43 protein-coding genes and 11 pseudogenes (2 of these 54 only partly in view) are annotated in these 57,311 nt (G+C 67.9%); 27 read left to right on the top strand and 27 right to left on the bottom strand.

All coding sequences use genetic code 11. The features are described from left to right. Positions 1-512: the 3' portion of a MarR family winged helix-turn-helix transcriptional regulator gene (locus tag ACIHAR_RS02545; RefSeq protein ID WP_400016108.1), read on the top strand. The gene continues 49 nt to the left of window position 1, outside the view; the window shows 512 of its 561 coding nt (coding positions 50-561); the start codon falls outside the window, past its left edge; its stop codon occupies positions 510-512. A 377-nt stretch (positions 513-889) separates the two neighbouring features. On the opposite strand, the pseudogene ACIHAR_RS02540 reads toward ACIHAR_RS02545, so the two are convergent. Beyond that, positions 890-1,630: pseudogene (locus ACIHAR_RS02540) on the bottom strand (aldehyde dehydrogenase family protein); the annotation flags it as partial. Between the two features lie 380 nt (positions 1,631-2,010). Between ACIHAR_RS02540 and ACIHAR_RS02535 the strand changes: the two are divergent. From ACIHAR_RS02535 to ACIHAR_RS02520, 4 genes and pseudogenes are all read left to right on the top strand, one after another. After that, a complete protein-coding gene (locus ACIHAR_RS02535; protein ID WP_400016106.1) occupies positions 2,011-4,281 on the top strand; it encodes an LLM class flavin-dependent oxidoreductase in 2,271 nt (756 codons plus the stop codon). Between the two features lie 649 nt (positions 4,282-4,930). Further along, positions 4,931-5,217: pseudogene (locus ACIHAR_RS02530) on the top strand (hypothetical protein). 219 nt (positions 5,218-5,436) lie between these two features. Continuing rightward, complete coding sequence (locus ACIHAR_RS02525; RefSeq protein WP_400016104.1) at positions 5,437-5,778, top strand: hypothetical protein; 342 nt, start codon at positions 5,437-5,439, stop codon at positions 5,776-5,778. A gap of 7 nt (positions 5,779-5,785) precedes the next feature. Next, positions 5,786-6,344, top strand: a pseudogene (locus ACIHAR_RS02520) (transposase family protein); the annotation flags it as partial. Positions 6,345-6,665: 321 nt separating this feature from the next. On the opposite strand, the gene ACIHAR_RS02515 reads toward ACIHAR_RS02520, so the two are convergent. Together ACIHAR_RS02515 and ACIHAR_RS02510 are read right to left on the bottom strand one after the other, a co-directional pair. Further along, complete coding sequence (locus ACIHAR_RS02515; RefSeq protein ID WP_400016103.1) at positions 6,666-7,874, bottom strand: acyl-CoA dehydrogenase family protein; 1,209 nt, start codon at positions 7,872-7,874, stop codon at positions 6,666-6,668. A gap of 82 nt (positions 7,875-7,956) precedes the next feature. Further along, positions 7,957-8,646 carry an alpha/beta fold hydrolase gene (locus tag ACIHAR_RS02510; protein ID WP_400016101.1) on the bottom strand — a complete coding sequence of 230 codons (690 nt, stop codon included), beginning with the start codon at positions 8,644-8,646 and terminating at the stop codon, positions 7,957-7,959. Positions 8,647-8,937: 291 nt separating this feature from the next. Here ACIHAR_RS02510 and ACIHAR_RS02505 point away from each other — a divergent pair. Further along, a pseudogene (locus tag ACIHAR_RS02505) lies at positions 8,938-9,154 on the top strand (XdhC family protein); the annotation flags it as partial. Between the two features lie 37 nt (positions 9,155-9,191). Here ACIHAR_RS02505 and ACIHAR_RS02500 read toward each other — a convergent pair. Both ACIHAR_RS02500 and ACIHAR_RS02495 read right to left on the bottom strand, forming a co-directional pair. Next, a pseudogene (locus ACIHAR_RS02500) lies at positions 9,192-9,359 on the bottom strand (IS5/IS1182 family transposase); the annotation flags it as partial. A 141-nt stretch (positions 9,360-9,500) separates the two neighbouring features. Beyond that, positions 9,501-9,668, bottom strand: coding sequence for a hypothetical protein (locus ACIHAR_RS02495; protein ID WP_400016099.1), 168 nt, complete (start codon positions 9,666-9,668; stop codon positions 9,501-9,503). An 867-nt stretch (positions 9,669-10,535) separates the two neighbouring features. On the opposite strand from ACIHAR_RS02495, the gene ACIHAR_RS02490 reads away from it, so the two are divergent. Further along, entirely contained in the window at positions 10,536-10,988 is a 453-nt protein-coding gene (locus tag ACIHAR_RS02490; RefSeq protein ID WP_400016097.1) for a hypothetical protein, read from the top strand. A gap of 241 nt (positions 10,989-11,229) precedes the next feature. Beyond that, positions 11,230-11,574, top strand: coding sequence for an SsgA family sporulation/cell division regulator (locus ACIHAR_RS02485; RefSeq protein WP_400016095.1), 345 nt, complete (start codon positions 11,230-11,232; stop codon positions 11,572-11,574). 173 nt (positions 11,575-11,747) lie between these two features. Here the strand turns inward: ACIHAR_RS02485 and ACIHAR_RS02480 are convergent, their stop codons facing one another. After that, on the bottom strand, positions 11,748-12,431 hold the full coding sequence (locus tag ACIHAR_RS02480) for a TetR/AcrR family transcriptional regulator (RefSeq protein WP_400016093.1): 684 nt from the start codon (positions 12,429-12,431) through the stop codon (positions 11,748-11,750). Between the two features lie 414 nt (positions 12,432-12,845). Here ACIHAR_RS02480 and ACIHAR_RS02475 point away from each other — a divergent pair. After that, a pseudogene (locus tag ACIHAR_RS02475) lies at positions 12,846-13,629 on the top strand (sulfite exporter TauE/SafE family protein). Between the two features lie 30 nt (positions 13,630-13,659). Beyond that, on the top strand, positions 13,660-14,265 hold the full coding sequence (locus tag ACIHAR_RS02470; RefSeq protein WP_400016091.1) for a winged helix-turn-helix transcriptional regulator: 606 nt from the start codon (positions 13,660-13,662) through the stop codon (positions 14,263-14,265). Positions 14,266-14,561: 296 nt separating this feature from the next. On the opposite strand, the gene ACIHAR_RS02465 is transcribed toward ACIHAR_RS02470, so the two are convergent. From ACIHAR_RS02465 to ACIHAR_RS02455, 3 genes are all read right to left on the bottom strand, one after another. Further along, on the bottom strand, positions 14,562-15,257 hold the full coding sequence (locus ACIHAR_RS02465; RefSeq protein ID WP_400016089.1) for a TetR/AcrR family transcriptional regulator: 696 nt from the start codon (positions 15,255-15,257) through the stop codon (positions 14,562-14,564). A 1,212-nt stretch (positions 15,258-16,469) separates the two neighbouring features. Continuing rightward, on the bottom strand, positions 16,470-17,099 hold the full coding sequence (locus ACIHAR_RS02460) for a hypothetical protein (protein ID WP_400016087.1): 630 nt from the start codon (positions 17,097-17,099) through the stop codon (positions 16,470-16,472). A gap of 926 nt (positions 17,100-18,025) precedes the next feature. Next, the gene (locus tag ACIHAR_RS02455; RefSeq protein ID WP_400016085.1) at positions 18,026-18,247 is read right to left on the bottom strand and encodes a hypothetical protein; all 222 of its coding nucleotides are present in this window, start codon (positions 18,245-18,247) and stop codon (positions 18,026-18,028) included. A 316-nt stretch (positions 18,248-18,563) separates the two neighbouring features. Here ACIHAR_RS02455 and ACIHAR_RS02450 point away from each other — a divergent pair, with 316 nt between their 5' ends. Then, positions 18,564-19,268, top strand: a complete 705-nt coding sequence (locus tag ACIHAR_RS02450) for a LuxR C-terminal-related transcriptional regulator (RefSeq protein WP_400016083.1) — start codon at positions 18,564-18,566, stop codon at positions 19,266-19,268. A 3,178-nt stretch (positions 19,269-22,446) separates the two neighbouring features. Here ACIHAR_RS02450 and ACIHAR_RS02445 read toward each other — a convergent pair. Genes ACIHAR_RS02445 through ACIHAR_RS02410 form a run of 8 tightly spaced genes read right to left on the bottom strand, consistent with a single transcriptional unit; the run spans position 22,447 to position 30,051 of the window. Continuing rightward, a complete protein-coding gene (locus ACIHAR_RS02445; protein ID WP_400016081.1) occupies positions 22,447-23,205 on the bottom strand; it encodes an SDR family NAD(P)-dependent oxidoreductase in 759 nt (252 codons plus the stop codon). A 34-nt stretch (positions 23,206-23,239) separates the two neighbouring features. Beyond that, positions 23,240-23,863: an SDR family oxidoreductase gene (locus ACIHAR_RS02440; RefSeq protein WP_400016079.1), complete on the bottom strand. Its 624-nt coding sequence runs from the start codon at positions 23,861-23,863 to the stop codon at positions 23,240-23,242. 13 nt (positions 23,864-23,876) lie between these two features. After that, positions 23,877-25,019, bottom strand: a complete 1,143-nt coding sequence (locus ACIHAR_RS02435) for a thiolase family protein (protein ID WP_388761991.1) — start codon at positions 25,017-25,019, stop codon at positions 23,877-23,879. Continuing rightward, positions 25,019-25,453 carry a Zn-ribbon domain-containing OB-fold protein gene (locus tag ACIHAR_RS02430; RefSeq protein WP_400016078.1) on the bottom strand — a complete coding sequence of 145 codons (435 nt, stop codon included), beginning with the start codon at positions 25,451-25,453 and terminating at the stop codon, positions 25,019-25,021. Before ACIHAR_RS02430 ends, ACIHAR_RS02435 begins: the two co-directional genes overlap by 1 nt. 24 nt (positions 25,454-25,477) lie before the next feature. Continuing rightward, positions 25,478-26,281 carry an enoyl-CoA hydratase/isomerase family protein gene (locus ACIHAR_RS02425; protein WP_400016077.1) on the bottom strand — a complete coding sequence of 268 codons (804 nt, stop codon included), beginning with the start codon at positions 26,279-26,281 and terminating at the stop codon, positions 25,478-25,480. Between the two features lies 1 nt (position 26,282). After that, positions 26,283-27,500 (bottom strand): CaiB/BaiF CoA transferase family protein, encoded by a 1,218-nt coding sequence (locus ACIHAR_RS02420; RefSeq protein WP_400016076.1) that lies wholly within the window; start codon positions 27,498-27,500, stop codon positions 26,283-26,285. Continuing rightward, positions 27,497-28,714: a CaiB/BaiF CoA transferase family protein gene (locus ACIHAR_RS02415; protein ID WP_400016075.1), complete on the bottom strand. Its 1,218-nt coding sequence runs from the start codon at positions 28,712-28,714 to the stop codon at positions 27,497-27,499. Before ACIHAR_RS02415 ends, ACIHAR_RS02420 begins: the two co-directional genes overlap by 4 nt. 2 nt (positions 28,715-28,716) lie before the next feature. After that, positions 28,717-30,051: an SLC13 family permease gene (locus ACIHAR_RS02410; protein WP_400016074.1), complete on the bottom strand. Its 1,335-nt coding sequence runs from the start codon at positions 30,049-30,051 to the stop codon at positions 28,717-28,719. 333 nt (positions 30,052-30,384) lie between these two features. Here ACIHAR_RS02410 and ACIHAR_RS02405 point away from each other — a divergent pair, with 333 nt between their 5' ends. After that, the gene (locus tag ACIHAR_RS02405) at positions 30,385-31,200 is read left to right on the top strand and encodes an IclR family transcriptional regulator (RefSeq protein ID WP_400016072.1); all 816 of its coding nucleotides are present in this window, start codon (positions 30,385-30,387) and stop codon (positions 31,198-31,200) included. A 104-nt stretch (positions 31,201-31,304) separates the two neighbouring features. Here ACIHAR_RS02405 and ACIHAR_RS02400 read toward each other — a convergent pair whose 3' ends face one another. Next, a complete protein-coding gene (locus tag ACIHAR_RS02400; protein ID WP_400016070.1) occupies positions 31,305-31,502 on the bottom strand; it encodes a hypothetical protein in 198 nt (65 codons plus the stop codon). A 379-nt stretch (positions 31,503-31,881) separates the two neighbouring features. On the opposite strand from ACIHAR_RS02400, the gene ACIHAR_RS02395 reads away from it, so the two are divergent. From ACIHAR_RS02395 to ACIHAR_RS02385, 3 genes and pseudogenes are all read left to right on the top strand, one after another. Then, on the top strand, positions 31,882-32,730 hold the full coding sequence (locus tag ACIHAR_RS02395) for an oxidoreductase (protein ID WP_400016338.1): 849 nt from the start codon (positions 31,882-31,884) through the stop codon (positions 32,728-32,730). Positions 32,731-32,769: 39 nt separating this feature from the next. After that, positions 32,770-32,964, top strand: a pseudogene (locus ACIHAR_RS02390) (helix-turn-helix domain-containing protein); the annotation flags it as partial. Between the two features lie 8 nt (positions 32,965-32,972). Next, positions 32,973-33,241: pseudogene (locus tag ACIHAR_RS02385) on the top strand (transposase family protein); the annotation flags it as partial. 604 nt (positions 33,242-33,845) lie between these two features. Here ACIHAR_RS02385 and ACIHAR_RS02380 read toward each other — a convergent pair. After that, entirely contained in the window at positions 33,846-34,493 is a 648-nt protein-coding gene (locus ACIHAR_RS02380) for a TetR/AcrR family transcriptional regulator (RefSeq protein ID WP_400016068.1), read from the bottom strand. A 68-nt stretch (positions 34,494-34,561) separates the two neighbouring features. Here ACIHAR_RS02380 and ACIHAR_RS02375 point away from each other — a divergent pair, with 68 nt between their 5' ends. Beyond that, complete coding sequence (locus tag ACIHAR_RS02375; RefSeq protein ID WP_400016067.1) at positions 34,562-35,218, top strand: helix-turn-helix transcriptional regulator; 657 nt, start codon at positions 34,562-34,564, stop codon at positions 35,216-35,218. A gap of 31 nt (positions 35,219-35,249) precedes the next feature. Then, complete coding sequence (locus tag ACIHAR_RS02370; RefSeq protein ID WP_400016065.1) at positions 35,250-37,625, top strand: PAS domain-containing protein; 2,376 nt, start codon at positions 35,250-35,252, stop codon at positions 37,623-37,625. A 581-nt stretch (positions 37,626-38,206) separates the two neighbouring features. Here the strand turns inward: ACIHAR_RS02370 and ACIHAR_RS02365 are convergent. Beyond that, on the bottom strand, positions 38,207-38,887 hold the full coding sequence (locus ACIHAR_RS02365; RefSeq protein ID WP_400016063.1) for an NAD(P)H oxidoreductase: 681 nt from the start codon (positions 38,885-38,887) through the stop codon (positions 38,207-38,209). A gap of 104 nt (positions 38,888-38,991) precedes the next feature. On the opposite strand from ACIHAR_RS02365, the gene ACIHAR_RS02360 reads away from it, so the two are divergent. Both ACIHAR_RS02360 and ACIHAR_RS02355 read left to right on the top strand, forming a co-directional pair. Next, positions 38,992-39,930: an AraC family transcriptional regulator gene (locus tag ACIHAR_RS02360; RefSeq protein WP_400016061.1), complete on the top strand. Its 939-nt coding sequence runs from the start codon at positions 38,992-38,994 to the stop codon at positions 39,928-39,930. A gap of 453 nt (positions 39,931-40,383) precedes the next feature. Next, a complete protein-coding gene (locus ACIHAR_RS02355) occupies positions 40,384-41,460 on the top strand; it encodes a glycerophosphodiester phosphodiesterase family protein (RefSeq protein ID WP_400016060.1) in 1,077 nt (358 codons plus the stop codon). Positions 41,461-41,673: 213 nt separating this feature from the next. Here the strand turns inward: ACIHAR_RS02355 and ACIHAR_RS02350 are convergent, their stop codons facing one another. Together ACIHAR_RS02350 and ACIHAR_RS02345 are read right to left on the bottom strand one after the other, a co-directional pair. Further along, on the bottom strand, positions 41,674-41,796 hold the full coding sequence (locus ACIHAR_RS02350) for a hypothetical protein (RefSeq protein WP_365466972.1): 123 nt from the start codon (positions 41,794-41,796) through the stop codon (positions 41,674-41,676). A gap of 190 nt (positions 41,797-41,986) precedes the next feature. Further along, entirely contained in the window at positions 41,987-43,453 is a 1,467-nt protein-coding gene (locus ACIHAR_RS02345) for a non-reducing end alpha-L-arabinofuranosidase family hydrolase (RefSeq protein ID WP_365466974.1), read from the bottom strand. 874 nt (positions 43,454-44,327) lie between these two features. On the opposite strand from ACIHAR_RS02345, the gene ACIHAR_RS02340 reads away from it, so the two are divergent. The 3 genes and pseudogenes from ACIHAR_RS02340 to ACIHAR_RS02330 all read left to right on the top strand — a co-directional run. Continuing rightward, complete coding sequence (locus ACIHAR_RS02340) at positions 44,328-45,758, top strand: endo-1,4-beta-xylanase (RefSeq protein WP_365466976.1); 1,431 nt, start codon at positions 44,328-44,330, stop codon at positions 45,756-45,758. 101 nt (positions 45,759-45,859) lie between these two features. Then, entirely contained in the window at positions 45,860-47,161 is a 1,302-nt protein-coding gene (locus ACIHAR_RS02335) for an RICIN domain-containing protein (RefSeq protein ID WP_365466998.1), read from the top strand. A gap of 600 nt (positions 47,162-47,761) precedes the next feature. Then, positions 47,762-47,939 (top strand): annotated as a pseudogene (locus ACIHAR_RS02330) (repressor LexA); the annotation flags it as partial. A gap of 910 nt (positions 47,940-48,849) precedes the next feature. On the opposite strand, the gene ACIHAR_RS02325 reads toward ACIHAR_RS02330, so the two are convergent. Then, positions 48,850-50,109, bottom strand: a complete 1,260-nt coding sequence (locus ACIHAR_RS02325; RefSeq protein ID WP_400016056.1) for a DUF418 domain-containing protein — start codon at positions 50,107-50,109, stop codon at positions 48,850-48,852. 197 nt (positions 50,110-50,306) lie between these two features. Between ACIHAR_RS02325 and ACIHAR_RS02320 the strand changes: the two genes are divergently transcribed. From ACIHAR_RS02320 to ACIHAR_RS02305, 4 genes are all read left to right on the top strand, one after another. Then, a complete protein-coding gene (locus tag ACIHAR_RS02320; protein WP_400016054.1) occupies positions 50,307-50,972 on the top strand; it encodes a response regulator in 666 nt (221 codons plus the stop codon). Further along, positions 50,969-52,081 carry a sensor histidine kinase gene (locus tag ACIHAR_RS02315; RefSeq protein ID WP_400016053.1) on the top strand — a complete coding sequence of 371 codons (1,113 nt, stop codon included), beginning with the start codon at positions 50,969-50,971 and terminating at the stop codon, positions 52,079-52,081. Before ACIHAR_RS02320 ends, ACIHAR_RS02315 begins: the two co-directional genes overlap by 4 nt. 189 nt (positions 52,082-52,270) lie before the next feature. Then, complete coding sequence (locus ACIHAR_RS02310) at positions 52,271-52,501, top strand: NAD(P)H-binding protein (RefSeq protein ID WP_400016050.1); 231 nt, start codon at positions 52,271-52,273, stop codon at positions 52,499-52,501. Between the two features lie 72 nt (positions 52,502-52,573). Continuing rightward, the gene (locus tag ACIHAR_RS02305; RefSeq protein ID WP_400016048.1) at positions 52,574-54,163 is read left to right on the top strand and encodes a hypothetical protein; all 1,590 of its coding nucleotides are present in this window, start codon (positions 52,574-52,576) and stop codon (positions 54,161-54,163) included. A 136-nt stretch (positions 54,164-54,299) separates the two neighbouring features. Here ACIHAR_RS02305 and ACIHAR_RS02300 read toward each other — a convergent pair whose 3' ends face one another. Both ACIHAR_RS02300 and ACIHAR_RS02295 read right to left on the bottom strand, forming a co-directional pair. Beyond that, positions 54,300-54,782 (bottom strand): hypothetical protein, encoded by a 483-nt coding sequence (locus tag ACIHAR_RS02300; RefSeq protein ID WP_400016046.1) that lies wholly within the window; start codon positions 54,780-54,782, stop codon positions 54,300-54,302. Between the two features lie 443 nt (positions 54,783-55,225). Continuing rightward, a complete protein-coding gene (locus ACIHAR_RS02295; RefSeq protein ID WP_365473196.1) occupies positions 55,226-55,687 on the bottom strand; it encodes a pyridoxamine 5'-phosphate oxidase family protein in 462 nt (153 codons plus the stop codon). 590 nt (positions 55,688-56,277) lie between these two features. Here ACIHAR_RS02295 and ACIHAR_RS02290 point away from each other — a divergent pair. Then, positions 56,278-56,760 carry a hypothetical protein gene (locus ACIHAR_RS02290; protein WP_400016044.1) on the top strand — a complete coding sequence of 161 codons (483 nt, stop codon included), beginning with the start codon at positions 56,278-56,280 and terminating at the stop codon, positions 56,758-56,760. 11 nt (positions 56,761-56,771) lie between these two features. On the opposite strand, the pseudogene ACIHAR_RS02285 reads toward ACIHAR_RS02290, so the two are convergent. Continuing rightward, a pseudogene (locus ACIHAR_RS02285) lies at positions 56,772-56,894 on the bottom strand (helix-turn-helix transcriptional regulator); the annotation flags it as partial. A gap of 150 nt (positions 56,895-57,044) precedes the next feature. After that, positions 57,045-57,311, bottom strand: a pseudogene (locus tag ACIHAR_RS02280) (IS5 family transposase) (its annotated part continues 224 nt past the right edge of the window); the annotation flags it as partial.

The following is a 57,311-nucleotide window of genomic DNA, read 5'->3' as shown; positions in this document are numbered from 1 at the left end:
TCCTGGAGGATGACTTCGGGTTCGCAATTGGAGTGATCTTTCGTGCCTACGCAAGGGCGGTTGAGGCAGCTGTCACAGACCTCCCCGGGGGACCCCGCGGCTACTTCATCCTCGCGGCCGCAGTGCGGGGCGAGGCTGGGAGCCAGCGGTTTCTCGCTGACAGGCTAGGCGTCGATCGGACCATGATGACGTACTTGCTGGATGATCTGGAAGAAGCTGGCTTGGTGGAACGCAAGCCGGATCCAGCAGATCGCAGGAGTCGGCAGATCATCGCCACCTCGCGCGGAGAAGAGCTGTGGACAGCACTGCATGCCGAGGTCGACCTCATCGACCGGCAACTTCTGACTGTCCTGCCTGAGGAGTCGCAGAGCGCGTTCCGCGAGATGCTGTACTCGATCGCGCGCAAGGTGAGTGAGAACGAACAGCAGGTTTCCGCCAACTGTGTGGCAGAAGCCAAGGCCCAGAAGCCCGAGCGTGTCAGCCGCCGCAGACGAGCGCGCCCCAACATTTGACTCGTCCTGGCAACGACTCAGCAGCGTAGCGTCGAGCAACCGGCGACCGGTGCAAAGAACCGGGGCCATTGGGCCTCAAGCACACCGGCGCTCACGCAGTCCCAGAGACGAGGCGGCAGCTCCTACGTCTATGCGATGGCTGAGCCAACACGGTGATCGACACCCGCCGGTGATCCCCTCGCCGGACGGCGAAGCCACCCTTTTCCGCTGCGTTGGCGCTCGTCCGCACCACAGCTCATCGCTTCAGGGTGCGGGTCACCTGGTGGTGCGCCGGCTGCCCGCACCTCATGAACCCAGGGCACGTCAAACGCTGATGGCGCGCGGCTCCAGGTAAGCCTCCAGACCATACGTCCTGCGCCTGGAGACCGTATTGGGTGTCATTGACGATGCGCACCGCCTCGTCGTGGGATAACGACGAGCGCGGGGTCGAAGATCTCCTCGCGTGCGATACGCATTTCGTTGGTGACGCCAGTGAAAATGGTGTGGCCGAACCAGCCCTTGTCCACACCTTTTGGCCGCCCCTCTCCCCCGGTCAGGACCTGGGCGCCTTCCTCCAATCCCAGCCGGATGTAGCTCTGCACGCGGTCGAACTGCTGTTGACTGACCACCAGTCCGACGCCCGTTGCCGGGTCCTGCGGGTCGCCGACCTGGAAGGCGGGCATGGCCGACTCGATGGCCTGCAGCACCTCGTCGAGCTTGTGGCGCGGAGCGAGGATGCGGTTGCCCAGGAAACACGTCTGACCGTTGTCCAGAAAGTTCGAGGCGAGTGCTGCAGGAACCGCCGTCGCCAGGTCGGCGTCGTCGAGCAGGATCGTGGGGCCCTGCCGCCAAGTTCGAGGTGAGGCGCTTGAAGGTGTCGGCGGCGTTGCGCATGATCTGCAGTCCGACCACGGTGGAACAGTGAAGCCGACCTTGCCCACGTCACGGGGTGAGGTCAGAGCGTAACCGGCCACCGAGCCGCGTCCCGTGATGACGTTGATCACGCCGGACGGGACATTCGCTGATCGACCGTCTCGAACACGACCTGTGTCTGAAGTCGCTGAGTTGCTGGGCTTCACCACGATGGTGACGCCGGCAGCGATGGCGCTTGCGACCTCCTGCGGGATGAAGACAACACTGCGATTCCAGGAGTGATCACTGCGGCGACGCCCGGCGGCTCCATGACAATCGCGCCTGCGCCTCGAGTCTCGGTGAACTCATAGGACTCCAGGAGCGCCGCGGCCCCTCGAACATTTCGGGGGCAAACGGAATCAGCCCCTCGGTGATGCCGCGTATGACGCAGTACTCCGCGGCCATGGCCACCTTGGAAGTCGTTGGTCGAGGATGGCTATCGCTCCGCCTCGCTGGTCTTGGAGCAGTCCACGAAGGCGCGCACCGACCACCTCATCAGCCACACCGCCCCCCACCTAGTGTGTTGATTCACAGATGGTCGTCGTAACAGACCAATGCGCGTTACATTGGCTGCAACGCAGATCATCTGTACTGTGGACGGTCTTCCATGCCCGACTACGGTCACGAGCTCATGCTCGGAACCTTCATCACCCCAACCGCGCACGATCCCGGTCGCGTGGTGCAGCTGGCGGAACTGACGGAGGCCGCCAACCTCGACATCGCCACCTTCCAAGATCATCCCTACAACTCAGACTTCCTGGACACGTACACGCTCCTCACCTGGGTGGCGGCGAAGACCAGCAAGCTCCGTGTGTCGGCCAACGTCACGAACCTGCCGCTGCGGCCGCCGGCGATGCTCGCCCGCGCCGCAGCGAGCCTCGACCTCCTTTCTGGCGGACGCTTCGAACTGGGTCTCGGCGCTGGCGCCTTCCCCAAAGCCGTACATGGGATGGGAGGGCGCGATCTCACACCGGGACAGGGCGTGAAAGCCCTGGAAGAGGCGCTCGGCATCATCCGGAGTGTCTGGAACGCCGAAGAGTTCGGGCCGCTCCAGCATGAGGGCGAGTACTACTCGGTGCCCGCCATGAAGCGAGGCCCAAAACCAGCTCACGACATCGGCATCTGGCTGGGCGCCTACAAGCCGCAGATGCTGCGTCTCACTGCCCGCAAGGCCGATGGGTGGCTGCCGACACTGCAATACCTCCAGACACCGGGCATGGCCGAGGCGATCAAAATCATCGACGATGCGGCGCTGGACTCCGGCCGCGCCCCCGGCGATATCCGACGTCTGCTCAACCTCTTCAATGTCGGCTTCTCTTCAACCCAGCGCGGCTACCTGCAGGGTCCCGTGAAGCAGTGGGTGGAAGAGTTGCTCCCGCTGGTCCTCGAACACGGATTCTCGGCGTTCCTGATCGGACAGGACGACCCCAACGTCGTCCGTACCTTCGGTGAGGAAGTGGGTCCCGCCCTCCGAGAGGAAGTCGCACGCGAGCGGAAGGCAGCCGGCACGACGACGGGGCCGACCCGTTCGGCGGTCGTGCTGAGCAAGCGCCATGCGACGATCGACTACGACGCCCTGCCCGACTCACTGGCGAAGAAGGCCGTGGAACCCGGCGACCGGACGTACGAGGACGTTCGCCACTCCTACTCCTGGAGCGGCTCGCCCGCCCTGGTCATTCGATGCGAGAACGCGGACGATGTGGTGGCGGCCCTCGCCTACGCGCGCAGCCAGGACGTCGACATCTCGATACGCAGCGGTGGCCACGGACTGAGCGGCCGGTCCACGAACGACGGCGGCATCATCCTCGACCTCTCACAGATGAATTCGATCGAGGTGCTGGACGAGGCCACGGGGCGCATCCGGGTCGAACCCGGTGCGCGCTGGGGGCACGTCGCGCAGGCGCTGGCTCCCTACGGTCTCGCCATGAGCTCGGGCGACTACGGAGACGTGGGTGTGGGCGGTCTCGCCACCACGGGCGGCATTGGATACCTGGCGCGCAAGCACGGCCTGACAATCGACCACATCACGGCCGCCGAGATCGTGGTCGCCGATGGACGCAAGCTCCGGGTCGATGCCACACACCATCCAGACCTGTTCTGGGCACTGCGCGGGGCAGGAGCAAACTTCGGCATCGTGACGGCATTCGAACTCGATGCCTACCCGGTCGATAACGTGGCCTACGCAACGATCACAGTGGACGCCACCGAGACCGCAGACTTCCTCGTCAAGTGGGGGTGCCTGGTAGAAGACGCTCCGCGTGAGATATCGAGCTTCATGTCGCTCTTCCCCGCACGCAGGGGAGGACCGGTGAGCGCCCAGATCACCCTGGTGTACGCCGGAGACGATGTGGAAGCGGCGCAAGAAGCGCTGACCCCCTTCCTCACGGCCGGCCCGGTCATCCATCAGCAGGCACAGCTTGCACCCTACTACGCGATCGTCGCGCCACCTGAGAATCAGCACAGAGGGCAAGGGCTTTCGGATTCACGCAGCGGGATGCTCGAGCACCTGAGCAGGGAAGTCGCCGAAGTCATTGAAAGGATGATCAAATCTGGCGACATCATGGTCATGCAGTTCCGGTCGATGGGAGGTGCAGTGCATGACATCCCGCGGGACAGCATGGCCTGGTCACACCGCACGCAGAACTTCTCTGTGCTCGCCGCGTCGGCCCCGAGTCAGGTACCCCGCCTCAATGGCCACTGGGACAGGCTCTATCCGCTGCTGAACGGCATGTACCTGAGCTTTGAGACGAGTACCGATCCAGCGCGACTGCTCGACGCGTTCCCCGAGCCTGTTCTCGAACGCCTTCGTCGGTTGAAGGCCAAGTGGGATCCGGACGAAGTGTTCAACCGCAACTTCAACATCCCGCCGGCACCATGACCGGATGGCTCGGCTTTACGCCCTGATGGGCAGACCTGGCTTCTGGAAACCACCGCGTTTCCGGAGGCCAGTTGCGAGGGGCCGGCCGATACTCCTACCGGCGGGGAATAAACGACAGCACCTCCCCCGTCATTTGCGGTGGCTCGGCAGCGATCTCCCGGCAAGGGCCGCCAGCCCGGAGCTGAGCTGACATGTGAAACAGAAGCGGCGGGCCCGACTGGACGGGGGGCTCATCCGAGCCCGCCTGCGACCACCGTAGCCACAGTCGTGCGAGGCCACGCTCCGGTGGCGTAAAGAAGGGACAGTCCTGTCAGTCCTACGGCTACGCCAACGCCGACGCCGGTATGTGTCTTCGGCGGTGCCGCCATGACCGGGCGCAGGTTGGGCTGTGCTTCATGAGCTCCACGAGCATCGTGACGGTTGCTGCCCTGGCAGCGGATGATGTTGCAGTGCTTCAGGAGTTGTCGCCATCGGGGGTCAGATGACCATCGTCGAGCCGGGATACTTCCGGGCCGATCTCCTGGACGCGCCAACCTCAACGTCGTTTACGAGGCCACATCGGGCGCCGTTCATGGAGCCGTAGCGGGTGTCAACCATTCCCAGCCTGGGGATCCGGTGAAGGGCGCGGCGGCGGTCCTCGGGAGCAGCGTTGTTCACCGACTTCTCCCTGCTGCCGCCGGGACAGCGTAACCACCTATGGTTGACGTTCCTCGACCCGCAGATTCGCGGCATGTACGACGACTGCGCAGGGTGGCGCGCGAATGCGTCGCGTATCTACGCATGGACGCCGCACGCTATCCGGACGGCCCTGAACTCGCGCAGCTCATCGGAGAGTTGTTCTTGCGAGACCACGACTTCAGCTCCTGGTGGGCCGACCATCGCGTGCGGGCTCAGCGGCAGGGGCGCACGGAGACTCCAGCACCAAGGGGCGGGTGAACTCGATCTGGACTTCCAGGTGCTGGACGTCCGGGGCAGGACCGATCAGTCCCCTCTGGTCTCCACCGCTGAGCCTGGCATGAGCCCTGCCGAGGGCCAGGGCTGTTCCGTTGTCCCGTAAGAACTGGTGAGTTGTGTGGTGGGGGGCTCCCGCCCCACCAACTGGGCCCAGCCGATACCCGGAAGACTGTACGCCACGACCTGTGGCAGCCTGCCGTCATGCCAGCAGAGCTGAGAGAACATGCAGGCCGTCACTACGCCGTCCAGTTCCACTACGCGTTGCCAGACGACTCCTGGGCTGTGGAGCTGAGCGAGGCTGTGCCGGCACCAGCCGCGTGGGCTGAGATCCCCAACGCGGAGACGCATCTGCCTGGGGCCGCCTTCCTGGTGGCGTTCGTCCCCGACGAGGACCCGGGTCTGGAGCCGACGGTCCACATCCATAGCCATGACGAGCACGTCATCCCCTACGAAATCATGCACTGGTTCATGGAACTGGTAGCTGACCAGGTATATCGCTGCCGCATCGCGTTCGAGCAGGGTGAACCTGCGGCAGTGGAATGATCACGCCGTGGCTGATGTGATCACGGCGTCGGAGCCGTCCTGCGCAGCCCCGTTCAGCGGGCTGAGTCCGCGACAGTTCGGGAAGTTCGTGACAGCGTTGTGGCGGAAGGGCGCTGACCCGATGCGCAAGGGTCGGCCATGGGGATTGCCACTGGAAGATCGGGTTCTGCTGGGGGCCGCGTACTGGCGGACGAACCTCACGCTGCGGCAACTCGCTCCGCTGTTCGGGATCGCCAAGCGGCCGACCGCGTCATCGCCCACCTCGGGCCGTCGCTCGCGCTCCAGCCCCGCAAACGATTCCGCAAGGCGCCGTCCTGATCGTGGACGGCACCCAGATGCCCACCCGCGGCCACACGGTCGCCGAGCAGTCGAAGAACTACCGGTACTCGGCCGACCATCAGGTGGTCATCGACGTCGGCACCCGTCTCGTCGTCGCCGTCGGCCGACCGCTGCCCGGCAACCGCAACGGTTGCAAGGCGTGGGAGCTGTCCGTCGCGAAGGCCGCCGTCGGCAGGACAACCGTGATCGCGGACGGCGGCTATCGGGGCATCGGCCTGGTCATCCCGCTACCGCCACTATGATTCGTGTCCCTGTGGTCGTGTTCGAGTGCACGGGCGCGCTGTGCCTTCGGGTACGGGTGGGTGCCGACCTCGATTTATCGTTTGGCTGTCGCCTCCAGGCCAAGGGGACGCACCCTCAGGGCCCGCGCCGGTGTGGTCTGCGAAAACTCCGGCTCCACCGTCTGGACGACATAATTCTTCCCGCGGAGGCCCTATGCGCCGCTACTGGTACGCGCGCATAGGGTACGGCTCCACACCACGCGCCGGCGCGGATGGGAAGCAGCGCCGCCTGCCGCAGTGGCCAGGGCACGACGCCCCGAACCTTGGTTACACCATGAGACTCACCGGTTCGTTGATGGCCAGCAGCATCTTCCCGTAGGCCTCGTAGCCGACGGTCGGCACCAGGCCTGCGTGACGAGCTGCGACATTGGCGTCACGCCAGATGCGCTGAAGCGGGTTGGCTTCCGCGAAAGAGCTAGCGCCATGCACGTTCAGGAGGGTGTTGATGGCGTTGAGCACCTGCTGGGCCGCGTAGCCGGCCTGGGCCCGGACCTGGGTGCGTTGGCCGTAGTCCATGTCGCCCCGGTCGATCTGGTTCACGGCGTCAAGAACATGCAGCCGTGCCGTTCGCAGGCTCAGTGCTGCTTCGGCGAGCTGAATCTGCACGCCGACGGAGTCGGCCTGCCTGCCGTGAACGGTGAACGACAGGGGCTTGTCCTCCGCCGATGCCGTCACCATGTCGAGAGCGGCCTTACCGAGTCCCAGCAATGGCCCGGTCAGGCAGAGGAGCAGCATCGATCCGAAAGGCAAGGTGTAGAGGAACTCTTCCTCTCGGTTCGAACGGGGGTAGGTGCCCTGCGCAGCGGCGGGCACGGAGAGCACGCGATGGTCAGGCACCATGATGTCTCGACCGATCAGCGTGTTGCTGGCGGTCCCCCTCATGCCTGCGGTGTACCAGGTGTCTTCGAGCAGGAGCTCGGAGGCGGGTATGAGGACCAGCGCCTGGTCGACGACCGCGCCGTTTTCGTCTTGCAGCAGTGCGCCCACAGCAGCCCACGTGGCGTAGGGCGCGCCGGAGTTGTATGACCACTTCCCGGTGACCATCCAGCCGCCGGGGACCCGTCGGCCCATTCCGGTCGGAGCGGCGACGCCCGTCACTCGAGCATCGGGGTCAGCTCCGAATACCTCCTCCTGGGCCTCGTCAGGGAAGAGACTGGCCAGCCAGTTGGTCACCGTCACGATCATGGCAGTCCAGGCGGTCGCCCCATCCGCCTCTCCGAGCGCTTCGGAGACTTCCGTCAGGGTCCGAAGATCCGTCTCGTATCCGCCGAAGCGCTTCGGGGTCAGCATCCGGAAGATTCCTGCCTCGGTGAGCGCGTCAACGACTTCCGCAGGAACTGCCCGCTCTGCTTCTCCGCGCTGCGCGTGTGTCCGCAGCAGTGGCTGCAGCGCGCGGGCACGCTCAATGATTTCTTCCCTCGAGCTGATCTCCTGCTGCAGGCTTTCCATGTCATTCTGTGCGCGGCTGAGTGCCACCACTGTCTCCCTGTGATTTCTCTCGCTGAACAGACGTGAATATGCGGGTGTCCGTATGGGACCAGGTTGCGAACGGAGGGCTCTAGTCGTGGGGCACCAGCGCAATGTGGGACAGCAGACCCGCAAGGTCTTCAGGCATGGACAAGAAAGGTGAGTGGGCGCTCTCCATGGAGTGGACATCGTCAGCCCGCACCGCCAGGTTCCTCTGAAGGTGTGCCGGAAGGGCCTGGTCTTGCTCGCAGATGATGTACGTCGACGGAATGCTGTGCCAGCCCGCCACAGTCACGGTGTCCGTGAATGCCTTCGTGCTCTGAGGCACCAGTCGAGCAATGGCCTCTGCGGCCTCCGCAGGCGGGACGTCGGCGTAGAAGACTTTCCGCGGGTCGTCGGGAACCGCCTCGAACTCCTGCGTCTCGGGCGGCACCGGAGCGCCGTAGAAGCCCATGAGGCTTTCGCCGATGTCGAGCTGGAAGGCCGCGAGGTACGCCACCCGCGAAACGTTGGGCATGTCGGCGATGGCCTGGGTGACCGGGATGCCGCCGTATGAATGGGCGACTACGACGACCGGACCATCCATCGAGGCGAGAACATCCCTGACAGCGCTGGTGTCTTCGGCGATTCCACTGCGTCCGCCTGCGCTGGGGAGGTCGAGGGTGCGGGTACGGATGTCACGGGCTTCCAGAGCCGCCTGCAACTCGCTCCAGCACCATCCTCCGTGCCAGGCACCGTGGACAAGCAACAGCGTGGGGCGGGCTACTGAATGTGGGGCCACAGGAACTTCACTTTCATGATCATCGTCGAGGCGCCCGAAGGCGCAACGTGAGCCTAAGCGGCATCGGACATGTTGTCCAACACTCTGTCCTGGGACGTCTTCCGGGCCTGGACATGCGCTCGAATGACCAGGTGGCCATGCGGCACGGCCGCCCGCCCCCCTGCCATGAACAAGCAACAGGCAGCGGCACCCGCCGGCTCCCCGACGCACGGATACCACTCCCTGCGCGGGACAGCAGCGCCTCGTCCCTGGCCGCGCGCTCCACCGCGCGGCCACCGGCGAGGCACCTCACCGCTGCTGGCGCGAGCGCTCGCATTGCCGGTTGCCCACATCAGGCAAGGGGACCCCGGCACAGTCATGCAGATCGCGTCCGCCGCCTGCGTGAGGCAGGCACGACAGACGAGCAGCTTGCCCGGCTGAGAACTCAGTCGGTCTGGATCTGGGGGCCCGGACTCCAGAAGAGACTGCGCTGTCGATCGTCGCTGAACTCGTCGCCGGCCGCGGAGGAGCACGGGTTTTGATGGGCGATCAGGCAGACGGCGAGTCTCCAGAAAGGCTTCGTGGATGTCGTCGCGCCTCTCCCAGCGGATCCGTCGGCGGCGGAAGCCGTGGAGCCAGGAGATGGAGCGCTCGACGACCCGGCGGAGGGTGCCCAGGCCGGTGCGGTGAGGTTGTCCTCGTTCGGCGATCGCGGGCCGGATGCCGCGTTGCTGCCTGTTGTTCCATCACATCCCACCCTCTATCGCGGATGGCCTTCCCACCCGCGCTGCTCGGGAAGCCGACCCCGTAGATGCATGCCCGACGTGGGGGTTGCCTGACGCGCTCATCGCGGGAGGGTCGTAGGTCCTCGACGGTCAGCGGCCGCTGCACGTGCAGGAACGGGCGTCGTCGATCCGGTGCTCGTGGCGCAGTCGGAGCGTGCAGCCGGAGCGTAGTGGCGTGCTTGCGACGATCAGGTTGTTGCTCAGGGTGTAATCCGGTCGAGCCCAGAGGATGTCGGGCACCTGCTGCGCAGTGGACATGGACTCCTTCATGGGCTCAACGGGTCTCCGCCGCAAGGTCATTGATCATCAGTGGGTTGGCACAGCCCTGTGGGGCCTTGTGTGCGCGGTAGGGGCCGTTGACCGGAAGCACTCAGTGTGATTCGTCCCTTTGGGGCGGCGGCGCCTGGCCGATCGGTCGCCGCGTCAGTGTGAAGCTTCTGTCAGGTGCCCCGTAGGCCAAGGATCGGTCTGTCCGCCCGAAGACAGTCGGACTGCCGTCGTAGACGCCGACATGGCGGCTCGCCGCCCTTCACTGGACGGGCGCGCTCGCGCGCCGGAGCTCTCGTTCGGCACGTCGACGGTGTCGACGAGAACACCGGCACCACAGCACGTCAGGCGCCATGAGCGGTCAGTGGTGGACAGCTCAAGGGGCTCGGCGCGTCCTCTCCGCCGCTCCTGCCGTTGCCGCGCGCAGGCGAGACACGGCACGGACGAGCGGGATATCCCGAACAGACACGGGACCTCGGGCAGCGGGGAGAGGCTTCCGAGGTCCATGAGCGCCGTTCGGCCCACCCGTGCCGGCCGCGAGGTGGCTACGACTGACCCACGACGCCTGCTTACCCGTCGTCATGGCGCCCGGAACGGGCGTGCTCGTGGGACGGCGCGGCCGCGTGTGCGGTCAGCGCGGGCGGCGCGGGGTGCCCCGCCTACACGACGGCCACGCTGGCCGGCTTCCGGAGGCGCCGGAGCCCTCCGCCGGGTTTTCCCCAGCCTTCCCCCGGCCTCGGCCGCCTTGTGAGGAGCCTCACCGCAGGCACGAACAAACCTGAGGGGGCCCTCAGGTAATCTGACGGAGCCAGAACATGAGGAGCCCCTCACGTTTCAGGACATCCAAAGGAGAAGACGATGAAGACAGTCATCAGGCGAGTTTCGATCGCTGTTGCTTCCGTGGCGATCGCGGGCGGAGCGGTCCTCGGTGCCGGAGGCACCGCGTCGGCGGTAACTTCGCAGTTCGCCGGGCAGGCCCCGTCCTCGTCCATCGACGACGAGCCCCGCGGCGGCCACGGGGACGACCGCCACAAGAGCTACGACCGCGGGTCCCGCGAAGAACGGGACGACGGCCGGGAAGGACGCCGCGACCGGTACTCGAACGACGACCACCGTGACCACCACCGGACCTGGCGCTACGACAGCGACCACCGTGGCCACGAGGACGGCCGGCATCACACGGCGCAGTACCGCTGGGACGGTCACCGCCTGTACCGCTTGCTGGACGGCAGGTGGATCGATGTGACGCCGTACCGTCACGGCGCGGTGGACCACTGGTACGTGGACCAGCTGCTCGCCTTCGACCGCTGACGCGGTCACGCGGCGGACCTCGCTCGCGCGATGCGGTATGGAGGCACAGCCGATTCGAGTTGCGCCTCCGTACCGCCGCTGGATGACAGTCGAGATGGGTGCGGGAATCGAACGGCCACAGTGCAGTTCTCCCGGCCTCCCCTCTCACGCCAGGACATCGGAGTGAAGAATGAAAGACTCAACCAGGATCGTAGAACTCGACCTGCCTGTAAGGCTTGTTGGGCCTTCTGCCAGTCTATATATGCGGCTGCATTACACGGCCGACGATCCCTATGCCCTCCGTGCCGCCTTCCACGCCGAGGGCCATGACACGACGGTGGAGTGGGTCTTCGGCCGTGAGGTGCTCGCCGAGGGCCTGACGCGCCACGCCGGCCACGGCGACGTCCGTGTGTGGCCGGTCATGGGCCGCGGGCGGGATGTGCTGCGCATCGGCCTCAGTTCGAATGCCGGCTCGGCCCTGCTCGAGGCGTCCCTGCAGGATATGAAGTCCTTTTTGCGTCAGACGCAGTCCCTGGTGCCGCTTGGAGCCGAGTCCGAACAGCTCGACATAGACACCGAGCTGGCGCACTTCCTGGCGGAGAGCTGAACCCCGGGCCTTCCGCGTCGTCACCGGCGGACGGTGGGCCCGACCGGGGCCGGTGGCACGAAAGCTCCCTGGACGGCCATCGTTGTGCCGCACCCCCGTGGACCACCGCCCGTGGAGGTCACGCACATTCGGCCGCGGCGCCGAGCCCGGTCCCGGCCCTTTCGCGTGCCCACTCAGGTGTCGTCTTCTCCGCACTCGAGCGCGGCGATGGTCTGATCGACCTGCTCGGGGCTCAGCGGGGGTTCGGGCAACTCGTGGGCGCACTCGGCGCGGAATGCGTCGAGCATCAAGTAGAGGTGGCGTCGCCAGGCGCTGGGCGCGACCGTGCGAGTCGCCTGGATGATGCCTTCCAGTGACCACGCGACGAAGGCGATGTCCTCCCGCGTGACGTCGGCGCGTACGACACCCTGCTGCTGAGCCTTGTGAAGAATGCTGGTGCCCAGGTCCTTGACGCGTTCACTCATCTGTCCGCTCACGGTGTGCGCCGGTAGCCGGGCGGCAGCCAAGGCGTTGAAAGCCCGGTCACAGGCCTGCAATTCGCAGAAGCGCTCCAAGAAGGTGCAGAAGCCCTGCCAGGCGTCGTCCATGGCAGCCGACTCTTCCGCGGCGTCCAGCAGGTAGGTGAACTTCTCTGCGAAGAGCTCCTCGACCAGAGCGAGCCGGTTCGGAAAATGCCGGTAGAGCGTGCCGATCGCAACGCCGGCCTGGCGAGCGATCCCCTCCAGAGATGCCTCGAGCCCTTGCTCCGCGAAAGCCACGCGTCCGGCCGCCAGGATCGCTTCGCGGTTGCGCAGCGCGTCACGGCGTCGCGGTCTGGCCGGAGCCTCTTGCGCACGAGGCACGGTTCGCTCGGTCATCGACCCACCTTAACATGAGGCACCCCTCCACATCAGATGCCGGGGATCACCCGGCCTTCCGTCTCACCACCGGGCAGGCTGCTGAGCGGTGCCCGAGCCCGAAGGGTGATGCAAGGAACGAGCGGGAGCCCCGGACGACCAGTGCGGGCGCGGACTGCGGCACCGATCACCCCGACTCACTCGGGCGTCGACGGCATGTGACCGCCATCACCCGGGCCACCAGGCCACACGACCCGGGCCACACGACCCGGGCCGCAGGGGCATGCGCCGAGGCCGAGCACGCGGGCGCGTCTTCGCTTCGGCTCCACGAGTCGAGCGGCTGTCGGCGCTCGTGAACATCATGGTGCCGGGGCACCCCGCTGGCGTCCGGCACGCGGATACTGTCGGGGCGCCAGCCATGAGGCGGTGAGCGGCGTGGACTGGACGGTGGGGGCGGGCCGCGGCGCCGGACTGCTGGTCGCGGTGGTGACCGCACCGGTCGGCGTGTCCGGGCGGTGTTCCTACTTCCGGTCCACCTGAGCGTCTTCGGTGTGCCGAGCCGGCGATCACGCCGACGAACCTGCTCTTCAATGAGGTGCCCGGGCCGGGCGCCCTTGGGCGGTACCGCCGCGACGGCGCTCAGCGCGGCGACCTGGCCCGGCGCCTGGTCGTCGGCGCCCTGCCGGGTGTGGTCGTCGGCGCCGCGATCCCCGTATACGCCCTCCCCGGGACGGGCGTCTTGCAGCTGCTGATCGCCGCCCTCCTCCTGCCGCTCGGGCTGTGGCTCTGCGCCCGCACCCCGGCCTCGGTCCGCCACCGATCGGTCGCGGCCGCCGAACCGTCCGCGATCGCGCTCACCACCCGCGCGGTGTCGGTGGTAGTGGCCGGTGGGATCTACGGCATCGGCGGCACGCTCGCTGCTCGGCCCGATCCTCGCCGCGCGCGGCCTGCCCATGGCCCGGGTGGCGTCGGCCGCGCTCGCCGCGACGTTCGCCACCTCCGTCGTCGGCACCGCGGCGTACGCGGTGCTGTCGCTGGTCGGCTCCGGCGACGTCGCACCTGACTGGTGGCTCGGGATCGCTTGTGGGCTGGGCTGGCTGGCCGGCGGACATCTCGGCGCCCGCCTCCACCCACGCGTGCGCAACGGGCCCTGCGTCTGCTGCTCGGCGTACCCGCCACAGCTCTCGGCGCCCTGTATGCCGTCCGGACCCTGATGTGAGGTCCGATTCTGGCACCGACACGCACCACAGTGGCAGGCGCCGATCGCCGGGCACCGAGTGCGCGACTGTCCTGGTCCCAGCACCACTGCGCGCAATCACTCGCGACCGCCCAGTGGTGGCATCCTCTCCTAGCAGGGCCGAAGCTCACGGACTACGCCGTGTTCGTCGTGGTGACGTGCTTCCAGGCACCGCGCACACCGCCTACGCGGCGTGGCGTCGTCAAGGAGCTCGAGGCCGCGGGCCTCATCGAGCGTATCGCCATCCCGACGACGCCCGTACGAATCCACTATCGACTGGCACCGGACGGCCAAGCACTGGTGGAGGCGCTGATGCCGCTTGCACGGTGGAGCATGAGACGTTCCGGCTCCCGGGGCACGGGAATGGCTTCCGGCCGCTTGACGGCTGCTTGCCTGCTCCAGCCCGGTTGGGGCCGGCGGGCCTCAGGCCGTGCTATTTGGCGCGGCGCAGGAGGTCAGTGGCAGGAAGGGGCGTATCGTCCGCAGGTGGGTCGACACGGTGCGGCTCCGGACCACGGCGTCACCATGGAAGCGAGGGTCGGCGCAAATCCACGGACGCGAACGAGCGGTCTGCGCCCGGGAAGACGGTCAAGGGCGAAGTTGCAGGGTGCGGAGTGATGGTAGCGGCCTGGCCGGGTCGGTGCTGTCGGGGCACCCTCAGCGCATCCTTCAGGCGCTCGCTCCCCGGCCGAGCGCGGACCGGCCTGCACAGCACTGAGGGCCAGTGGGAGCCCGGCTCCTCACCTGACCGGAGGCCTCATCGCCGACCGGATGCGCAGAGACGCGTACTCCACGACAGGTCGGAGCCCAGGTGAGCCGAGGCATGGTCTGCTCAACGAGACTTCGGCAGCGGATGCTGAGGCTGCATCAGCGATCAGGCGGAAGCTGACGGACGTCATGCCGCCCTTCTCGGATCACCTCGTGCCAAAGACCTTGCACAAGGCGTGATCGCTCGCCTGGTCTTCGAGGTCGTTCGGTTTGCCACGCCCAGCGACGTCGAGTGGAGGCATGGGCAGCGGATTGGCCTTTTCCGCACGGAACCCGTCCAGCATCAGGGCGAGATGGCGACGCCAGGCTTCCGGTGCCGTGCCCCGAGTGGCCGCGACGACGCCACCGTGGGCCCAGATGACGAACGCCATGTCATCCGGCGACACGTCGGCTCGGAGGGCGCCTTGCGACTGTGCGCGCCGGACGATGACCTGTCCCAGTTCCCGGATCTCCGACAAGCGGGACTCGATGCATTCCGCCAAGGGGGCATCCGTGGAGGCGATGTCGCACAGGGCACGATCATCAGCCTGGAGCCGACAGATCACTTCGAGATACTCGGCGAAGCCCGTCCAAGGGTCATCCGCTGCGACTGCTTGCCGTGCAGCGTCGTGCCACGTTTCGATCTTCTTCGCGAGGACGCTCTCGATCAGCTCGAGGCGAGTGGGGAAGTGGCCGTAGACCGTGCCGATTGCCACACCGGCCGCCTTGGCGACGCGTTCGAGCGGTGTGTTCACCCCTTCTCGGGCGAATGCGTCCGCAGCGGCCGCGACGATAGCCTCACGATTGCGCTGGGCGTCACGCCGTAGAGGGCGTGTTTTCTTGATCGGCTTCGCTGCCTGCATGTGACGACTGTAACAGAACTCGAGGATGGCCTCGAGATAGTTGGGGAGAGCAAGCACGTCTCGCGGATGCACGGCACCGCGGCCAACCATTCCGACCGAGGCTCCGAATCCCCCTGCCGCGACGACAGTCGCTCCTGGCTCCGTTGACGCCGATGCCCCCGGGAGCGGCCCGGCCACCGCCCGCGACGCCTGGCCGAGCGTGCGGATGCGATCCCGCTGTCTCGGCCGCCTGGGAAGAGAAGATCAGCGAGGGTTCTCGCGTGCGGTTGGCTTCCCGGCAGGTGCTGCTCGGCCCACCTGCCCGGTTCCTCGAGCGCGGGCTCCAGCGCGGCCCCGGCCCGTCGGCCGATACGAAACACGTCGCCAAGACGTTCCTCACCGTCTGGCCAACTCGACGGTGCGTCCGGCTGCCCTTGGGGCGTCGAGAAGGGCAACCAACACCGCGGCCAGATCCTCACCTGGCACACTGCCTGCCCTGTGGATGAAGCCAGTAACACTCGCCTCTGCCGTGCCCACCAGCGATGACGCTCGCACGGCGACGCGCTGGGTCGGCCATACCACTCGCAGTACGCCGCCACTCAGTGCGGGCGCGGCGCTGGTTTGCGAGGAGCTGCCAACGCGCAGGTGGGGCGGTGAGATTGGGTAGACCGTGACCCGCGGTGCGGAACCGGACGGCGGCCACACCTGACATGGGGGCCGGAGGAAACAATGCTGTCGGTTCAGCGACATGCACCTGTTGGCCTCGTGCCACCCTCACCCCCCGCGCCGGGCTACGACAGTCGCCGTTCACGCTTCCGCGGCTTGTCCGGGCCCAGCGCGGACATCTCGCGGAGGCGCAGTCTCTTCAGAAACCGCGGCCCTGTATCGGCGTCAGGCAACTGCAGCGTCTGCGACAGATGGCGGCGGACGTGTCCTTCCTCCTGCTGGCGCGTGAGGCTCGCAGCCACCACGGTGGTGCTGGATCACGTGACGCTCACTTGCAGCCAACGATGTAAGGCAAGTGTCGTTCAAGGGAGGCGAGACAGTCCGAGACATACCGTTGGACAGCATGTCCGAACTCGGCTAGCTTGGTGGAGGCAGGATGTAGAAGGTCTCCCCCATCCTGCCGCCGTACCTTGACGAACCCATACCGTGTGCACGGCCGCACCCTTGGGCCTTGCCCTGGCGGCGGAGAATCACCGTGCACTGCTTCCGAGTCTGCGGAAGTCTCCGTCATCCGTTCCGGACGGTTGCAGCCTGGTAGCGGCCTCGGCCGACTCGATGCGCCCGGGAGGTGGCAACAAGACGATCGAGGGTGCTGCGGACCGCGTTGATGCTGCCGGCCGTCTCATCGCGGCCGAGAGCCTCGGCAACGTCCCTGGCCCGGAGTACGGCGTCGGGGTTGCGGGCAAGCACGGCAATCACTTGTTCCGTGAAGCGGCGGCCTCGTAGCTCAGGCGCAGCGAGACCCGATGTGCCTTGACCGCTCGCCTCCTCGCCCACAGCAGGCGCGTCGTCGATGATGACGGCCGGCTCACGCCCGGCTGCCGCACCGGCCGTACGCCCTGTCGACCTCGCGGATGTGGCCGACGTGGGTTCGGGTGATGCGGATACCCTCGTGGTCACCCGCGTCGCCGCGTCAGCGGAGGCCGCGGGGCGGATTGCAGGCGAAGTAACAGCATGCAGTGCGGCCAGCGCTCCGCGGATAGATTCAATGTGCCCAGAGACAACTGCCAGCTGTGCCTGAACGGATTGTTGCTGCGCGCACAGGTCTTCCTGCTGTTCTTCCAGCCGAGTCAGCTCCGATTGCAGCAACGCCGTCGCCGCTTCGATGCTGTTTGCCGCCGGGGTTGGCGCTGACATGTGCGCTCCTGCTCCTGAGAGAACCGAATGAGACATGTGGGGAGTGCTGCGAACACAAGCCAGACGGGTGCAGGGCAAGCCCACAGGTCTCTCCCCCTCCTTGAGCATACGGCGCTCCGAGCTGCACCGTGGCAAGTGTGTTCTTGTGACAGCGGACGCACCCGCCGTGGATCGGCCGCGACCACATCAACCTGGTAGACGAGGCTTGAGGCAGATAGCCGACACACCAGACACGCTGCACGCATCCATCCCTCGTCTCTCCCCGACATCGACGGCGCACCGTTACCCACAACAGCGCGGGCCCGCCGCGAGGGCGGACAACGCCGTTCCCCACGTGCGATGAACCTCCGGATCAGGCGAGGTGTCGTCCAGTTGAGGCGGTGCTGGTCCGGGGCCTGCATCTGCCCCGCGGGTAACGAACGCGAGCGACACGAGACGACCTCTCCCGCGGTCCGTCTCCGCGCGAGGTCGGGGACCGCACCACCGGGCTCCCGGAAGGCGCGTCATGCACAGCGGCTCCCATGACAACAGCGCCTCAATCCGCTGCCTCGTCATTGCACGTAGCACACTCGGCGATTCCCCGCCGTTGGGATGTGAGCACAGTCCGCGAGCCATGCCAGGGCCGGCCGTCGCGAGGACAGGCTCGGCCTCCACGGCCGACGTTCCCGCCGAAGATGAGCCCGCTCAGGACGGTTCAGCCGGAACGGGCGGAGTTGCGGAGCAGGGCGCGACGGGTGCCCGATACGCATCCGGAGTACTCGAAGTGCTCCGCTCAGTGCGGGCCTGCCGGACGCCGCAGGCGCGTCCGGCAGGCCCCCTAGCTCATCATCAGATGAGAACCGCATGTCCAAGCGGGCCGTGCCCCGGTCGGCCACCGAGCCGGACCGGCAGGTCGTACGTGCCGCCCATCTCGGCTCGAGCGCGGCTCAGCGCGCAGATCCCGGCCGCGGGGGCACGGCGACCCCGTCCTCCGTGACGTACTTGGTTCCGTCGTCGTACTTGGTGATGGTGAAGGCGTCGAGCACCTCGTCGACCTCCTTGTCGGTGGTGGACTGGTCGTCCCACTTCGCGGCCACGACGGCCTCGTAGCGCAACTGGTTCTTCGTGACCTTGATGCCCTGGAAGGTCGAGGCGTGACTGGCGCGCACCACCTCGGTGGCGCCGTTGCGCTTCCACGGCCTCGAACTGCGTCGTCGCCGGTGCTGGTGTCGGGATGTACGTCCTGTACTCATGCACGCGCCATCGCAGCCCTCAGGTGCGGCCGCATCACTCGATCACGCGTCGGTGACACCGCTTCAGTGTGATTCGTTCTGCCGGCTCGGCGCGGCCACGCAAGCCCACGAGTCGTAGACGTGGTGGACGAGGCATGTGCCAGCAAGGCAGACTGTCGGTGGCGATCAAGGCGCCCTTTCGCCTCCACCAGCCGCCCGTAGCCCAAGCTCTTGAGACTGGCGAAGACTTCACATGGAACCGCACGTTCTGCCCCGCACCACCATGCGCGCATCGCGCGTAGAGGGCAGCGACAGCCCACCGTTCAACGACCGGCGCATCACGCGATCGCCGACCGTCGCCATCATGGCCAGCGACCCCATCACACAACAGGGAGTGGTCGCCTATCTCCGCTCTCGCCCTCAGGTCGAGGTCCTTGACTGCGATCACAGCGCGCAGGCGGACATGGTGGTCATCCTCGACACCGACGTCACGTCCGCCACGCTCGCCGGGATCCGGAGGGAAGCGCAAAAGTCGGCCAATCGCGAGATGCGCATCGTCCTGGTCGCCAACAGCATCACCGAGCGTCAACTGACGGACATGGTCGGCCATCGGCTGGTGGGCTTTCTGCCCCGTCGGCAGACGGGAATGCCACAGATACTGGCCGCGGTACTCGACGGTTGGGCGGGCCATGCACTGCTTCCGGCGGCACTCGTGCGCAGCCTGATCGAGGATCTGCGGGTCCTGCAGGCGGACGAGGCCTCGCCAGTCGGTTTCACCGAGCGTGAGATCAGTATCGTCAGGCTTCTGGCCGAGGGATGGACGACCGAGGAGATCGCCGACAAGCTCGGCTACTCCGAGCGCACCATCAAGAACACACTACATTCCCTGAACGTCCGGCTCGGCCTGCGCAACCGTGCCCATGCAGTGGGCTACGGCGCTCGGCTCGGCATCCTCTGACGGAACGCCGAAGGCCTCCCCGCTCACTCCAGTGAGCTCGGTCCTCGCGGATGCCACCCGAGCTCTCCCGCGCACGATGAGGGCAGTGTCACAGTCGCAGGACTCCGCCACTCCGGTGCCCTTTTGAGGACGATCGTGCCGACCACGGTCCGTCCACGAACGGACCGATGAGCAGAGACTGGCCACGAACGACGAGCCCCTGCGATTGCTGATAGCCGGTCGACGACCCTCTGATCCGTTCTTCCCGTACTCCACGGCAGGCGCTACCTCTCGGAGTACCGGCTGCCTGAGTGTTCTGGCCATTCGGGAAGTGTTGTCTTCCCGATCGTCCCTACTCTTGGCCGGCGTCGGTGTGATTCGGCCTCCTGCCACTACGGTGGTTCATGAGCGGGCCCGCCTGGCCCCCCGTACAGTCGGGCCCGCGCTTCTTTCCGCCGTGACCGCCTGCGACACGGCATTCTCGAGCCGGCCCGGCTGCCGGCCTCGGAGCGGAAGCAGATCCTGGGCCCAGGCCCTTCATCCGCCCGGACGACTAATCTATGAAGTGCCACCCGTCAGCCACGACTGCCCGTCACGGAGCCGGTGGAATGGGCACGTTGCGATCGAAAGACCTCGTCGGCATGCGGCCTTGAGGCGGCGCAGGCGGGTCAGGACCGGGCTCGGGAAACGCGTCGAGCACTCGATGACGTGGTGGCGGCGGTCGAACGTGTGGTGCAGGCCGAGACAACCGCCTCGGGAAGCTCGCGTGCCGCCGACATCGCCGTGACGTCCCGCTCATCGGCCGCTGTGGGGAGCCTGGAGACGACAGCCGACGTACGAACGGCTCACCTCGAAGCGTTCGGTGCGAAGCGGGTGGTGGCTTGGCCGGGCTCCCTGGCAACGGAGGACTTCGCTCTTTACGGAGATGCCGGCCATACCATTCATGGCTGCGGGGAAGTTCCGCTCTGCTACTGGATGTTCGGGGTCGTGGGTCCGCGTCAGTGGGCGGAGATGCCGGGGTCCACTGCAGCGGAGCGACTCGCTTCTGCTCCCGCCAACCACGCGCCGGGCTTCGCTCCGCACGTTCCCACTGCACTACCCGCTGCAACGACGGCAATGGCCGTTGCGGCACTGACGCAACTGGCGCCCGCTCGGTGATTCGTCCCTCGACCGCAGGCAAGCCCTCGTTCGTCACCGGGAGTCTCGGGTGGGCAGCGTCTACACCATCCGGAACGTCGTGCGTGAGCGGCGGCATGCGCATGTGGCGGCCCACCCACTCGGCGAGTGATCGAGTGACCGACCTGTTCAGCGGGTGCACCTCTCCGGTACCGCGGTCTGTCATTCTCCAACCGCGCGCCGGTTCCTGTTGAGCGGCACTCTCCGGACCGCGGGACACTCACGGTGGACTGTCCGGGTCGTCCGACGCCGCGACGCCGCTTGCGCAGTCTCATGCCGGTCATGGCCGCGACGATCAGGGCAGCGAGCGCGAGCACCCCGATGAAGCCTGTCGAGTGCAGGCAATCGAGGGCAGTCGCTGGACAGGGGAACAGCGCGAGGGCGCTGCGTATGTACACGTCCTGGTCCCGGCGGCTCAGCCAGAGCAGACTCACCGCCGTCAAGGGCCAGCGTGCGGCGGTGTGGATCTCGGCCAGTACGCGTGTCGCATCCTGTCTCAGAGCCACCCAATCCGCGCTCCGGGTGACCGTGTACGTGAGGTGGGAGGCGGCCGTGTAGGGCCGGCGCGGCACATCGCCGCCCGTCATGGCCAGCAGCGTTCCGTAGGCCAGCACGGTGCCCCCGGCGACGGTGCCTGCCGGTGATCGCTGGTCCGGTGTCGGCCGGCGAGGGCACCGTCCCGGGATGTGACTCACCGGCTCAAAGGGATCGGCCAATTGTCAGTCGCCGTGCCCTCAGGCCAGAACTGCAGGAAGAAGCAGGCCCCCAGAAGATTGCTTGCCGCTGCCTCCCACGGGAGTTCTTCGGGCTTTTCACGTCGGCTGATGCGCAGCCGCCAACGCCCAGGCGATGGGAGATGGGGTCCCTCCTCCCAGCCCGCGTCGCTTTGATCCACCAAGAAGCGCGCCGTGGGCAGATCCAGCGCCAGGCACACCTGATCGGGCCAGTAAGCTGCGTCGGTCTCAGCGGACGCGTCCCACACCTCCACCCGCAACCTAGCTCGAACGACCAAGCTGTCAGCCGTCTCCAGGAACACCGAGCCGGGATCGGCGTGAACCCAATCGCTTCCCGGCAAACGGTTCGGCAGTCCTCGCCCACACACGCTTCATCAACCAGGCCGAACATGCCATTCACGACATACACGTCCTGCTGCATGGCGATCGACGCCCGTGCCACCCAGATCTCCTCCTGCCGACAAGAAGGCGTTCCAATCACCGTGCCGGCGCGTCACCGAGCCGCCGCGCGGCTCCCGAGCAGCCCCGACCCGCGGGAAATGCCGGGGCGGCAGCTCCCGCGGGAGGGGGCCCGGGCTCCGGGCCCGGTGCGCGTCGACGTCGTCCGTCCGCCCCTTCAGGACATGATGATGACGGACGTTCACCGCACCGCACGATACGGCGTCGGTGTGAGGCCGGCGCGCTTGGTCGACGAGCCATCGAGCATGAGCCGCGACCCCCAGCTGGGAACGTGAGTATGCGCTGGTGGAGCTGTGGCCTGCCCGTGTGCTCCATGTCCAGGTCATCGGGATCCAGCGAGGCCGGCAGGTGTGTGGCGGAGGAACCATGAACGACGCACCGTCTGCGGCGAGCAGCAGCGGTGTGAGGCGGTCGTGAGGAGCACCGGCGTGAGGTAGTTGGTCTGCAGGGTGAGCTCGTTGCCGTCCCTCCTGGCCCGGCGGCTCGGGGCCCTGGCCGTCCCGCGTTGTTGACCAGCACGTCGACTCTGTCAGGAGACGTGGTCGACCCGGCGCGCGAGTTCTTCGACCACGCTGGTCAGTGACGTCCGCCGCGGCGTCCGGCCCGTCGGCGCGGGGAAACCGCGGCATGCCACATGCCCCGGCGCTTTCCGCTGATCGGTGTCCTGGATGCCTACCATGACGGCCAGACAGTGGTGCTCACGGGCGCCACCAGCGGCATCGGCGGAGTCACCGGATCCGAAGTCCTGATCCACGTCGCCGGGGCGAGGCAAGAGCTCGGTGCAGGATCAGCCCTGCACCGAGCGAGCTGCCCTCGGCGCGTCAACAGAGTCAGCCTCGAGCCGGTTGGGCGTAAAGGCTCTTGCCACCACAGACATACAGCACCTGTCCGGTGACGGAGCGACTGGCGGGAGAGGCGAAGTAGCGGGCGGCCCAGGCGACGTCCGTCGGCGCGCCGATCGTCCCCATGGGCTGCGCCATCAGGAGCCGGCCCATGACCTCCTGCGGCTCCCGGCGCAGCAGCGGGGTGTCGATGAGCCCCGGTGCCAGGCAGTTCACGGTGATTCCGTATTTCGCCAGCTCGATCGCGAGGGACCTGGTGGCCGACACCACGCCGCCCTTGGAGGTGGCGTAGGCGAGCTGCCCGAACCAGCCGAGCCAGGCCCGGGAGGCGATGTTGATGATGCGGCCGGTGCGCCGCGGGATCATCGACGCGGCCGCCGCCTGGCTGCACAGGAACACACCGTTCTGGTTGATGGCCTGTGTCTTGTTCCACTCCTCGTCCGTGATGCGGCGGACGCCGCGGTCGATGCTGATGCCCGCGTTGTTGACGACGATGTCCACCGGGCCGAGTCGGTGGTCGACCGCGGCGAAGAGCTCGGCAACCCCTTCACGGGAACTCACGTCCACGGGCAGACCCACGGCTTCGGCACCGGTGTCGGTGATCTGCCGGGCGGCGGCCTGCGCTCGCTGCTCGTCGATGTCGGCTATCGCCACCTTCGCGCCCGCGGCGGCGAAGTCGCGGGCGATGGCGAGGCCGATGCCGCTGGCTCCGCCGGTGACCACGGCGACCTGTCCGTCGAGATCCATCTTGTCTCCTTCGGTATTGATAGCGGTCGGTTCCCTAGACGGAGAGGCTCGACAGAAGACTCGCGCCGCCGCAGCAGTGCAGGACCTGGCCCGTGATGTAGCCACTGCGCGGGTCGAGAAAGAAGGCGGCGGTGTCCGCGATGTCCTGGACGGTGACCGGATGCGGGGTCAGCGCCTGAGGCTCGTACAGGTGCGTGTTCTCGGGGCGGCCGGCCTCGCGCAGAGGGCTGCCCTCGGGGGGCAGCGCGGAGACGACGTTCACCGTCGTGCCCGTGCGGCCCAGGTGCAGGGCGAGGCTGCGGGCCGCGGAGACGAGCGCCCCGCTCTGGGCGGCCAGCTCTGGGCGGCTCGGCCAGCCCAGGCCGTCCCGGCTGGCGACGACGACGATCCGGGACCCGCCCTCCTCGGGAGTGCGCAGGAACGGAGCCAGCCGCGAGACGACGGTGAGCAAGCGCTCGGCCGCATTGCGCGTGGGGGTGCCCTCCAGAAGGCCGGGCTCGTAGACGAACGCGTCGACGGGTTCGGTGGGATCCGCGAAGACGGCGTGCGAGGACACCTCGTAGCCGTTCGACTTGAGACGTGCCGTGATGGCGTCTGCGGTGGCGGTGGCGGCCGGGTCCAGGACGAGGGCACGGCGTACAGGGGTTCGGTCGGACATCGGACTGTGCCTTTCAGTCGGCGGTGAGGATGTGCACGGAGCAGGCACCGTTGTCGACGCCGAAGATGCCGCCGCCCGTCACGTGCGTGAGGGCAACGGAGGCGTCCGGAACCTGCAACGCACCTGCTTGGCCCGTGAGCTGCCAGTACGCTTCGCAGATCTGCGTGGCCCCGGTGGCGCCCACGGGGTGACCGCGCGACATCAGGCCACCGCTGGGGCTCACCGCCACCCGCCCGTGCCGATCGAACTCGCCGTTGCGCACGGCCTGGTATGCCTTGCCGCGCTCGACGAGACCCAGGGCCTCGGAGTGGAGGAGCTCGGCGATGCTGAAGGCATCGTGCAGCTCGACCAGATCGAGGTCGGCCGGGCCCAGTCCCGCCATCGCGTAGGCCGCCTTCGCGGTGCGCTCCGTGATGTCCGGCCACGTCATGTCGCGGTACTGGGTATGGAACGTGCCCGAGCGCACCACGCTGGCGCGCATCCGCACGCTCGGCGTGCCCAGCTGCTCGGCGACCTCCCGGGTGCACAGCAGCACGGCCGCGGCACCGTCGCTGTTGGGGCAGCAGTGCAGCAGGCGCAGCGGATCGGCGACGGGCCGGGACTCGGCGACGTCCTGCGCGGTGACCTCACGCTGGAAGTGCGCCCGCTCGTTGAGGGAACCGTTGGCCCGGTTCTTGACGGAGACCGCGGTCAGGTCGTCCACCGTTGCGCCGAAGTCGTGCAGGTAGCGCTGGGCGCGCATGGCGTAGGCGGCGGGCATGACCATGCCCTGCTCGATCTCGATGTCGTTGGTCGTCAGGGGGAGGGTCCCGCCACCGAACGACGAGAGGTTCTCGGCGCCCAGAGCGATCACGGCATCGGCGGCACCGGAGGCCACGGCCTGCCAGGCCAGGTGCACGGCGGAAGCGCCGCTCGCGCAGGCGTTCTCCACGGTGAAGACGGGCGGCCCCGACACACCGACGCGCTGGAGCACCCGCTGGGCAAGCAGGGAACCGCCGTACGAGGAACCGGCGAAACCGGTGTCCACGCCGTCCGGGGTGATCTCCGTCGAGTCGAGCAGCGCACGTACGGCGCGGTAGCCGAGTTCGGCCGCGTTGAGGTCCGGGTGCTTGCCGAAAGGGTGGACGGCAGCGCCGGCGACATAGACGGGCTTCATCACTGTTCTCCGGTGGGTGCGTGCTGATCGTCGAGCGGGGTCACGACGTAGGACATGACGGGGCCGTCACCGGTGTCCGCGATCGGGGCGACCGTGAGCTCCACCGGGGAGCCGGGTACCAGCGCACGGTCGGAGCCGGGGCTGTGGGCGAGGAGGCGTACACCGCTGATGTCGACATACGTCAGCACGTACGGGGCCTGGAAGCCTCGCGGGGCGATGCGGACGACGCTGGAGGCGTAGACACGGCCGCGCGAGTCGCTGGCGATGTCCTCGACGTCGGTGGAAGCACAGGTCGAGCAGGTGTCGCGGGGCGGGAACCAGCGGCCGGAACAGGCACGGCAGACGCTGATGGTGAGGGTGGTGCCCTCACCGTCTCGGTGGGTCCAGTCGGCGCCGACCTGGCGGGCCACCGGCGGTGTCTTGGGGGATGGCATGGTTGGTGTCCTTCCGTGGGCTGGTCATCGGCCGTGGTACTCGGGGGAGCGCCCCTCCGTGAAGGCGGTCCGCCCTTCCACCCGGTCGTCGGTGTCCCGCAGGACACCCCACAGCAGCTGTTCGAGGGCTACGGACTGGGTCAGGGGCATGTCCTGCGTCCGGTCGGCGAGGGCCTTGAGGCTCTTGATCGCCAAAGGGCCGTTGGCGATGATCCGGTCGGCCAGCTTCATCGCCGTGGACACGAGCTCCTCGGCCGGAACGATGTCGCTGACCAAACCGACGCGGTGGGCCTCCGCGGCGTTGATGCGGTCGCCCGTGAGGATCATCTTCATGGCGACGGCCCGCGGGACCGCCCTCAGCAGCTTGGAGACGCCGCCCACCGCCGGGACGCTGGCCCAGCGGGCCTCCGGCAGGCCGAAGGTGGCGTTCTCACTGGCGATCCGCAGGTCGCAGTCGAGCGCGATCTCGCATCCACCCCCCAGGGCGTGACCGTTGACGGCGGCGATGAGCGGCTTGCCGATGCTGAGTTCGCTGAGTGTGATGGCCCGTACGTACAGTCCCTCTTGGAGGCTCTGCTCGTACGGCGCGAAGTACGCCTGGGCGAACGAGGACTGCGGCGGAAGCGTCTTCTTCAGGTCCGCGCCGGTGCAGAAGGCGCGGTCGCCGGTACCGGTGATGATGCCGACGGCGAGCGTCGGGTCGTCCCGGAAGTCGCGCAGGACCTGGTTGAGGTCGCGCATCGCCTCGACGTCCAGCGCGTTGAGCGCCTTCGGACGGTTCAGGCGGACGATCAGTGTCTTTCCGGCGCGTTCTGTCTCGATGGCCATGTCAGCCCACGACTCCTTCTGCTGCGAGGTGCTCGTATTGGTCCGGCGTCAGTCCGAGGAGGTCAAGGCAGACGTCGCGGGTGTCGGCGCCCAGCAGGGGGGCCGGGCCACGCAGGCGGCCGGGGGTGGCGGACAGCCGGTAGGGGATGTTGTCGTAAACGCTGGGACCCATCTCCGGGTGGTCGAGGGTCTTCCAGTGGTCCCGGGCGTTGAGCTGGGGGTCGGCGCGGACCTGCGCCGCGTTGCTCACGACGGCCGCCGGAACGCCTGCGGCGGTGAGGGCGTCGGCCAGGTCGTCGGCCTCGCGCGTGGCGGTGGCGGCGGCGACGAGGGCGTCGAGCTCTCGTCGGGCCGTCCAGCGGCCGCCCGCGGTGGCGTAGGCGTCCTGCGCCGCCCATTCCGGCTTGCCCAGGACGTTGATCAGGGCCTGCCAATGCTCGTCGGTAGACACGGCGAGAGCACACCAGCGGTCCTCACCCGCACACGGGTAGACGCCGTGGGGCGCGGCAGCGGTGTCCTCGTTGGCCGCGCGGTCGATGCGCAGGCCCACTGCCGCGGCCAGCAGCGCGGGACCTATGACGTTGCTCGTGGACTCCAGCTGTGCCAGTTCGATGTACTGGCCCCGGCCGGTCCGGCGGCGGCGGCGCAGAGCGGCGAGGACGGCGACCGCCGCGTGCAGGGGGTTGGGAACGTGGTCAGGGTAGTTGGTTCCCGTTCCCACCGGCGGTCGGTCGGGGTAGCCGGTGAGGCCCAGCAGGCCGCCGGCCGCCGCGATGGTCAGGCCGTATCCGCGGAAGCCGCGGTGCGGTCCGACATTGCCCTGCATGGGCATCTCGAGATAGATGATGTCCGGCCGGACGGCTACGACGTCCTGGTAGCCCAGCCCCAGCCGGTCCATGGTGCCCGGTGTGAAGTTGCTGGCCACGATGTCGCTCCTGGCGATCAGGTCGAGCGCCAGTTGCTTGCCTCGCGGGGTCTTCAGGTCCAGGCAGATCGAACGCTTGCTGGAGTTGCGGTTGGCGAAATATCCGCTGCGGTTCGGGCCGGGCCGGCCGTCGCGGAACGGGGCCATGCTGCGGATGGGGTCCATGCGCCGCCGCGACTCGATCTTGATGACGTCGGCACCGTGGTCCGCCAGCGGCTTGGTCAGGAAGGGCCCCGCGCCGACCCACGTGAAGTCGGCCACGCGCACCCCGTCGAGCGGGAGCGGGGAGGTCATCGTGCTACTCCTCGGGTTTCTGCGGTCGGACCTGCCGCGGGCAACGCGTCCAGCACCGCCCGGGTGTCGGCGCCCGGCTGTGCCGGGGGGCTGCCGGGTGCGACGTCCACGCCGTCGAAGCGGTAGGGGGAGCCGGGGAAGGCAAGAGTTCGGCCGTTGACGGTGACGGGCCGGAAGAAGCCCCGTTCGACGAGTTGCGGGCTGTTCAGGAGGTCTTCGGGCGTGGAGACGGGGGCGATGCTGATGCCCCTGCTCTGCCCGTCCTCGTACAGGTCCCGCTTCGTACGGTGTGCGGCGAAGCGCTCGAACAGGTCGCGGAAGGTCCGTACCGCTTCTTCGCTGCGGCGCCAACCGCGCTCGCGCCACCGGGGCTCGTTGAGCTGTGCGGCCTCCTCGACACCCGCGCTCTCCAGCCAGTCGGTGATCGAGTCCCAGGCGAGCGGGAGGCCACCGAGGCCTCCGACCAGGTAGATCCACCCGTCGGAGCAGGCGAAGAGGCCGGTGCCCGCCTCCACGGGCCCCGATCCGGCGCGGTGACGGACCGTCTGCTCGAGGTCGACGTACTGGACGGCGTTCTCCAGGGAGTGGGCGACCGCTTCCTGCGCCGAGACGTCGACGATCTGGCCCTGTCCCGTCTCCTCCAGGACCAGCACGGCGATGAGGGCGGCCGTGGCGGCGTGCACTCCTGAGATGACCGAGGTCTGGTTGCCGAAGGCGCGCACGGGTGGCAGGTCGGCTTCTCCGGCGAGGGCGAGCAGGCCGCCGGCCGCCAGCAGGGTCAGGTCGGAAGCCGGGCGGTCGGCCCAGGGTCCGGTGAGACCGAAGGGACTGACGGACACGTGGACGAGGCCGGGGTGCCTGCGCGTGACGTCCTCTGGGTGAAGACCACGTCGGCGCAGGACGCCGGGTCCTTCGCTGGTGAGCAGGATCTGCGCTGTTCCCAGAAGCCTTTCGAGCTGATCCGTGGACCGGCCGATCTCGGGCCCGTCGAGGACGACGCTGCGCTTGCCCGCTTCCGTGAAGGCGAAGGGGAGGCTGATCCCGTCCTCGGTGAGCGGAGGGATGCTGCGCTCGGGTGCGCCACCCGGTGGTTCGACCTTGATGACGTCGGCTCCGAGGTCGGCCAGCAGCCGACCCGCGTAGGTGCCGAGGCTGGTGCTGAGGTCGATGACTCGGATGCCCTCGAGCGGCGTGGGGGATGCGGTGGCCGTCACGGTCACCACCCGGCCAGCACGGTGAGAGCGGCCCAGCAGATCAGGGGTGCAGCCAGGACGAGGCCGAAGCCCCACTTCATGAGTTGTCGGTAGACCATGCTCTGTTGTTCCTTGGGAGCGTTGGCGACCACCATGGCGCCGTTGGTGGAGAAGGGACTGCTGTCCACGACCGATGCCGAGATGGACAGGGCTGTCACCAGGCCGATCGCGCTGACCTGGCCGGTGGCGAGAAGAGGTACGGCCAGCGGGATGAGGGCGCCCAGGATGCCGGTGGTCGAGGCGAAGGCGGACACGATCGCGCCGATGTAGCAGATGAGGAGCGCGGCCAGGAGCGGCGCGTCGACCTCGGAGATGGCGTTGCCGAGGTAGTCGACGGTCCCGATCTCCTGCATGAGCGCGACGTAGGTGACGATGCCGCAGACGAGCAGGACGACGCTCCAGTTGATCTGGCCCACCGCGTCCTTGGCGGTGTCGGGTGCCAGGACTGTGAGGAGGACCGCGGCGCTGAGGGACATGAGCCCGACGTCGAGGTCGAACCCCAGGGCTCCGATGACGAGCGCGACCATGCTGCCGAGGGTGACGATGCGGTCCCGATCGAGCGAGAGGGTGCCGGAGTCGGTCTGGGCGGGCGCGGTTGCGACGGCGGTGGAGGGCCCGGAGGCCGTCCGGTGGGGCTTGTAGGCGTCGGTGTCTTCACCGCCGGCGGATCCGTCGATGGCTTCGCGCCCGGTGGACAGGAGGTGCCGTCCACCGAATCCGAAGAAGATGCCGGCGCCCAGCAGCACGTTGAAGATCAAGTTCGCGAGGAACAGGACCATGGGGCTCCCGGCGATGCCACTGGTGTCGACGACACCGTTGGTGACGACGCCCAGCACACCGATGGGAGAGAAGTTCCCGGCGGCGGAGCCGTGGACCACCATCAGTCCCATGAGCAGGGGGTTGATGCCGTACCGGGCGGCGAAGGTCATGCCGATGGGAGCGATGATCGCGACGGCCGCCGGGCTGACCGCGCCGAGGGAGACGAGCACGCAGCTGATGGTGAACATCACCCAGGGAATCGCGGCCACCTTGCCGCCCACGATGCGTACGGCTGCATGGACCAGCCACTCGACGGTGCCGTTGTTCCTGGCGATGGCGAAGAGGTAGGTGACGCCGACCAGGATCATGAACAGTTCGGCCGGGAAGCCGGCGAGCACTTCGGAGGCGTCCATGCCCAGGGCTCCGGCACCGACCGCGAAGGACGCAACCAGGGCCAGAGCGCCGAGGTTGACCGCGCGCAGTGTGCCTATCAGGAAGATCGCTAGCAAGGCGAGGATCGACATGAGCTGCTCAGACAAACGGGTCTCCTTGAAGCGATTCTTGCTGTTGCCGGCCAGTCGTCGGCTGTGAGCCAGACGGGACGCCAGGACCAGGAGCTTCGGGATCTCGAAGTTAACTCCGTATTCACGTAGCGGTGATGCTAGGTAGGCGTCTGGACGTCGTCAAGAGGTGCGCCTCAACGGCCGGCACACGGACCGGGTTCACCTGCCGGTTCGACACCTGCCCGGGCTGGGATGCGGACTTGCGGAGTGATCACCGTTGGGTCGGCGCGCCACGATCTCGAATACTGTTTCCTGCTGGGCGTGCGCGTGTGTGCGTGCCCGACCTCAACCCACCGAGAGGAGTCGTCCATGAATCCGGCCCGCATCGATCGGGCGCTGGCCGTCCTGGGTTACCTGGCCGAGCACCAGGAAGGCAGCACGCTCAAGCGCCTGAGCGATGCCCTGGAACTGCCCATGAGCAGTGCGCACGATCTGCTGCAGACGCTCGTCGGGCTGGATGTGGTCAAACTGCTGGGACAGCGCACGTACGCGCTGGGGCCTCGAGCCGTGGTTCTGGCCCTGTCCATCGTCGACAGCGTCGACCTACGGCATGTGAGTCAGCCGTACCTGGCAGACCTGTGCGAAGAGATCAACGAGAACACCTACCTGGCCGTGCGCAGCGGTGCCGGGGTTGTGTACGCCGACCGCCACGAGGCGGGGCAGACCCTCTCCGTCGTGATGAAGCTGGGCGGACAGCGCCCCTTGCACGGTTCGAGCGTCGGAAAGCTCATGGCTGCGTACAACCCGGAACTGGAGCAGCGAGTCCTTCAGGCTGCCCAGTTGGAGCAGTTCACACCGCGCACTCTCGTGGACCGAGAGCGTCTGCGAGTGGAGTTCTCCGAGATCCGGGCTCGGTCCTACAGCGTCAGCGACGGAGAGAGCGTCGAGGGGATCCTGGGACTGGCCACTCCCATCGTCGACGCCGCCGGCACCGTCAGTGCCGCGGTCCACGTGTCCGCCCCCCGGGGCCGCCTCTCCGCGGATCGACTGCCGTTCGTGGTGGCGGCCATGTCCCGCGCTGCGGCGCTCATCTCGCGCCAACTCGGCGCGGCGCAGGACACGGTGCCCGTGTGCGGGATCGACGAGATCCGCGATTTCGAGCGGCACCGCAGGGGGGCCGAGTAGGCGACCGGCCAGCCCGGCGGGCGAGCGGAACGGGGAGGCGGCACACGCCATCGAGGTGGCACGGGAACGTGGTGTCTCCCGCGCCACCTCGACGCGGTGTGCGCTCACAGAAGCAGCTGGTCGATGGTGAACGGGAGGGAGCGGAGGCGGCGACCGGTCGCGTGATGCACCGCGTCGCCGATGGCCGCGGCCATCCCGACCAGACCGATCTCTCCGACACCCTTGGTGCCGATTTCGGTGGCACGGTCGGGTGCGCCGCAGAAGATGTCCTCCGTGTCGGGGTTGTCAGCGTTGACGGGCAAAGGACACCCCTGCCATGCCATACCTGACCAGGCACCGGACATCAAGCATCGAGCCGATCTCCTGTGCACGGCGAGACCGTCCGAACCTCTCCGCACCATGGGTGTAACACTCGCGCGTAGCTTTGCTCGACCGGGCGCGACGCCGACACCGATTCCAGTGTGTTCTTCGACGGCGCGGCCATGACAGGCGTCGGCTTCGGCCAGTGCTGCGCGAGTTCCATGAGCATCGTGCTGCATGACGCCGCACTGCTCCCCAGCTCGAGGCCCGAGAAGCAGCGGCGGCAATGGCGAGGAAGCCTATGCACATCCTTCCCTGGCTGGCCACCGACGTCTGACCGACGATTGACCTACGCATCCCATGAGTGTGACGGAGAGTTCTATGACTGTTTGGTTCATCACCGGCGCGTCCCGCGGGTTCGGCCGTGAGATCGCACGCCAGGCGCTGGAGCGGGGCGACAAGGTTGTGGCCACTGCTCGGCGACCGGAGGAGGTGGAGCGAGCGTTGGCCGGTCACGGAGACCGTCTGCTGGCGGTTCCCCTGGACGTCACGGACGAAGCGCAGGCCGCCTCGGCGGTGCGGGCCGCCACGGACGCCTTCGGTGAGATCGACGTTCTGGTCAACAACGCGGGGCGCGGAGTGTTGGGCGCCGTGGAGGAGACCTCTGACGACGCTGCTCGCGGTGTGTTCGACACCAACGTCTTCGGCCTCCTCAATGTGACCCGGGCCGTGCTCCCCGTGATGCGGCGGCAGAGGCGTGGCCACATCGTCAATCTCAGCTCCATCGGGGGCTTCAGGGCTGTCGCCGGCTTCGGGGTCTACTGCTCGACCAAGTTCGCCGTCGAGGGTCTGTCCGAGGCTCTGCACCAGGAAGTGTCGCCGCTCGGACTCAAGGTGACCGTCGTCGAGCCGGGGTACTTCCGGACAGATTTCCTGGACGGCACCAGCCTTCACGTCGAAGAGCGGGTCATCTCGGACTACGAGGCCACAGCCGGCGCCGTTCGCGGAGCCGTGCCGGGTCTCAACCGTGCCCAGCCGGGAGACCCGGTGAAGGGCGCGGCAGCGATCCTCGCGATCGTCGACGCCGATGCGCCGCCGCTGCGCGTGCAGCTCGGCAGCGACTGTGCGGACGCGATGGACCAGAAGGTTGCTGAGCTGGCCGAGGAGGCTCACGCCTGGCGGCATCTGGCGCTCTCGACGGACCACGACGATGTGGCGGTGCGGAGCTGATCCGCTCGCGGCTGAATTGAGATCGATGAGGAAGCTCTCATGACACAGCTGGGCGACTACCTGCGTGCGTGCCGGGCGCGGATCAACGCCGAGGACGTGGGCCTGCCCTCAGTCGGCCGTCGGCGGGTGCCGGGCCTGCGCCGGGAGGAACTGGCCTCTCTCGCCGCGATCAGCGTGGATTACATCGTGCGTCTCGAACAGGGACGCGTGAAGTCCGCTTCTCCCGCGATCCTCCTGTCGCGGCGTCACACAAGGCGTTCGTGATCCTCGATGGAACGCTGCTGCCGATCGACCGGATAGCCGCCGACCGGCCCTACTACTCGGGGAAGCATAGGAAGCACGGTATGACGTGCAGGTCATCGTCGATCCCCTGGGAAACCTGTTGTGGGCCTCGCCGGCCGTGCCGGGCTCGGTCCGCGACATCAAAGCCGCCCGCTTTCACGGCGTCATCGACGCCTTGACCGAGGCCGGCGTGGCTGGCGACTGGACTGCACAAGGCCTGCGCGCCGCCGGCGAGGCTCGCATCGTGGCGATAAGTTCCGGAGCCTACCGGAAGACACTTTTCGATTTCGAGGACCCGCATTTCGAGAAGCACCCTCGGTCCGTGGTCGGCCTATGGCCAGTCCAAGACAGCTGATTTCCCGTTCGCCGTCGGCGCCCGCCGATAAATCGACGACGGAATCATCGGGAACTCGATGAATGCCGGCTTCGTCATCACGACTCTTCAGCGCCACCTCGACGACGCCCCTCGCGGCGGGGGTGATGACGGCCGACGGGCGACTCGCCATTCCTCCCGCATTTCAAGACCTCAGCTCACGGAGCTGCGACCTCCGTACTCCTTGCCGCTTTCCCGCTGGTGAGCGGAGTCACCGGGGATATTTCGGGGACAATCAGCAGGCTCGGGTCGTGCAAGGTACCGAAGACGAGATCGGCGGAGTCGCCGCTCATGCTCTCGACCAGCAATCGGCGGACAGGCTGTGAGAGATCGCCGACGCGGCCATCCGCCGGCCGCCTGTCACGTCAGCCCGTCACGCCGCCTTTTCCCGGACACTGATGATTTCGCGACGGGTCGTTGCGAGTCTCCCCCGCCCGCCGCATCTCAGCGCGCCCCTGCCCTACTCCCCGTCGGGTCGGGGCATCGCGGGGCGTCGGTAGATGCCGTACCAGTAGCTGAGTGCGAGCTCGCGGGCCACATCGGCGTCGTCCGTGCCCTCACTACCGGCAACTTGTCGCGCGATGACCTGGCCGCCCCCTCGAACGACGATCTTCGCCGCCAGCACCGGATCGATGTCCGCTGCCATGCGGCCGGCCTTTTGCTCTTCCTCCATGATCGTGATCAAGTTGTCGACGAACTGGCCTTGGTACGCGTCCCACGCCTCGCGCACCGCAGGGTCGTAGGCGGCCACCTCATTGATGGCCGACAGCAAAGTGGTGTACTTGCGGTAGTGTTTCAGGATTCGTTCATAGGTACGGGCCAGACCGTCCAAACCCCCGTCGGGCCCGGTCGGGCGCCAGGCAGCCGCGATGGCATAGCTATCGCGCTTGAGAGCGCCGCTCAAGCAGAGAAGGACGTCGACTTTGTCACGAAAGTACAAATAGAAGGTGGATCGAGAGATTCCAGCGGCTTGAGCGATCTGCTCCACACTCAGCTCGGTGTAGGTCATGCCTTCCCGCAGCAACCCGTCGATGACGGAAAGGATCCGCTGCTCGAGTACGGCCCGTCGGTCCGATGCGCTGGAGGGTCGTCGCGTAGTGGAAGCCATGCGGTCATCTTAAGGTCTGCCCTCCAATAGGCCGGATGAGGTGACATGCGTCCCCACCCGCGACGAAGATGTCGGCATCTTCAGTCGGCTGCTGGCGTCCGCACCCCGGTTGCGGTACGTCGACGACGACGGCGCCGCAGGCAACGTCGTCAAGGCCGTCAGGTCGGGAGAGACAGCCCGAGGCATTTCTCGTCTGCCGCTCCGTCCGGCGATCGCAGACCGGTCCATCGCTGTGTGCCCGCTCGCCCCCCGGGGGACCCAACGGCAGGCCGGTGCTTCCGATGGCAGCGCTGATCCGGGGCGGCAGTCTGCTCGCTGCCCTGATCGCGCTTTTCGAGCGCTCTTGGGAGGGCGGGGTCCCCTTGGTTTTCGAAAGTTCCGGATGTCCGTCCCCATCCGCAGGCATCGCAAGGCGCGAGCCTCTGTCGGCTCGAGACAGAAGGCTGCTGTCATTGCTCGTGGCCGGGGTCGCTGACAAGTCGATCGCGTCCCAGATGGAGCTGAGCCGACACACGGTGCAGCGTGACGTCCAGCGGATGATAGGCCTGGCCGACGCTACGAGCGTACTCAGCTGGCCTGGCAGGCCGCGCGCCGCAACCGGCTGCAGCTCGGACACGTGGGGTCACTGGACACTGCCCTTCGAAATTGCTGATCTCCTCGCTCCTCTGGGAGGCCGCTTGCGGTTTTTCCCCAGATGCCCCACCTACTGGCATTTGTCATGCTGACTTGGCGGGGATATGGAAGGGACTGACTGCTGTGAGCACCACACGTGCAACATCGCAACACGCGCCCGCGCGGAGGCTCCCCACCAACGCCGAGATAGTGATTGACCAGCACGGCGCGATGACCGGCTGGAGCGGGGAGGCCCACGACCTGCTGGGATTCACCGCCTCCGAAATGCTGGGCAAGGCGGTCGGCAGTCTCTTGGCAGATCAGCGGTCGGCGTACTCGGACGAGACGGGTCACGTCGGACGGGAGCGAGGGGCACCGGTGGTCCTGCGCTGCCGTGACGGTCACACCGAAGCATGTCAGGTACGCATACGCCCCACCGAGCTCAGTGCGGGGAGTTGGAGTGTGTCGCTGACGCCTGTGGCTGAGGCGTCGGAGGTGCAGGCCGTCGATGATGCCGTGCTCGACGCCCTGTTCACTCGCTCCCCCACAAGCCTGTGCGTGTACGGCACCGACCTGCGGCTGCGCCGCTTCAATCCGGCGGCAGAGGGGATGCAGGGAGTTTTCGGGCATGGATCCATCGGTCTCATGCCCCACGAGCTGTGGCCGAATTCGAATTCGGATGTGTTCGAGTCCGGCATGAGACGCGTCCTCGAGACAGGGGTTCCGCTCATCGGCTTCGAGAAGCGGGGCCACCCTCCGGACGATCCCGGGCATGAGCACATTTTCGCCAACTCGGTTTTCCGGCTCGAGGATCCCGCAGGTCGCGTCGTGGGGCTGGCTACCACGGCTGTGGAGATCACCGAGCAGCGTGTTGCGGAAGAGCGCATCGCGTTGCTGGCGGAGGCCAGTGCTGTGATCGGAGCGTCACTGGACGTGATGGAGACCGGCCAGCAACTCGCTGACGTCGCAGTGCCTCGCTTGGCAGGGGCCGCGACGGTCGACCTGTTCTCTCCCGTCATCTCGGGCGAGGACCCCACTCCCGCCGACAAGGAGCTCCTCAGAGTGGGTATGCGCTTCGCCGGCGAGACATCCGGTCACGGGAGCAGCGGACAGCCCGGGTTCCCGTATCCGTCCGCGGTGAGCGCGCTGGTTCAGGACCTCGAACCCCGTCGGACCGCCATCGAACTCCCGGACGACGACGGGGAGCCGTTGTACAGAGGGACGGGCGGCAAACAGTCTGCGCACTCCCTCGTGATACCGATGACGGCTCGTGGCAGCGTCCTCGGATTCGTGTCGTTCTACCGACTCGGGTTGAGCGACCCCTTTTCGGACTTCGATGTCCTGACCGCCCGCGACCTGGTCTCCAGGTCCGCCCTGAGTATCGACAACGCTCGCCGGTACACCCGTGAGCACAGCGCCGCACGCGGACTGCAGCGCGATCTGTCCCCGCAGGACATCACTGATCAAAGTGCCGTCGAAACGGCCCACTACTTCGCTCCGGCCGCCTCGAACGCCAACTGGTTCGACGTCATACCGGTGTCCGGTGCGCGCGTCGCGCTCGTTCTCTGCACCACGAACGAAGCCGGACTTCGAGGCGCGGCTGCCATTGGCCGTCTGGGAGCCGCGGTGCATGCTCTGTCGGATCTGGACCTCGATCCCGAGGAGGTGCTGGCCCGGTTGGACGCTCTGGTGAGCCGCATTTCAGGGGCCCATACCTCCGATCCCGGCACCCGGGACGGCGCCGACGGCTTCGACCTCAGGTGCGTGTACGCCGTGTACGACCCGGTCGCCGGGAAACTCTCCATCGCCAGCGCCGACCACCAACCCCCGATCGTGGCACATCCTGACGGACGCGTGCATCTGCTGACCACGCCGGTAGGCCCTCCCCTGGGAATGGCGGGAAGTCGCGAGAGTGCCACAGAAGTTGATCTAGAGGCCCGCTGCACTCTCGCGTTCACGACAGCACCGAACTCCACCGCCGACACGACAGAGACGCTGATGCGAGTTCTTTCGTCCACCGCAGAAACCTCTTTGGAAGAACTGAAACAGAACATACTGGGAGCCACGTTCTCTGATTTCTCCGGGCCCGGAGGCACCGTTCTCCTGCTGGCACGAACTCAGCGATTGGACGAGAATCACCTGAGCACTTGGGACCTTCCCAGTGATCCTGCCGTGGTCGCCACCGCTCGCAACCTGGTTCAGCAGCAGCTCTCGGTGTGGGGCCTTGAAGCGGCCGCGTTCGTGACAGAGCTGGTGGTGAGCGAATTGGTCACCAATGCCATCCGTTACGCGAACGGCCCGATCAGTCTGCGTGTGATACGCGATCACCACGCACTGATCTGCGAAGTGTCGGATACAAGCGCCACCGCTCCCCACCTGCGTTATGCACGCTCCAGCGATGAGGGAGGAAGAGGACTCTTCCTGATCGCCGAGCTCACTCAACGCTGGGGAACCAGATTCAGCGATAACGGCAAGACCATCTGGACCGAACAGGACCTGGACGAGCTGGCCGTCCTGTAGCGGGCAGGAGCTCGTTCGTGGGGTCGCCTTCGGGTTCCAATGACCAGGGGCATGCAGTCAGTGTGTCCGTCCGGAGCGGACGTGAGAGCCGGCACGGGTGGACCGGGCCGTGTTTCCAACTGATCACTCCAGAATGAGTTGGTTCCAGGGTATTGGCAGTGGGCTGGTGGGCGGCAGGGTTCTGCAGGTGTCGGATGCCGAGCGGGTACGGATCGCCGGCACACGCTGGGCGATCGAGGAGGCATTCCAGCCCTGCGTAGAGCGAGTGCGGCCTGGATCGGCCGGGGTCTCCGGGCTGGGGACATCCTTCCTTCTTGGACCACCCGCCGCTGACAAGGGCGCGCAGCCGCCTCGCCGGGCAGGGTGGACCCCTGCCCGGCGAGGCGGGCCTGCGCTGTCCGGTGGATCATGTCATCACCAAGATCAAGGGGCGCTCAACGACCCGTCCGACAGCAAACGCACATGCGGCGCATCATCGACGCCCTGGTGTAATCCCCATCGGCAGAGCCCTGAAGTACCGGCTTGACCTGCAACGTTCGACACCCGCAGGTCGTCCACGACCAGGTATGTCTCCCGGGCGGTCAGACCGTCACGAGTCCCTCGGCGACGAACCCTTCCACGAACTCCCGTGCACGCCGGTCGAGATCGGCGTACTGCGCCTCTCGCTCAGCGCCCGCGACCGCTTCGCCGATCAGGAGGTTGCCTTCGGCGTCGACGCGCTGCGGGCGCTCTTCCGCGTCGGTGAGCAGGCCGACGGTGGAGTGGGAGAAGCCGCAGTAGTAGGCGATGCCTTCGCTCAGATTGGTCTCGAGGACGGCTTGCATCCCCTTAACGATGGGATCGTCGGCAGTGGCGCCGGCGAGGCCCAGCCACAGCATGCGCTTGCCGGCGAGGCGGGGCTTGCTGCGACCGTAGGCGAACCCGTAGTTCCATACGCGGTCGATCCAGCCCTTGAGGATGGCGGGCACGTTCTGCCAGTACACCGGGAAGACGGCGACGACGACATCGGCGTCGAGGATGCGCTGCATGTGGGCGTGCGCTTCCTCCGAGTACGCCTTCTCCCTGTTGCCCCAGTCCGGCTGGTCCGACATGTTCATCCGTGGGTCGAACCCCTCGGCGTGCAGGTCGAGCAGGTCAATGCGGTATCCGGCGGCTTCGAGCCTCGCGGCGGCACGGCGGGCCGTGTGCGCGGTGAGGGAGTCGGTGCGGTGGTGTGCGACGACCACGAGGGCTGTCCTGGCATGGCTGTCGTGCTGCGTCACGGTGTCTCCCGGCTGGTCTCGGTCGATTCGATGAATCCAGTACAGCCGCGGTGATGTAGAGGATCCATGGGAGAAACGCTCCGGAACATAGGAGATCGTCTACGATGAGTCCCGTGGATCCTTTGAGTTCACTGCTGAGTGGAATCCGGGCCGAGGGCTCGGTCGTCAGCCATGCCGTCCTGACGGCGCCCTGGACCATCCGCTTCGCCGACGACGCACCGCTGACAATGATCAGCGTGCTGCGCGGCGGGGGCACCCTGCTGCTGCCCGACGGCACCGAGCGAGCGGTCGGCGTGGGCGATACCGCCATCGTGCGCGGCCCCGCACCGTTCCATCTCGCGGACCAGCCCACCACTGTCCACAGCTCCCATGCCGAGTACGAGATCGCCTGTTTCACCACGGACGCCGAGTGCACCGCCCAGGAACTGGGCGGTATCAACTGGGGCACCGACTCGGAGGAGGCGACCGCGCTGATCGTGGGCGCCTACCGCGCCTCGGGCCACCGCCACGAGCGGCTCCTGCGTGCCCTGCCACCCGTCCTGGTGATCAAGGAGGACGTCGAGGTCTGTGCCTGGCTGGAGACGGCCGCCGCCGACGCCGCCCGTCTCTCGGCCGGTTCTCAGGCACTGATGGATCGGCTCCTCGACTGGGCCCTGGTGTGCACGTTGCGTGGCTGGTTCGACCAGGCCGGCGCTGACGCGCCCAGCTGGTACCGAGGCCTCGCCGACCCGGTCATCGCCCCCGCCCTGCAGGCCTTCCACGACCGGCCCGCCGAGGCCTGGACGGTGGCGTCGCTGGCCACTCGAGCCGGCGTCTCCCGGGCGCTGTTCGCCAAGCGCTTCACCAAGCTGATGGGCCGCCCGCCCCTCGCCTACCTCACGGAATGCCGCATGGACGAGGCCGAGACGCTTCTGACCGACACCGACCTCAGCATCGCCCAGATCGGAAGGTCCGTCGGCTATGCCGACGCTTTTGGCTTCAGTGCCGCGTTCAAACGCCACAAGGGCCTCAGCCCAAGCACGTTCCGCGCCGCGGCGGCCTGAGTTCCGGTCGGCCTGAGCCTGTTGTTCAGCGACCAGCACCAACACCAGCAGCCTCCCTTTTACTTGTCCCGCTTCTATCCGGCGGGAGGCCACCCCACATCAGCCGCAGTGGCCCCACTCGCGCTCAACGGCCGTGTCGGTGACCCGCGTCGTGGGCCGGCGGCTGCAGGGGTGGGCACACGACGACGACACACAGGTGACTCACCAGGCGTCGTTCTCGGCCCGGCCGGAGCAAAAGAACAGCAGCAGGCTGCCAAGTCAGCCATGTCAGTCGGAGTGCGGCCTCCGCCTTGGGTCGGAACCCGCGCACTCCCGGATCCACCCGGGCCCAGTCTCGACGGACGACGGTTCGCCGAGCATTCATCAGTCCCTAATGCCTGAGCCTCTCTTCGTCTGGACCTGCGTCCTACCGTCGCCGAGTTCGGCTTGTCCGTACGTAAAAACGAGGTAGCAATGCTCAAGCAAGCCTTTGCCGCGCTGGCAGTCGTGCCCGTCCTCGCGGTCTCCGTAACCGCCCAGGCAGCCACCCTGCCCAGCCACGAGCAGGTACAGCCCCAGAAGACCCACTTCGACCTGCAGGCCCACCGCGGCGGCATCGGCATGACCACCGAGGAATCCCTCGAGGGCTTCGCCAAGGCCATGCGTCTCGGTGTGACCACCCTGGAGTTGGACACCCACGTCACCAAGGATGTGCGGGTCGTCGTCAACCACGACCGGCAGATCAGCGCCCAAAAGTGCAAGGACACCGCGCCGGTCACGCCGGGTGACCCGATGTACCCGTACGTCGGCAAGTACATCAAGGATCTGACGCTGGCACAGATCCAGACCATGGACTGCGGCTACCAGCAGCTCCCCGGCTTTCCCGAGCAGGAGCAGCTCGCGGGCTTCCGCATAGTTGAGCTCAAGGACGTCCTGAACCTGGTCAAGAGCTACAAGGCCCACCAGATCAAGCTGAACATCGAGACCAAGGTCGAGGCGGGCGCGCCCGAGCAGACCCAGCCGCGCGAACTGTTCGTGCGCCGCGTGTACGAGGAGATCCACAAGTCCGGCATCGAGAGGCAGGTCACGATCCAGTCCTTCGACTGGGGCGCCCTGAAGGAGATGCACAAGCTCGCGCCGACGTACCCACTGGTGGCACTGACCAACTATGACTTCCTGCAGGTCGGCAAGCCCGGAGCTTCCCCCTGGCTGGGCGGCATCGACGCCGACGACTACGACGGCGACTTCGTCAAGGCCGCCTCCACGATCCCCGGCGTCACGGCGCTCTCCCCGGTCTACGGCATGCCGCAGAACGGCACCATCGCGGACCCGAACTTCAAGTTCTACGTCGACAAGAAGATGATTGCGAAGGCCCACGAGCGCGGTCTGAAGGTCATTCCGTGGACCTGTGACGACAATGCCACCGTCGCGGCGCTGATGGACATGGGCATCGACGGCATCATCACCAATTACCCGAACCACGTCCGGGACCTCATGGCCAAGCGCGGCATGCGCCTGCCGAAGGCCTACTCCGCACCGCGCGGGCAGTGATCTGAAGCACCACAGTCCTGGCGCCTGACCCCGGTTGCTGTCACCGGTCCGTCAGCCGACGGCCCGGACGGAGCTCGTTCAGGGGCGTTCGGCCTGTGCCCAGCTCAATGATCGCTGCGCAGCGAGCCGCCGACAGCGAACGCGAATTCGTGGTGATGACCGTGTCGGCATGGGCGGTGCCAGTGCGCGCTGCGAGCTGCGCGAGTTCGCGCTCTAGTCGACGGTGATGGACCCGTAGTAGTTCACGGCCGAGCTGCGGGCCGGGGAGATGTACGCCAGGACCTCGGCGTCCACCTCACGGCCGGCCTTGCGCAGTCGGTCTACGGACAGACCCATGGGGTTGGCAGTAGCAAGCGCCATGGGTGGCGGCACCGATTATGGGGTGGCCTCGGGCTGGTGAGCCTTGCCCGACCCCGCGCCCCGTCGCTGTAGGAAGGCAGACGTCGTCGCGTGACTCGGGCGGGCTCAGCCTTCCGCCGAGCCCGCCACGCCGGCGCCAAACCAAGGCCGGACTCGCGTCACGCCGTCAGCGCTGCAGTGTCAGCAGACCCGGACGGTAGGGCAGGAGGCCGTAGTCGCCGCCTGAGTTGGGGCTGCGCCCCTGGTAGAGCAACTGCAGATTGCAGGGGTCGACGGTCATGGTCTGGTCAGGGCTGGTGCGGATCAGTTCGCCATGGCTGATGTCGTTGGTCCAGGTGGCGCCACTGTTGGCCTTGCCGGCGAAAGGATTGCTCTCGGTCGCGGCCTGGGGTGTCCACGAGCCGTTCAGGCTGGTGGCCGTGAACGAGCGGAAGTAGCGGCCCTGCGAGCCGATCGCCTCGACGATCATGAGGTAGCGGTTCTGGCCCTGCAGCTTGTATACCTGCGGGGCTTCGAACAGGTTGTTCGTCGTATCGCTCATGACCACTGTCGAGGTCGTGCCGAAGCTGCCCGGGAAGTTGCCGATCGGCATACTGGCCCGGTAGATCTTGCCGTTGTCACCGGCGAAGAACAGGTACATGTTCGTCCCGTCACCGATAAGCGTCTGGTCGATGGGTCCTGTTCCGGAGCCGGTGATGCTCCCGGAGAAGAGCACCTGCGGGGAGGACCAGCCATTCGGGTTGGTGGGGTCGTTCGACGTCCGATAGGAGAAGGCGGTCCCGCCCCACTGGTAGGCGAGCACCCAGATGTTCTTCGGCGCGAAGTAGAAGAGCGTGGGCGCGACGGTGGGGGTCGACATCGGGTTCTGGCTGGCCGAGGCCATCTCCGACCAGTTGGTGAACAGGCCGAAGTTCATCGAGCCCCAACTTGTCCCCGTGTCGTGGGTCGTCGCGTAGACGAGTTGCCTGCCGTTGTAGGGGGCGACGGTGAAGTCCTTGAGCGAGACCCACCCCGGCTTGGGCTGCGCCAGCGCGCCCGTCGATGTCCATCGGTAGGCCGACGGAAGATCGCACGGGCCGGGGTTGTCGGCGCCGACCTTGACGAGCTGCCACTGCTGGTTGGTGCCGCCCCAGTCGTCGTACTGGACGATGTTCGCGTTGTCGGCGGTGGAGGCGCCCTGCACTTCGAGGGCCTTGTTGCTGTGGCGCGAGATGAGTCTCACGTAGCCGTCCGAGCTGTCGGCCAGCCGCCACTGCTGGTTGGTGCCGTTCAAGTCGGCCCACTGGACGATCGATCCGCCGTTCGCGGTGGACCAGTTGTAGAGGTCCAGCACCTTGCCCGAGTGGCGGGACTTGATGCGGTAGTAGCCACCACCGGAGTCGACGAACTGCCATTGCTGCTGGCTCTGATCGTTCCTGGTCCACTGGGTGATGCGGGCGCCGTCGTCGGTTGCCCGGTTGTAGACGTCCAGGGCCTTGCCGCTGTTGCGGTTGACCAGCACGTATGAGGCGTTGGGGTCCACGGTCGCCGCGGCGGCGGGCTGTGCGGCGAGGAAGGTGGCCACGAGCAGCAAAAGCGAAAGGACGGCGAGTAAGCGTCCTGGACGGACCAGAGACGGTTGGCGAAACCACATCAGAGGGCCTCCTTGGGGGCGGGGTGAGGTGACCCCATTGCACTGCGGAGCGGACGTGCCGGGGGGCAGGGACCGACGTGGTTCGATATCTCGAACTACGCTCGGCTTCTCAGACACAGGGATGATTGATGTGTTGACGATGGATCGTCAACACCTCTCACAGGACAAGTTTCGGTTCTCCGCTCGAAACGTTTCGAAATCCCCGGCGAGCCGAAGGTGAACCCCGGCACCGAACGCTGCCTACTCGGCTTCTCTCCCCGCTCGTCCCCTTGGGCTTCGCAGACGCCTCGGACTGGCGAGTTCTTCCGCAGACTGTGGAGTGGCTCGCGGGCGCAACAGCTCGCCGGCCCAAAGCGGAGAGGCGCTGTTTGTGGACAGTTCAGCGACAGGCCTTGACCAGAGGGCCCCGTATTTCTAGCTTGTGCCGTCGTAGCAACCGGGAATTCTTCGAAACATTCGAGATTGGTCCTGGGCAATCTGTGCCGCACGGCAGATCCACGCACAGCTGCACGACAGATCCGCGCACCAAAGCACCTGCGCACCCTGTTCGTTCCGGTGAGGTTCGCACCAGCGCATCCCGGCTCTTCAGCAGTTGGAGAGGCGCGCGACGCCGCGTGGCGGTCCCCCGGCTGAGCCGCGATGGAGTACCCCCATGCCTGTGTCGAAGCGCCGCCGGCGGCCGCCGCGCGTCACCCGACGGCCGACCGGGTGCCGTCCGTGCCGGTCGAGATCGTCCCGGTCCCATGACCGCGGTGTCCGGTGATGTTCGAGCTACCCGGGTTACGGCCCGTCCCGTCCGTCTGCCGAGTGGGAGCGGACGACGCGTTCGCCTGCGCTTCAGTCATTCCGTGATGTCTACCTTGGAGGCACCGTCATGGGCGTGTATGCCCTTCCCAGACCCGTTGTCCGCCGGAAGATTCGCAACCTGCTGTTGGCGCTGGTCGTCGGCGTCCTCGGTACGGTCGCCGCACTGGTCGCGCCGCCGACGGCACACGCCGCCGAGAGCACGCTCGGCGCCGCGGCGGCGCAGAGCGGCCGCTACTTCGGCACCGCCATCGCCTCGGGCAGGCTGGGCGATTCGACGTACACGGCGATCGCGGGCCGTGAGTTCAACTCGGTGACGGCCGAGAACGAGATGAAGATCGACGCCACCGAACCGCAACGGGGCCAGTTCAACTTCACCGCCGCTGACCGCGTCTACAACTGGGCGGTGCAGAACGGCAAGCAGGTGCGCGGCCACACCCTGGCCTGGCACTCCCAGCAGCCCGGCTGGATGCAGAGCCTCAGCGGAGGCGCGCTGCGCCAGGCGATGATCGACCACATCAACGGCGTGATGGCCCACTACAAGGGCAAGATCGCCCAGTGGGACGTCGTGAACGAGGCCTTCGCCGACGGCAGTTCGGGAGCCCGCCGCGACTCCAACCTGCAGCGCACCGGCAACGACTGGATCGAGGTCGCCTTCCGCACCGCGCGCGCCGCCGACCCGGCCGCCAAGCTCTGCTACAACGACTACAACGTCGAGAACTGGACCTGGGCCAAGACCCAGGCCATGTACGCCATGGTCCGGGACTTCAAGCAGCGCGGCGTGCCGATCGACTGCGTCGGCTTCCAGTCGCACTTCAACAGCGGCAGCCCCTACAACAGCAACTTCCGCACCACCCTGCAGAACTTCGCCGCCCTCGGCGTCGACGTGGCCGTCACCGAACTCGACATCCAGGGCGCCCCGGCCTCGACCTACGCCAACGTGGTCAACGACTGTCTGGCCGTCCCGCGCTGCCTCGGCATCACCGTCTGGGGTGTGCGCGACACCGACTCCTGGCGACCGGAGCACACACCGCTGCTGTTCAACGGCGACGGAAGCAAGAAGCCCGCCTACACCGCCGTCCTCAACGCACTCAACGGCGGCACCACCACGCCCCCGGCGGATTCCGGACCGATCAAGGGCGTCGGGTCGGGCCGCTGCCTGGACGTGCCCGGCACCAGCACCACCGACGGCACCCAGCTCCAGCTGTGGGACTGCCACAACGGCACCAACCAGCAGTGGACGTACACCGCCGCCGGCGAGCTCAGGGTCTACGGCAACAAGTGCCTGGACGCCGCCGGAACCGGCAACGGCACCAAAGTCCAGATCTACAGCTGCTGGGGCGGCGACAACCAGAAATGGCGCCTCAACTCCGATGGATCCGTCGTCGGCGTCCAGTCCGGCCTCTGCCTCGACGCCGTCGCGGGCGGCACTGCCAACGGCACCCTGATCCAGCTCTACTCCTGCTCGAACGGCAGCAACCAACGCTGGACCCGCACCTGATGCGACCTTCCACCAACGAAAAGGGTGCATCGATGAAGACCCACGGTGCGGCTCCCCCCGCCCCTGAACGAAAACATCGCTGGTGGTCACGGGTCGCCGCCGTGGTGGCCGCGGCCCTCGCGATCGGCATGTTCACCGCGGTGAATCCGACGCCCGCCGAGGCGGCGACGGTGGACACCAACGCCTGGTACGTCCTGGTCAATCGCAACAGCGGCAAGGCACTGGACGTCTCTGGCACGTCCACCGCCGACGGCGCGCGGCTCAGCCAGTGGACGCGCACCGACGGAGCCAACCAGCAGTGGCAGTTCGTGGACTCCGGCGACGGCTTCTACCGCCTCAAGGCCCGGCATTCAGGCAAGGTTCTCGACGTGGCAGGCGCCTCGAGCGCAGACGGTGCCGCGATCCAGCAGTGGGCCGACCACAACGGGGCCAACCAGCAGTTCCGCCTGGCCGACTCCGACGGAGGCCACGTCCGGCTGATCAACCGCACCAGCAGCAAGGCGGTGGAGGTGCAGGGCGCTTCCACCGCCGACGGCGGCAACGTCGTCCAGTACACCGACTGGGGTGGCGCCAACCAGCAATGGCGGATGATCAAGCTGTCGGCCGGCGGCGGAGGCGGATGCGGCAGCGCCCCGACTCTGACGAGCGGTACGCACACGATTCACAGCGGCGGCAAGAGCCGCAGCTTCATCCTCAGGGTTCCCGCCAACTACGACAACAGCCACCCCTACCGGCTGATCTTCGCGTTCCACTGGCGGGGCGGAACCGCCGGCGACGTCGCCTCGGGCGGCACGAGCGGAAACGCCTGGTCCTACTACGGCCAACAGGAACAGTCGAACAACAGCGCCATCCTCGTCGCCCCCCAGGGCCTCGGCAACGGCTGGGCCAATTCGGGAGGTGAGGACATCACCTTCGTCGACGACGTGATCCGGCGCATCGAGGGCGGCCTCTGTGTCAACCCGGCACAGCGCTTCGCCACCGGATTCAGCTGGGGCGGCGGCATGAGCTACGCCCTCGCCTGCAGCAGGGCGAACGTCTTCAGGGCCGTCGCGGTCATCGCCGGCGCCCAGATCAGCGGGTGCAGCGGTGGCACCCAGCCCATCGCCTACTTCGGGATCCACGGCATCAGCGACTCCGTCCTCGACATCGCGCACGGAAGGTCCCTGCGCGACAGATTCGTCGGCAACAACGGCTGCACCCACCAGAGCCCGCGCGAGCCGGCGCCGGGCAGCCGAACGCACATCACCACCACCTACTCGGGCTGCCGTGCCGGATACCCGGTCCAATGGGCCGCGTTCGACGGAGGCCACATACCCGGTCCGGTCGACGGCTCCCCCGGCGAAAGCGGCGTCGCCACCTGGACCAAAGCAGAGATTTGGAGGTTCTTCGCACAGTTCCAGTGACACGCCCGCATCAAGGAGTGGAGCCAGGTGATGCCGGCTCCACTCCGTATAACGGGCCGGGCGGCATTTCGGCGTCGTGCTGTCCGGCGCGGTGAACCTCTTCGACTCCGGCGCGGTGATGCTCGGCGGCGTGTACCAGGAGCTGTAATGGTCCTGTTCTTGCCGTCAGGCGTCATATATGGGAGGGCCCAGAGCGAGACAGCATCGAGGGACCTGTTCACCACATGCACGGCTACGCCCTCGTCTTGGTGCACCTCACTCCATGTGGTCACGAGCGAGGCCTGCTTGCGGAGTTCGTTCTCACGTCCGTCCTGGACTGCCAAGCTGCCACGCGCATCTCCTGCAGCGCCGCCCCTCCCAGAGTGGGCCGGTCCGTCCCGAGTACCTGCTGACGGTACGGACCGGCCCCGGCTGCCCGGCCCGACTCCACGACAGACCCGATGTCCAGGCACGCTTCACCAGCGGCCAACACCCCGAACGAGCCGTCAACACCTGAGGCGGGCCACCTCGAAGCAGGAGCAGTCCCACCCCGGCCGCGAACCGGCCGCTGCTCTGCCCGCCCGGAGAGGAAACAAGCAGCTCGCACTACCCCGCTCTCCGCGCTCGGACCAGGCCGCCTCGGTGCAGCCCACGGACACCGCGGTCAAGCCGGCCACGCGGTACGTGCCACTGGTCGGCCGCATCGCCGTAGGCGGCCCCAATCCTCGCCGAGGAGTCCGTCGAGCACGTCTTCCCCTCTCCCCCGGGCGATGTTCCGCGCGGCGTTGTTCCGGACGGGACGGGGCCCTTCCGTGCTCTACGTGCACGGCCCCGGAGGAATAGGCAAGTCCATGCGTCCTGGAGATCGACGCCCGCGTCACCCAGCCCACACCCGAGGCGTTCGAAAGGGAGGCCGCGCCGGTCGTCGCCAATGAGCGGACAGTCCCTTCGTCGTCCGTTCCGTCGGGGCCTGAGGGATAGGTGCGGGGGCGGCAGGAGCCACCGGTGTCGCCGGAGCCGGGGATCGTGACCACGTCGCGTTCGGCTGCAGCGCGCGGGAGTGGCGCACCCGACGCGCCGAACGGACGGGGCCGGAGGGACGGTGACCCCGGAGAAGCGCCGGAGGGGCACGCGGGCACGGAAATCCGTCGCATCCCGGACCTGACATCACCCGCGACGCCTCCGGCCGGTGCGCCACCTCGCACGCCGGCACCGCACCCGCCCCGGCCCCTCCCCCGCCGACCGCGTCTCAGAAATGCCGGACGAGCCAGAGAGCGGCGAAGTACATCACGACCATCGCCGCCAGGATCAGGAAGACGGCGACGGCAACGCGGCGACCAGGGCTCACACGTCTCTTCTGCCCGTGGCCCACGCCAATGAATCGGCTGACTCCCGCAGTGTCCCGTGCTGGGCCGACACCGCCGTCATCGCTGGTGAAGGTGATTCCGAAGCTCCGGGATGGACGATGCCGTTGTCGACGCCATGGACGGAGCGCCTGGGGTTCGGCTCAGGGGCGTCCATGCGGGTGATCCGAGGGGCCCGCCGTCATCCGGCCGCACCGAGCCCGCCGCGGGCCCGCCGCGCCGGCGAGAGCATGTTCCCTCACCGCGGGCTCCTCGGCCGACTCTCGCAGACCGGACGTCCAGCGACGCGAGGACGAGGCCGCCCGACCGCCGTCTTCACCAGCTCCCGTCGTCACCACCGCCGTCTCACCGGATGTGCCGCGCGGGCCGGGTGGCGATGTCGAGGAGGTGCTCCAGGGGGCCGCGCCGGAAGAAGCGAGTCCATACCGCCGCCAGGAGCATGGCGCCCGCGATGAAGGCGAGGAGCACCGGCAGCGCGGACATGGTCTCGCCCTCGATGGCGGCCACGTACCAGACGTCGACGAAGAACCAGAGGGCGACGATGTGCAGGACGTACACGGTCAGCGCGATCATGCCGACTGCGGCGACGGGTCGGGTGAGGCCTGTGAGGCGCGGCATCCGCTCGGCGAGGGTCAGGCACGCGGCCAGCACCACCATGGCGACGCCGGTGTTGCCGAGGAGGGAGAAGGTCGTCTGGCTGTGCGGTGCGGCCACCAGCAGCCAGGCAGCCGGGGTGGAGCCCTCGGGTGTGCCTACGGTGTCCGACCACCACGCCGACGTCGCGGAGTCACCGTCCGTGGCAGCGGCGACGGCGGTGAGGGCGCGCGGGACCAGGTGCAGGGCCAGCCAAGAGCCGCCGTAGCCGACAAAGGCGAGCGCCCCGCCGATGAAGGCCAGGAGGGATCGGACGCCGGACCGAGTGAGGTCGAGCCGGGCCACCGCCATGCCCGCGATCAGGTACGGCGCCCAGGTGAGAACCGGATATTCCCCCGTGAACAGCAGTTCGACCATGCCGTCGGTGCCGCTGATCCGGGCGAGCGGGTCCCCTCCCGTGACGGCGTTCGACCAGTTTCCGGTCTCGATGGACTGCCTGATCGCGTAGAGGACCTGGGGCGTGATCAGTGCGCTCGCGGCGGCGAGGACGGCGAGGGTGCCCGCCCGCAACCGGTACAGCGGGAGTACGGCCAGGAAGAGCAGCCCGTAGAAGCTGAGGATGACGTCCACCGAGGTGTCCAAGGCGGTCAGCACGTAGCCGAGCACCACCAGGACGACGGCGCGCATCGCGATTCTGGCCACCGCCTGGCGGCCGGAACGGCCCGTCCGGGGAAGTGGACGGCCGGTGATGATGACCAGCGAGAAACCGGCGAGCAGGGCGAAGAGGGCGGAGGAGCGGCCTCGCGCCGTCTCCAGCAGGAAGCCCACCGGGCCGCCCACCGTGACATCGGGGCCCACGTGGGCGGAGTACATACCGAAGACCGCGAGGCCGCGGGCCAGGTCGATTCCGATCAGCCGGCCCGTGGAGGACGTGGCGGCGGCGAGGGGACGCTCCGCCTCGAGCTGATGCGACACCTCCGCCGGCACTGCCGACGCTGCGTTCTGCCTCATGTATCAGCGATTGCCCGAAAGCAAGACGCAACCCACGAGGCAGCTTTCCGAACGTACCCCGCCGACCGGCCGAAGCGATCCCTGCCGATCGGCCGGGCCGGACCGCCAACCGGCGGGAAACGCGGCCCGTTCGCCGGCGGAAGTCCCCGGGTGGGTAGACCTTGGTCAGCAGCAGGCAGGCGAGGAGCGGAGCGCGCATGATCCGGGTCCAGGTGGTCGACGACGAAGCTCTGATCCGCGTGGGCTTCACGCACATCCTGAACGCGGCGGACGACATCGAGGTCGTCGCGGCGGTCCCCGGCGGGCAGGCTGTCCGAACCGTACGGGAGGTGCACCCGGACATCGTCCTGCTGGACATCCGGATGCCGGACGTGGACGGGCTCACCGTCCTGGCGGACCTCCGCCGCCTGCCGGACCCTCCGGTGGTGGCCATGCTCACGACCTTCGACGCCGACGAGTACGTGGCGACCGCTCTGCGCTCGGGCGCGGCCGGGTTCCTGCTCAAGGACACCGACCCCGAGCAGCTCCCGTTCCTGATCCGCGCTCTGGCGGAGGGCAGTACGGTGCTGTCGTCCAAGGTCACCCGCAAGGTGGTGGACGGCTATCTCGACAAGAGCGCGCGCGAGCCCGCCGCCCGCCTCGCCGCCCGGCTGACCGAGCGCGAGCGCGCCGTGCTCGTCTTGATGGCGGAAGGGCTCGCCAACGCCGACATCGGCGAACGGATGCACCTGAGCGCCGGCACCGTCAAGGGACACGTCAGCGCGGTACTCAGCAAGTTGGAGGTCAACAGCCGCGTCCAGGCGGCCTTGATCGCCGAGCGGGCGGGCATGCTCGGGCCGCCTCAGGCCGGGGACACCCGGTGAACCCCCGGCGCCTGCCGGCTCCGCTGCTGGACGCCGGGCTCGTCACGGCCGCGCTGGCGGACACGTGGGTCAACGTCGACGTCGAGCAGCAAACCGCCATGGCCTGCGCACTGCTCGCCGCCTTCGCCCTCGTTCTGCGCCGCCGCCTGCCACTGACGACCTTCGTCCTCACGCTCCCGACCGCCCTGGTCACCGACGCGGTGTTCGCCACGCTCGCCGCGCTGTACACGCTCTCCTCCCTCAGCCGTCACCGTGTCCTCTTGGCCGGCTGTGCCCTCGCCTACGCCATCAGCGACCTCCTGCCGTGGCCGTGGTCGACCTTGAGAGCCTCTGAACTCGCCGGAACCCACAGCCTCGTCCACCTCATTTACGCCGTGGCCACGGCAGCCGCCCCCGTTTTCCTGGGCCAGCTCGTTCAAGCACGCCGTGAGTTGTCGCTCCGGCTCACCGAAATCACCGAGGCGCGCGAGCACGAGCGGCTGCTGACCGCCCAAAGCGTCCTGGCCAAGGAGCGCGCACAGCTCGCCCGGGAGATGCACGACGTGGTCTCCCACCAGGTCAGCCTCATCGCCGTACAGGCCGGAGCGCTTCAGGTGGGCAGTCGGGACGCGGAGACCAAAACGGCCGCGGCCACGATCCGGCAGCTCAGCGTGCAGACCCTTGACGAGCTGCGGCACATGGTCAGCGTGCTGCGTGCGTCCGGCAGTCGCCCTACGGACCTCACCCCCCAGCCCTCCCTCGCAGACCTGCAACGGCTGGTCGAGGGCAGCGGCCTCGCAGTGAAACTGGATACCGATCTGCCCGAAGACCTTGCGCCCACCGTTCAGCGCGCCGTCTACCGCACAGTCCAGGAAGCCCTCACCAACGTCCGCAAGCACGCCCCCGGTGCCACAGCCACCGTCCGTGTCCACCGCACGGGTGGCGTCATCCGCACCACCATCACCAACACCGCACCCACCCGTCCCCCGATCCCCTTGCCCAGCGCCCACCACGGCCTCACCGGCCTGCGGCAACGGGCCGAACTCCTCGGTGGCACCCTCGTCAACGGTCCCTCCGGCGACGGCGGCTACGAGCTGTGCCTGGAGCTACCCGTCGATCAAAACCGATGACCGATGACCTCTCCGGCGCGAGCATCGCGGACACCCCCTGCCATGAACGCCGCCCGCGCTGAACCCGCCATGCACGGGAGCACAAGTTCACGATCCCGGCCGGGCCGGCCGGCACGCAGCCGACATCGACGCCACAGGCTGCGAGCGGTACTCCCCCACCTCGCCCCCGCACCTCGAAGATTCTCTGCCATGCATCTGCTCACCCGGGGCGCGACCGGTCCCACAGGCCGCATCCCGACCGACCTGGCGTTGCGCTCCGGCGACTCCGTCACGACCCTCGTCCGCAACCCGGAGGCTCTGGGCGACCTGCGTGAGCAGGTCACGCCGGTGGCCGGGGACGCCACCTCACAGCACGACGTCCTCGCCGCCGCGGCCGGCCAGGAGTCTCGTGGATCCGTGACCGATCACGTACACGGATGAGTCGATCGCCTCGGAAGACCGCAGGAAAGCGCCGGGCCTGGCAGACTGTGCGCCACCTGGGGGGAGATTGTCGTGCCGGACGAGCTGACCGTCCGCCGGATACTCGGGGACCAGCCGTTCGCCGAGATCGGCCGGCCCGTATGGGCGGTGAACGACGCGCGTCACGGCTGCGTCATCGCGGCCGGTGACCTCGGGCACGTCATGTGGCGCGGTACGGGCCGCTGGCTCGGCCACCGGATCGGCGTGTACGAGGCCGGCACCCTCCGTCCGCGGCACGTCGTCCCCTCCCGCTACTCCGTATGCGCCATCGAGCCTCACCCCGAGCTGCCGCTCGTCGCCGTCGGCACGGGCCGCTACGACGGCTCGTGGGACTTTCAGGGACAGCTGCTCCTGCTGAACCTGGAGACCGGGCGCGTGACGGACCTGCTGAGCAAGAGCCGCCAAGTGCGCCACCTGCGCTGGCTCGAGGACGGCAGGCTCGCGATGCTGCTCGCCCCCGAGGACAAGGACGGCGGCTTCCGCAAGGGCTTCGAGCTGGCCGTCGCGGTGGACGACTGGCTGTCCGCTCCGGCCGGTCTGGTCGACCCCGACCACACACGCCATCCGATGGTCGAGAGCGGGCTCCTTTACGACCCGCGTGTGGAGGACACCCTCGCGCAGCTGACGGAGGGCCGGTGGCGGCGGCGAGCGGAGATGCGGGACCTGGCGGTTCTGGCCGACGGCCGGGTGCTCGCCACCGGCCGGCACACGGACCTCGAATGCTGGGATCCGTCGGGCGCGCTGCGGTGGGCTCTGCCTGCGGACGGCGAGGGGAGCGTCCGGGTCGAGGCGGCCCCTGACGAGGAGTCGGCGTGGGTGACGTACCGGGGCTACCGGCGCGACGAGGTGACGGGCCGCCTGGTCGACCGCGCGACCACTGTTCGGCGGATAGCGACGGCGGACGGCGGCCCGTTGAACTGCGTGGACGTGCCGTCGGACCCCGCGCTGTGCGCCGCGGGCGAAGGCTGGCTCGCCCTACGCCCGCAAGGGCGCGACGCACACGCCGCGCTGCTGCTCGCCCCCACGCACCAGGAGGCGGCACGTCTCGGCCTCGCCCCCAGCCGCTCCAACTCCCCGGCGCTGCGCGTCAGACACAGCGCCCGTCTGCTGTATGTGGACGGCCCCGGCCCGGACGACGACGCGCCGTGGATCCACGCGATCGATCCTCCGGGCGCCCACGGCCCCGCCACGCCGCGCGCCCTCTTCCCCTTGCGCTGGGACCCGGCGTCCGCGCTCCAGCCCTGGTACGGCCCCGCCATCGAGCTGACACACACCCTCGTCCTCGCGGGCCGGTCGTACGAACAGGGCGCCACCTACCTGGAAGCCCGCGAGGGCACGTACGTCGTGAGCCGCCGTCTGCCGGACGGAGAGGCACGCTGGGTGTACGGCACCGACAAGCCGCTCGCCGATCTCGACGGCGACGAGCGGAGGGTGTACGTCGTATATCTCACCGGCGAGGTCGAGACCCTGGACACGGCCACGGGCGAGGTGCGAGCCCGGCACATCCTGCGCGCGCACGGCCACCCGGTCACGCCGGTGTCCGCCGCGTACCGGGCGGAGCAACAGCGGCTGGTCGTGGGGACGGTGGACGGGCGGATCCTGGACTGCTCGGTTACGGGTTGACCGGGTCAGTAGAAACCGCCGCCACCACGATGTGCCAGTGCCCCTCCGCGCGGACGACGTCTAGGGGGGTTGGAGAAAGCTCGGTGGTCGGCGATTGCGCCACCTCACGAGCCGCCTTTCGCCAACTGCCGTGACTTCATGGGCGTCGCCCGAACCAGACGACCGGCCGAACATTCTCGTCTCCGTACTCGGCGGCCAGGCGCCGCATCGCCTGCCAGGCCCCGAGCCAAGGCGATCGGTCCGCAGGAGCGAGCATTCCCGCGGTGAGGATCACGGGTCGGTACACGGCACCCTCCAGCTGAACCTCGCCGCCCTGCGGCCATTGCGATGGGCTGTCCAGATCCCCGCCGAACGCATCGGCCGCCGCCTCCCCCGGGCCGGGCGTCGCTGAGGCCCAGACGATGCCGTCCTGGGCGAACTCGCCGTCCTCACCAGGCCGCCACAAGCCCACCCAGTACCAAGAAGGCTTGCCGTCGAGCGGGGCGTCCCAGTCGACCGCGGCAACTTCGGCCCAGGTGGCATAGGTGTGACTGTGCTGGTAGTCGCCGACTGCGGCCTCCCACACCGCATCCGAGGCATCGCCCGGGAGCCCGCGATCGGCAAAGAGGGGACGCTCCAAACCCTCCGTCCCGCCGAAGCCGAAAAGACACCCCCCACGCCTCGCCGTCCCGCCCCGACTGGAGATCCAGAAGGTCGACCTGCATCTCCCAGTGCCCACCGGCCGAGCGAAGCTCGATCACACCATCGATGTCTGCACCCACGATCCTTGACGCTAAGCCCAGCGAACACAGGCCCCCAAGAATGACCTGCTGCTACGCGGCCTCCACCGGCGTGCGCGTACCGGGACGCAGTGGGCCGGTGAACCGCGATACGCCGGTGCCGTCGGTATGGGTGCCACCGGCCGGTCCCCCAGCCCGGGGACCGGCCGGTGACTCGCGGCCCGACCCGGGGGCCGAAGGGGCGCCCCTCGCCTGCTCGAGTGCCTCCCGCGCGGCAACCATGTCCGCGCTTGATACTCACATAGATCGTGAGCCGAGGGAGGCCCGTCGGCGAGGGCGGCCGTTATTCCAGCCACATTCCGTCGCGCATGATGACTCTCCCGCGCAGTTCCGGCTCGCCGCGCCAAGCGCGCACAGTCCTCGGGACCACGCGTACATACAGAAAGGAACCCTCCTCCACGCGCGGATCCCATCCGAACTTGTCGGCGAACGCATCCGCTGCGGCTCCGGGCGCCTCCTGGTCCGGAAAGCACTCCGCCTCACCCTGGAGAAGTACCACGTCGAAGGTGTCCGGTAGCGCCAGACGCACGCGAGGCTCTTCGCGGACGTTCCGCGCCGTCACGGAGGTGGCGCTGGTACACATCCACACCGCTCGCCCATCCCACAAGAACCACAGAGGCACCTGGTGCGGCCCGTGGTCAGGGTGAGCCGTCGACACCCATACATCCCGCTCTGTGACGAGCCGCTCCAGAGCGTGGCGCATACGCTCCGCCGTCTGGCGACGAACGATCCCCGTGGTCTCCATGAGGACCGACCCTAGCCAGCAGGCGCGAAGCGCGCCTGAGGCGCAGGACCTACTCCCAGCGACCGATGAACCCTTCACCTTTTGGCTCGGGTGACCGACTTCGATGCTCAGGGTGGAAGCTGAAGTGCTCAGTCACGTTTGTCCCCGGTAGTGACTGGCTCGTGATCGCGCCGGTAGTGACTGGCTCGTGATCACGCCTGGTGGCTGCGTCGCCAGGCGGACTATCCGAGCCGGTGGGCCGGGCCGTAGCGGCCGGACGACAACACTGATGAACGGGCTTCACCAGCAGGGGTAATACGTCAGTGGGCCGTGCGGCGCAGCCGCCCCTTGTACGGGCGCTCCCAGGCTTTGTACTCGGCCCGCTGGCCGCTGGCTGCCACCTGGGCGGCCGAAGGGGGCGTCATGCGCTTCGCGGCGCGGGTTGCCGATCGCCTCCAGGAGCGTCTGGTGGTGCCGGCGGCCGAAACGCCGGAAGACCGCCCCCGGCCGGGCTGCGCTTCTTCAGCAGGTTTATGCGCTCGCGCCCGGCGGGGCGGAGGAGGCCGGTGGTGGCCGACCGGGATGGTCAAGGCCGTGTCAGCACGGCGCCCATGACGACGACGCGGGTGGGGGCGGCCGAGTGGCTGCTGCGCGAGATGGTCCGGCCCGGTCAGGACGCGGAGGGCGCGGGCCTGGGCAGTGGTGCCGCGCTGCGGACGGTGGAGCGGGCGCGGCCCGCACGCTCGGTGGCGGCCAAGGTCGCCGCTGCGGGTGGAGTCGGCGACGACACCGCCGGACACCGCCGCGTATCTCAGGGAGTTGACAGGCGCCACCTCGGTGGGGACGCGGCCCGCTGGTGCGGGCTGCACGACGCGCTGACCGGGCACCGTGGCACTCTGCCCGAACTGCTCGCCGCGCCGCCGATGCCTGCGGTGTCCGACGACACGCTCCGTCCGCCCGCGCCTCGCAGTGTCCACCGCACGCTCGGCCTGCTCCTGGAGCACACCGAGCCGCGGCATGCCGCGGCCGCGCTCGCTGCCCTGCCTGAACGGGTAACGGCAGAACTGCTGGCAAGCGGTATGCCGCCGGCGTAGGCAAGGACGACGAGCTGGGCGCGGTCGCGGGCGTGGAGCTTGGCCATCGCCCGGTTGATGGGGGTCTTGGCGGTCAATGGGCTGATGACCAGGCGATCGGCGATCTCGTCGTTGGACAGGCCCTGTGCGGCCAGAGCGACCCGCCTCGCGCTCGCGGCCGGTCAGCTCCCTGCAGCCCGCTGCCAGTGCGGGCGGGCGGCGGCTGAGTGACGTACCAGGTCGAGGAGCTTGCGGGTGATGGCGGGCGCCAGCAGGGCGTCGCCGCGTACGGCGTGCAAGAAGTCCTCCGGCAGATCACCTGCCTGGCCTGCGGTGATGCTGAGGGCGAGCGGTCGTGCACAACCGTCCGCGGCCAGGTGTACTTTCGTGCTCAGCCCGCCGCGGGAGCGTCCGAGTGCGTCATCGGTGGGCTCGCCGGAGCGGATATCCCCCTTGTACGCGCTCCGGCTGTGTGCGGCTGTGCTCGGACGACTGTGGAGTCCACCGATACCGTCCAGTCGATGTCGTCAATCGGCGTCCGCCGCCGCCAGGACGGCGCCGAGGATCGTCTC

It is taken from the genome of Streptomyces sp. NPDC052016, from assembly GCF_044548445.1.
GTDB lineage: Bacteria > Actinomycetota > Actinomycetes > Streptomycetales > Streptomycetaceae > Streptomyces.
Note: the sequence above shows the minus strand (reverse complement) of the source record. Positions and strands in the feature narration are given on the sequence as shown.

Excerpts from the sequence above, each read along its gene's own strand:
- ACIHAR_RS02535 (WP_400016106.1), top strand. The coding sequence starts at position 2,011 with ATGCCCGACTACGGTCACGAGCTCATGCTCGGAACCTTCATCACCCCA.
- ACIHAR_RS02525 (WP_400016104.1), top strand. The coding sequence starts at position 5,437 with ATGCCAGCAGAGCTGAGAGAACATGCAGGCCGTCACTACGCCGTCCAG.
- ACIHAR_RS02495 (WP_400016099.1), bottom strand. The coding sequence starts at position 9,668 with ATGTCCACTGCGCAGCAGGTGCCCGACATCCTCTGGGCTCGACCGGAT.
- ACIHAR_RS02490 (WP_400016097.1), top strand. The coding sequence starts at position 10,536 with ATGAAGACAGTCATCAGGCGAGTTTCGATCGCTGTTGCTTCCGTGGCG.
- ACIHAR_RS02485 (WP_400016095.1), top strand. The coding sequence starts at position 11,230 with ATGCGGCTGCATTACACGGCCGACGATCCCTATGCCCTCCGTGCCGCC.
- ACIHAR_RS02480 (WP_400016093.1), bottom strand. The coding sequence starts at position 12,431 with ATGACCGAGCGAACCGTGCCTCGTGCGCAAGAGGCTCCGGCCAGACCG.
- ACIHAR_RS02465 (WP_400016089.1), bottom strand. The coding sequence starts at position 15,257 with ATGCAGGCAGCGAAGCCGATCAAGAAAACACGCCCTCTACGGCGTGAC.
- ACIHAR_RS02460 (WP_400016087.1), bottom strand. The coding sequence starts at position 17,099 with ATGTCAGCGCCAACCCCGGCGGCAAACAGCATCGAAGCGGCGACGGCG.
- ACIHAR_RS02450 (WP_400016083.1), top strand. The coding sequence starts at position 18,564 with ATGGAACCGCACGTTCTGCCCCGCACCACCATGCGCGCATCGCGCGTA.
- ACIHAR_RS02445 (WP_400016081.1), bottom strand. The coding sequence starts at position 23,205 with ATGGATCTCGACGGACAGGTCGCCGTGGTCACCGGCGGAGCCAGCGGC.
- ACIHAR_RS02440 (WP_400016079.1), bottom strand. The coding sequence starts at position 23,863 with ATGTCCGACCGAACCCCTGTACGCCGTGCCCTCGTCCTGGACCCGGCC.
- ACIHAR_RS02435 (WP_388761991.1), bottom strand. The coding sequence starts at position 25,019 with ATGAAGCCCGTCTATGTCGCCGGCGCTGCCGTCCACCCTTTCGGCAAG.
- ACIHAR_RS02430 (WP_400016078.1), bottom strand. The coding sequence starts at position 25,453 with ATGCCATCCCCCAAGACACCGCCGGTGGCCCGCCAGGTCGGCGCCGAC.
- ACIHAR_RS02425 (WP_400016077.1), bottom strand. The coding sequence starts at position 26,281 with ATGGCCATCGAGACAGAACGCGCCGGAAAGACACTGATCGTCCGCCTG.
- ACIHAR_RS02420 (WP_400016076.1), bottom strand. The coding sequence starts at position 27,500 with ATGACCTCCCCGCTCCCGCTCGACGGGGTGCGCGTGGCCGACTTCACG.
- ACIHAR_RS02405 (WP_400016072.1), top strand. The coding sequence starts at position 30,385 with ATGAATCCGGCCCGCATCGATCGGGCGCTGGCCGTCCTGGGTTACCTG.
- ACIHAR_RS02395 (WP_400016338.1), top strand. The coding sequence starts at position 31,882 with ATGACTGTTTGGTTCATCACCGGCGCGTCCCGCGGGTTCGGCCGTGAG.
- ACIHAR_RS02380 (WP_400016068.1), bottom strand. The coding sequence starts at position 34,493 with ATGGCTTCCACTACGCGACGACCCTCCAGCGCATCGGACCGACGGGCC.
- ACIHAR_RS02375 (WP_400016067.1), top strand. The coding sequence starts at position 34,562 with ATGTCGGCATCTTCAGTCGGCTGCTGGCGTCCGCACCCCGGTTGCGGT.
- ACIHAR_RS02360 (WP_400016061.1), top strand. The coding sequence starts at position 38,992 with ATGAGTCCCGTGGATCCTTTGAGTTCACTGCTGAGTGGAATCCGGGCC.
- ACIHAR_RS02355 (WP_400016060.1), top strand. The coding sequence starts at position 40,384 with ATGCTCAAGCAAGCCTTTGCCGCGCTGGCAGTCGTGCCCGTCCTCGCG.
- ACIHAR_RS02350 (WP_365466972.1), bottom strand. The coding sequence starts at position 41,796 with ATGGGTCTGTCCGTAGACCGACTGCGCAAGGCCGGCCGTGAGGTGGAC.
- ACIHAR_RS02345 (WP_365466974.1), bottom strand. The coding sequence starts at position 43,453 with ATGTGGTTTCGCCAACCGTCTCTGGTCCGTCCAGGACGCTTACTCGCC.
- ACIHAR_RS02340 (WP_365466976.1), top strand. The coding sequence starts at position 44,328 with ATGGGCGTGTATGCCCTTCCCAGACCCGTTGTCCGCCGGAAGATTCGC.
- ACIHAR_RS02325 (WP_400016056.1), bottom strand. The coding sequence starts at position 50,109 with ATGAGGCAGAACGCAGCGTCGGCAGTGCCGGCGGAGGTGTCGCATCAG.
- ACIHAR_RS02320 (WP_400016054.1), top strand. The coding sequence starts at position 50,307 with ATGATCCGGGTCCAGGTGGTCGACGACGAAGCTCTGATCCGCGTGGGC.
- ACIHAR_RS02310 (WP_400016050.1), top strand. The coding sequence starts at position 52,271 with ATGCATCTGCTCACCCGGGGCGCGACCGGTCCCACAGGCCGCATCCCG.
- ACIHAR_RS02295 (WP_365473196.1), bottom strand. The coding sequence starts at position 55,687 with ATGGAGACCACGGGGATCGTTCGTCGCCAGACGGCGGAGCGTATGCGC.
- ACIHAR_RS02290 (WP_400016044.1), top strand. The coding sequence starts at position 56,278 with ATGACGACGACGCGGGTGGGGGCGGCCGAGTGGCTGCTGCGCGAGATG.